We start from the raw sequence: 57,671 nt of genomic DNA, 5'->3' as shown, positions 1-57,671 counted from the left end.
CCCGCGCCGGACAGCCGTCCGCCCGCTCCTCCGCCCGGGATCCACCGACCGGACCCACCCCGGAATTCACGCGTCGTCGACGACGATCCGGATGCGCGGCTCCTGCTGCGGGTCCCCCTCGATCTCGGACCAGATGGCCGTGACCACCGGGCCGAGGAACAGCTCACCCACCTGCCCCATCAGGGTGCGCACCACCTGCACCTTGTCCGAGGAACGCGTCGAGGCGTGGCCTTCCCGGCGTAGGCCCTCCACCACCCGGGTGGTCAGTTCGACGATCGCGCTGAGGAGGGACTCCCCTCTCCCGTCGGGCTCGAGCAGCGCACGGTTGAGGTATTTGACGATCACGGGGTTCTGCTCGAGCATCGTCCGGACCACGGCGTCGCGCGCGGCCACGACCTCGGCGGACGACCCTGAGTGGTCTGCGCCGGCGAGCGCCTCCTCGATGCGGTCGACGACGATCGCGTCCACGGCCCGCCGCAGACCCTCCTTGGTCCCGAAGTGGTGCTGGATGAGCCCGATCGTCACACCGACCTCGGCGGCGACCCGCCGCATGGAGACGCGGTCCTCACCGTGCTCGGCGTAGAGCTCGAGCGCGGCGAGCTGGATCCTCGTCCGGGCACTGAGGTCTCCGGCGGTGCCGGCCCCCTGGGCATGAGGCTCAGACCCCACCATTGACCACTCCCTATTGCTGATGCGTGGAACAGGCACCGGGTTGCCCCGGTGGACCATACTATACACTTGACTGCCATGCAGTTGTATAGTGGTCGCGTTTAGGCCACACCGTCCCCGAACCACACCATTGGAGTCGCCCCGTGTTCGACACCGCACCCTTCCGCTCACCCTGGATGACCGAGGATCTCGAGGCCCTCCGCGACCACAGCCGCGCGTTCATGGCCAAGGAGCTCGCCCCCAACACCGAGCGCTGGTCCGAGCAGGGCCACGTGGACCGCGAATTCTGGAAGTCCGCCGGCGACGCCGGCCTGCTGTGCATCTCGATCCCCGAGGAGTACGGCGGGGGCGGCGGCACGTTCGCCCACGAGGCCGTGGTCGCCGAGGAGCAGGCCTATGCCCTGGATGACGGCTGGGGGAACTCCGTCCACAGCGCGATCGTGGCGCACTACATCCTCCAGTACGGCACGGAGGAGCAGAAGAAGAGCTGGCTGCCGAAGCTGGCCACCGGCGAGATGGTCGGGGCGATCGCCATGACCGAGCCGGGTGCCGGGTCGGACCTGCAGGCGCTGCGCACCTCCGCCGTCCGCGACGGCGACGACTTCGTGGTCAACGGCGCCAAGACGTTCATCTCCAACGGCATGCACGCCGACCTGCTCATCATCGTCGCCCGCACCGGCGGCGAGGGCGCGGCCGGCCTGTCCCTGCTGGTCGCCGAGGTCACCGACCTGCCGGGCTTCAATCGTGGTCGCAAGCTCGACAAGGTCGGCCTGAAGTACCAGGACACGATGGAGCTGTTCTTCGACGACATGCGCGTCCCGGCCGCGAACCTCCTCGGTGGCGCCGAGGGCGAGGGTCAGGGCTTCATCCAGCTCATGCAGCAGCTCCCGCAGGAGCGACTCATCATCGCGGTGACCGCCGTGGCAGCTGCGGAGACCGCCGTGAAGCTGGCCACCGACTATGCCAAGGAGCGCGAGGCGTTCGGCAAGCCGATCCTCAAGTTCCAGAACCTGCGCTTCGAGCTGGCCGAGTGCAAAACCGAGGCCCTGGCCGCCCGCACGCTGCTCGATCACTGCATCAGCCTGCACGTCGAGGGCAAACTGGACCCGGCCACCGCGTCGATGGCCAAGTACTACTGCACCGACAAGCAGTGCGAGATCATCGACCGCTGCCTCCAGGTCTTCGGTGGTTACGGCTTCATGACCGAATACCCGATCGCCCGGCTGTACGCCTCCGCGCGCGTGCAGAAGATCTACGGTGGCACCAACGAGATCATGAAGGAACTGATCTCCCGCACACTCTGACCGATCCGTCCGGGCGATCCCCCGGACGCGGGCTCACCGAGTCTGCGTCCGCCCCGGCCAGCACCGCCCAGCACCGCCCGGTCAGTGACCACGGCGGCGTCGACGAATTCGTCGGCGCCGCCGTTGTCGTCGCCGCCGTTGTCGTCGTTGCCCGGCTCGTCGTCGCCCGGCTCGTCGTCGCCCGGCTCGTCGTCGCCCGGCTCGTCGTCGACCCCTCTACACCTGTTCCAGGTCGGCGACGATCGCGCGCACGGCATCACGCCCGGCACGGTTGGCCCCCACAGTCGACTGGGACGGCCCGTAGCCGATGAGGAACAGCCGCGGCTCGTCCAGCGCGCGCCCGGCGTCCACGCGGATCCCTCCGGCGGCCGTGCGCAGCCCTAGCGGGGTGAGGTGCGCGATCGCGGGCCGGAACCCGGTGGCCCACAGGATCGCGTCGGCCTTCTCCAGCCGCCCGTCGGGCATGCGTACGCCGCCCGGTTCGATGCGGGTGAACATGGGGTGGCGCACCAGCACGCCGCGCTCCTCGGCGCGGAGGATCCACGGTCCGCGGTACTGGCCGGTCACGCTGATCACGCTCTGCGGTGCCAGTCCCTGACGCGTCCGTTCGGCGACGCGGTCGATCGCGGCGGAGAAATTGGTCGGCGCCGCCCCCGCCTCCCACTCGATCTCGCGGCGCGTCACCCACAGCGTGTCGGCGACGAGGGAGATCTCCTCGAGCAGCTGAGTGGCGGAGATACCGGCCCCTACGATCACCACGCGCTGCCCCGCGAACTCCTGCGCCGAGACGTAGTCGTGCACGTGCAGCTGCCTCCCGCGGAAGGTCTCCTGGCCCGGGTAGCGCGGCCAGAACGGGCGGGTCCACGTGCCGGTGGCGTTGATGACGTACCTCGCCGCCCACGTGACGACCTCGCCGCGCGACGCGCCGTCGGCGCCGGCACCACCGCCTGCGCCGGACCCGGTCGAGGATTCGACGACGACGAGGCGTTCCCCCTCCCCGCCACGGGGCCCGTCGCCGGCCCGCCGGACCGAGCCGACCCGGACCGGTCGGCGAACTGGCAGGTCGAAGCGCTCCTCATACTCTGCGAAGTAGGCGGGCATTGCCTCGCGACTGGGTTCGGCGCGGTCGACCTCGGGGACTTCCATGCCGGGCAGCCCGAAGATACCGTTGACGGTCTCCATCGTCAGCGACGCCCAGCGGTGTCGCCAGGCGCCGCCGGGCCCGGCCTCGGCGTCGAGCACCACGAACGTGCGCTCCTGCTCATCCCGCTGCTCGCCGGGCTCGGCCCCATAGCTGGGCTCGGTCCCTTCGACTGGCTCGGCCCACTCACCGGACGCCGCGCCGCCCACCGGCACGAACCCGCGTCGCCGCAGATGATAGGCGGCCGACAGCCCGGCCTGGCCGGCGCCGATCACCACCACGTCGACCTGACGGGGCGAGGGCGGGCCGGTGGCGGTCACTCCCCCATCTTGCCTTGGGCCTTTCCTCAGGCGCCGTCCGGCAACGCGGTGAAGTCGGGAAGGCGCCCCTCAGCGAACGCCGACAGCGCCTCGGTGTTGGCCGGACCGCCGAGCAGTTCGGCGAACATGCCGTTCTCGCGTCGCCGCGCCTCGGCGACGAGTTGCGCGACAGGTTCGGTCATCGCCCGCTTGACCGCGCGCAGGCTCGACACCGGTAGAGCCGCCAGTCGCGTGGCGTGCTCGGTCGCGGTGGGCACCAGTTCGTCCGGCGCGCACAACTTCCAGACCAGGCCCATCTCGTGCGCCTGCTCGGCGGTGATCCACTCCGACGAGAGCAGGACCCAGGCGGCGTTCTGGTGCCCGACGAGCCTGGGGATGAGGAAGCTGGACGCCGCCTCCGGCGCCACACCGAGGCTGGTGAACGGGCACTTGAGCCTGGCCCCCTCGGCGATGAAGGCCAGGTCGACGAACCCGAGCAGGGTCACCCCGATCCCCAGGCCGAGCCCGTTGACTGCGGCGACGAGCGGCTTGCTGAACGCGATGAGCGCGTCCACCAGCAGGTTGAAACCGTGCTCCTCGGTGTCGGACAGCGCACTCTCGTCGCTGCCACCGGCCACCATCTCGGCCATCTCCACGAGGTCCGTGCCGGCGCTGAACGCCCGGCCGCGACCGGTGAGCAACACGACCGCGATGCCGGGATCAGCGTCGGCCGCGGCAAGGGCAGCGGCCAGTTCCTTGTAGAGCGCACCGTTGAACGCGTTGAGCGCATCGGGCCGGTTGAGCGTGAGGGTCCGGACCCGGTCGGCGTCGTGCAACTCGAGTATCGAGGGACTGGCAGTCGATCCGGTCTCCGACGCGGCGCCTCCGGTCGCAGCGCCTCCGGTCTCAGGGCCTCCGGTCACGGCACTCACGCGTCGTCGCCCGTCTCGGGCTCGCCGAGGTAGACGGACTTAAGCTCCGTGTACTGAGACAAACCCTCGGGGCCGAACTCGCGGCCCACACCCGAGGCCTTGAATCCGCCGAACGGCGCCGCGAAGTCCATCGTGTACGTGTTGACGCCGTAGGTCCCGGTACGGACGCGGCGGGCCACGCCCAGACCGGCGTCCCGGTCGGCGGTCCACACCGTTCCCGCGAGCCCGTAGTCGGAGTCGTTGGCGATCCGCACGGCGTCGTCCACGTCGTTGTAGGCGATGACCGACAGGACGGGGCCGAAGATCTCCTCGCGGGCGATCCGCATGTCGTTGGTGACGCCCGAGAAGACTGTGGGCCGGATGTACCACCCGGATCCCAGCCCGTCAGGCATACCCGTACCACCGGTGAGCAGCCGCGCGCCCTCCTGCTGACCGATCTCGATGTAGGAACTGACCCGCTCCTGCTGACGCTGAGCGACCATCGGACCGATCTCGGTGGCTGGGTCGAGCGGGTCGCCCACGACCATGGAGCCGATGCCCTCGGCCAGCGCCTCGGCCACCTCGTCGTGGCGCTCACGGCTGACGAGGATGCGGGTCTGTGCGACACAGGCCTGGCCCGAGTTCATCACGCCGAGGAATTTCATCCCCTCGACGACGCTGGTCAGGTCGGCGTCGTCGAGCACGATCGCGGCGGACTTGCCGCCCAGTTCGAGCGAGCACCGCTTGAGCTGCTCGCCGCAGATGGCGCCGATCTTCCGGCCGGCCGCGGTCGACCCGGTGAAGGCCACCTTGTCGATGCCGGGGTGGCGCACCAGGTGCTCGCCGACCTCACGGCCGCCGGCCACGATGCTCACCACTCCCTCGGGTACGCCCGCCTCAATGAGCAGGTCCGCGAGCAGGTAGGTGTCCAGGGGCGTCTCGGGTGCGGGCTTGACGACGATCGTGCAGCCGGTGAGCAGTGCCGGGATGACCTTGGACAGGACGGTGAACTGCGGGACGTTCCACGGCGGGATGGCCGCCACCACACCCACTGGCTCGTGACGCACCATGACCTCACCGCCGAGCACGCCCGGGCGCACGTCCTCCCACGGGAACTCGCGGGCGATCCCCAGAAACGCCTCGATCTGCATCCACGGTGCGGGCGCCTGGGCGAGGGTGCTGAACGAGATCGGCGAGCCCATCTCCGTGGAGATGACGGTGGCCATCTCGTCCAGCTTGGCCGCGTACAGCCCGGACAGCTTCTGCACCACCTCGATGCGCTCGTCGGGGCTCATCCGAGGCCACGGTCCGTGGTCGAAGGCCTCGCGGGCGGCCGCGACGGCCGCGTCGATATCCGCGGTCGACCCCTCGGGGACGCGGGCCACGACCTCTTCGGAGTGGGGGCTGATCACCTCGATGACCGAATCGGTGGCAGGTGCCTGCCACGTCGTACCGATGAGCAGGGCGTCGCGGTCCAGTGAGGTTGTCACGGAGGATCTCCAATCGTCAGGATCAGCGGGCCGGCCGCGATGGATCGGCGACCAGACACCTGTCCACCCTATGTCGTGTATCACGTCATTGGGGGTGCCTTCCTGGTGCACGCGACCTCCCGGACCGTGCGCGTAGGCTCCACGAGGTGAACGAGACGGACGACGAGGTCACCCTCTGCTGCTTGCTCTGGGCACACGAGGGCATGGGACACGAACTGTCCGCGTACGAGGACGACGTCCTGGCTCTGCTGCCGCAGCACAGCGGCCGGGTGATCCAACACGCGTACGGCACCGGCGACGACGGGGCACCGGATGAAATCCAGCTGATCCACTTCGACTCCGCGGCCGGACTCGACTCCTTTCTCGCCGACCCACACCGGGTGCCCCTGAGCGCGCGGCGCGACCGCGCGGTCAGACGGACCGAGACCTTTCCGATCCGATTGCGCTAGTCGTCAGGACCACGGGCATCTGTCACCCGCGTGCCGCGAGCTCGCGCACGGCCACCTTCCAGGCCCGGACCACGGCCGCCGAGCCGACCCTGGGCTCCAGGGTCCCGGCGAGATGTGCCCCCGTGAGCAGGTCGATCGTGAACTGCACAAGCATCGGCGCTCGAGGATGGTCGTCGCCCGCCAGGCGCGTGACATTGCGGTGGACCGTGCCGAAGACGCGTTCCTGCAGCGGGATCAGCGCCTGCCGCAGGTCGGGATCCGTCCGTGATGCGACCCAGAGCTCGAGCGCCGCGGTGAACGGAGGAACCTGCAGCTCCTCCCAGACGAGGTCCACGATGTCGTCCCAGCTCGCGGCGGAATGGGCGCGATCGCGGGCGGAGTGTCGGCGTCGTTGTCATCGTTGCCAGCAGCGTTGTCGTCGTTACCGTCGTTGCCGGCGTTGCCGGCGGCGTTGTCGTCGTCCCCTCCGTCCGTCTCCACCGAGGTCAACACCCTCAGACGCCGCTCGATGATATCCTCCACCACCCCGGCCATGAGGGCGCCGCGCGTGGGGAAATGATGCAGCAACGTCCCCCGGGCGACCCCGGCGCGGTTCTGCACTTCACCCACGGTCGTCGCACCGTAGCCGCGGTCGATCAGGCTCCCACAGGCGGCCTCGAGGATCTTCGCTCGGGTCGCGACGGACCGTTCCTGCTTCGGGCGGCGGGGAGCGGGCATGGTCGTGACCCTACTCGCGCGCCCCCGAGGGAACGACTTGCTCACCGCACCGTCTGGTCGCCCGGTACTGCGGTCCGATGACGCCCGCGAGGTGTCGCGGCGTTCGCCGAGAAGCGCGAGCCCCGCTGGACGGGGCGCTGAGGCTCCCGTACGACGACGCAGGGCCCGTTTCCGAGTGTCGGAAGAAACGGGCCCTGCGTTCGTGGTAGCGGGGACAGGATTTGAACCTGCGACCTCTGGGTTATGAGCCCAGCGAGCTACCGAGCTGCTCCACCCCGCGTCGCCAGCCACCCACGTCGGGGCGACCTCACTGCGGCGTCGGATTCTCACTCGAGAACCCCTCACCAGCAGGACCCCGACGCTATCAAAGTCCGATGCGCATCTCTAATCGCAGGGATAGCTCCGGGCGGATGGCGGGTGTGTGGCCAGTAAACCGCTACTAACCCCCGAAGCAGCACCGAGAAATGGCCGAAGGCCCGGTCTCAGACTGGAGACCGGGCCTTCGGTGCGTGGTAGCGGGGACAGGATTTGAACCTGCGACCTCTGGGTTATGAGCCCAGCGAGCTACCGAGCTGCTCCACCCCGCGTCGATTGCGTGTATGACACTACGTGCCACCGGGAGAACAATGCAAATCGGTGAACGCGAATCGACCCGATCGTGACCAACCGCACACCAGAACCTGAATTACCGCAGGTCAGGCCCTGGTGCGCGGCCGCCGGATCAGTTGCCGTTGCCGAGCGCCTGGTAGGCGTCGACTGCCTTCTGAAGGTCGTCGAGTGCTGAGCCGAGATCCGCGAGGTCTCCGCCGTTCTGCGCGGACCGGACGGCCGAAAGCGCCGCGTTGAGCTCGCGCACCGCGGCCGCCTGGTCGGTGGCGTCGCCGCCACCGGTGGACGGCGGGGTGGACGGCCGGGACGCGGTGCCCTCCTCCGTGGACGAACTCGACGGACCGTCCTCTGCCTCGGCTTCCGCCTCCGCCGCACCGGTCTCGTCGATCCGGACCTCGTCGGGATCGGCCTCGATGCCCACCTGCTTGAGCGCCTCGTACAGGGTGGGCGCATACCCGACCGCGCGGTCATAGGTGACCATCACGCGCAGCAGACGCGGGAACGCCGAGTCCTGGTCCTTGCGCTGCGTGTAGATCGGCTCCACGTACAGCACCGAGTCGCCGGCCAGCGGCAGCGCCAGCAGGTTGCCCTCGGTTATCTCCGCCGTCTCACCCCACAGTCGCCGGTCCTGCGCGATGGCCGGGGAGGCGATCATGATGTCCTGCGCCTGGTTCGGACCCTGGGCCAGCGGTTCGGTCGGCCGCTGCACACGGACGACGATTTCCCCGTACGAATCGGGATCGGAACTCGCCGACATGTGGGCGGCGAGGAACTCCCGCTCGTAGCCACGGAACGCCGAGATGAGCTGGAACGACGGTTCGTCCGACTCGGGATCGGTCGGGTCCTTCGCGAGCACGTAGTACGGCGGCTGGCTGGGCCCCTCGCGCTCCGCGGGCTGCGCGCCCGGCGTGCCGGGGGCCCCGGTGTTCTGACCACCGAGCGGCCCCCCGGCGGGCGGGGTCTGCGGGTTCTGGATCGACGAGGTGACCGTCGGATCTGACGGGACGGACCAGAAGGCGTCGTTGGTGAAGAACTGGCCGGGGTCGTTGACCTGGTACTTGGCCAGCAGCTCACGCTGGACCTTGAACAGGTCCTCCGGGTACCGGAAGTGCTCCTGCAGTTCCTCGGGGATCTCGGACTTGGGCTGGACGATGTCCGGCAGGGCCTTGCTCCACGTCTGCAGGACCGGGTCCGTCTCGTCGAACTCGTACAGGTTGACCGTGCCGTCATAGGCGTCGACGGTGGCCTTGACCGAGTTGCGGATGTAGGAGACCTCCTCGTCCGGCAGGACGCGCCCGCCGGCGGCGTTGAGCGAGTCCGAGGTCATGGCCTCGAGCGAGCTCGACTCCGCGTACGGGTAGCTCTTCAGCGTGGTGTAGCCGTCCACGATCCACTTGATGCGGCCGTCGATCACGGCCGGATAGGTGTTGGTGTCCGTGGTGAGCCAGGGGGCGACCTTCTGGACGCGGTCCCGCGGGTCACGGTCGTAGATGATCTTGGACTCGTCGCCGATGATCCCCGACAGCAGGATGTTCCGCTCGGCGAACTTCAGCGCGTAGGCGGTGCGGTTGATCCACCCGCCGACGGGAACGCCGCCGGCACCGGTGTAGGTGTACTGCTCGGTGTCCGTGTCGTACTCGCGCGGCCCGTCACCGTTGTCCCCCACGATCGCGTAGTCCGGATCCGACTGCGCGATGAGCTCGCCGAAGTAGATGCGGGGCTGCGTGACCGGGATCATCATCTCCTGGTCGCTTGAGATCGCCTCCAGATCCGAGACCTGGTAGTTGGGCAGACCGCCGCGATCCGACCCGGCGTCATCGGCGATCTCGTTCACCCGGTTCGCCGGCGCGGCCACGAAGCCGTTGCCGTGCGTGTACACGGTGTGCCGGTTGATCCAGTCCCGCTGGTTGGCCTGCAGGGCCGACGGGTTGAGCTCACGGGCCGCCACGAGGAAGTCCCGCTTCTCCCCCTCGACCGTGTACCGGTCGATGCTCAACGTCTCGGGGAAGCCGTAGAAGTTCCGCAGCTGCTGCTGCTGGGTGAACGTCGGCGCCAGGACGTTGGGGTCGAGGACGCGGATGTTGGACAGGGTCGTGATGTCACTCGCGGCCTCCGCCGGATCCGGGTTCGCCGCGCCCCAGTTCTCCTCGTACGTGACCTTGTCGTCCCCGATGTCGTACGCCGCCCTGGTCGCCTCGATGTTGCGGGCGATGTACTCGCGCTCCTTCTCCGCACGGTTGGGCTTGACCGAGAACTGCTCGACGGCCATCGGCCACGCCGAACCCACCACGAGCGCGGAGAACAGCAGCAGGACGGTCGCCAGCGCCGGGATGCGCAGGTCCTTGATGACGATCGCCGAGAAGAACGCGATCGCGCAGACGATCGCGACCGAGAACATGAAGATCTTGGCCGGCATCACCGCGTTGACATCCGTGTACGAGGCACCCGTGAACGTGGAGTTCTCCCGGAACAGCAGCTCGTAGCGGTCCAGCCAGTACGCCGCCGCCTTGGCGAGCACGAACACGCCCGCCAGGATGACCAGTTGGATACGGGCCGCGCGGGTGAGCGCGCCCTCTCGCGCACCTGGTCGCACGCCGCCCACGATGTAGTGGGTGATGAGGTTGGCGAAGAACGCCAGGACCACGGCGACCATGACCCACGTGACGATCGCCCGCCACATGGGTAGCTCGAAGGCGTAGAAGGAGATGTCGAGCCCGAACTGCGGGTCGGTACGCCCGAAATCCGTGGAGTTGAAGAACGCCAGGACGGTCTTCCATCCGGTCTGCGCGATCGCGCCGGCCAGCAGGCCCAGCACGACGGGGATCCACGCCACGGTCTTGGCCGTCGAGGTGCCCATCGCAGCGCGGTACCGGGCCAGCGCGTCCGGCATCCCACCGTGCGCGAGGAACACCGGTCGGTATCGGTAGGCCAGCAGGAGACCCGTGGTCACTGCGAGGCCGACCAGCAGCCCCACCACCAGGAACAGGCCGATCCGCGTGAGCACCTCGGTGCGGAAGACACTGCTCGCGTCGACGCTGCGGAACCACAACCAGTCCGTGTAGGCGGAATTTAGCCTCGGGAGGACCTGGATGAGGATGATGAGGACGACGACGGCGACGGCGACGGCTCGACCGCGCCGCGAGATCGCGACGGGCCTACCGGGCGGGGTGCCGGGGGGACGGACGGACACCGGTGGGGCTCCTGGACTACTGGTGCGGACGAACTTGTGGCTCCACCTTACGGAAAAGCCCCGGCTCAGCCGCAGGTCGGTGGCTCACCCCCGGAGGCGACCTCCTCCAGCGCCTCCAGTGCGCCGGTGAGGTTCTCGACCTTGATGAGGGTGATCCCACCCGGCGGGTCCTGCAGGGCCTCGGCACAGTTGGCGGCGGGCACGAGGAACTCGGTCGCCCCCTCGTCGGCGGCCGCCCGGATCTTGTGTCGGATACCCCCGATCGGCCCGACCGTGCCGTCTGGGCGGATCGTGCCGGTGCCGGCGACGTCCCGGCCGCCGGTCTGCTCACCGGGCTTCAGTACGTCGACCACGGCGATCGCGAGAACCAGGCCCGCCGACGGACCGCCCACATCCGGCGCGACCGTGATCTGCACGTCCGTCCCGTCGGACGGTGCGTCGCCCACGATGATGCCGAGCCTGCCCTTGTGGGGATCGCCCTCCGGACCGGACGAGGCCAGCGTCACCGTCGTCGTCGTCTCCTCCCCGTCCCGCACCAGAGCCACGTCCACCTTCTCGCCCGGGCGGTGCGCGCCGACCTGGTCCACCACCTCGGTGGTGTCGGCCACGGGCACGCCGCCGATCGACGTGATGAAGTCGCCGGCGCGCAGGGTCCCCTCCGCCGGACCGGACGGGTCCACGTCCTCCACGCGCGGCGTCATGGGGATCCCCAGGTAGCGGTAGGCGGCGGCCTCCGCGTTGTTCTCCGAACCGACCATGTCCGCGGCGTTGGACTCCCGCATCTCGTCACGCGTCACATCGGGCGGGAACACCTGGTCCCGGGGCAGGACCACCTGGTCGGGATCCAGCCAGAACCGCGCCGCGTCGGCCAGGGTGAGCTTGTCCCGTACCGCGACCGTCGTCATGCGCAGCGCCCCGGTCAACTCGTCGGCCTCGTGGCCCGTCACCTCGATGACGGGCACGGACTCGGTGACCCCGTCCTCTTTGACTACCCGGGTCTCGCCGAACGTGTCGTACGTCGGTCCCGGCCCCATCGACACGAGCGGCACCGTGGCCGACGTGGCGAGGACGAGTAGCAGTACGGCGGGGACCAGCGCGGCGACGAGGGTCAACAGGCGGCGACTCACGCACGACAGGATAGTCCGCTCGCCCGCGGACCTGCGTCGCGGCCGGACCCCCGAGCCCGGCACACGGTACCGTTGTGGCATGAATCAGCCCTTCGGTTTCTCCGCTTCCGACGACGACGGGCGGGACGACGACCGGGACTCCGGCCCGGGTGGCTCCGGTGGCCCGGGCGCGGGCGGTCCAGGCTCGGGCGGTCCGGGCGGCTTCGGCTTCGGTGGCGCCGGCGGTTTCGACCCCTCCCAGTTCGGCGACCTCGGCAAGATGATCTCCCAGTTCGGCCAGATGCTCGGCACCATGGGCTCGGCAATGTCCGGCCCCGGCACCGGGGGCCCGGTCAACTACCAGCTGGCCCGGACCGTCGCCCTGCAGGGACTCGGACGCACCCCCGTCATCACCGACGCCCAGCGCTCCGCCGCCGAGGACTCCGTGCGACTGGCCGAACTCTGGCTCGACGACACGACGGTCTTCCCCACCGGCATCCACCGCACCGAGGCGTGGACCCCCCAGCAGTGGGTCGAGCAGTCCCTGCCCACCTGGGAGAAGGTGTGCACCCCCGTCGCCGAGCAGATGAACTCCGCCACCCGCGGTGCCATGCCCGAGGAGGCCAAGCAGATCGCCGGCCCGCTGCTGGGCATGCTCGACCAGATGGGCGGCATGGGCTTCGGCCTGCAACTGGGACAGGGCCTCGGCAAGCTCGCGCCAGCCGTGTTGTTCTCCTCCGAGGTCGGCATCCCGTTCGGTGACGACGGCGTGGCCGCGCTGGCCCCCACCGCGATCGACGCCTTCGCCGACGAACTCGAACTCCCCCGCCAGGACGTCGTGGTGTTCCTCGCCGCCCGCGAGGCCGCGCACCAGCGGCTCTTCGCCGGCGCCCCGTGGCTGCGTGCACGGATCCTGGCCACCGTCGACGAGTACGCCCGCGGCATCCGCGTGGACACCTCGGGACTCGACGACTTCGCGGCCGGACTCGACCCCTCGGTCCTCCAGGACCCGGCCAAGCTGCAGGAGATGCTCTCCGGCGGCGCCGGTGCGATCGGCCCCAAGGTGACCAACGTCAATGAGGCCGCCCTAGGCCGCCTCGAGACCCTGCTCGCGCTGGTCGAGGGCTGGGTCGACGCCGTGGTGACCGCCGCCGTGGGCGACCGCCTGCCCAGCGCGGACAAGCTCCGTGAGACCTGGCTGCGCCGCCGCGCGACCGGCGGTGCCGCCGAGCAGGCCTTCTCCTCGCTCGTCGGGCTCGAACTCCGCCCGCGACTGGCGCGCGAGGCCTCGGAACTGTGGCGTCGTGTCGGCGAAGCCGTGGGGACCGAGCGTCGCGACGGCCTGTGGCACCACCCCGACCTCCTTCCCGTGGGCGAGGACCTCGAGAACCCGGCCGCCGTGATCGACCGACTGCTCGACGAGTCCACCGGCGATTCCAGCGGGGTGGACGAGATCGAGAAGTTCCTCCGCGACGCGGGTGGCGAGGCCGGTCAGGGCGGTGCCCCCTCCGACGGACCGAAGGACGAGACCTAGGGCGTTCGACCCCGGACGCTAGTCCCCCGACTCGATGAGGTCGTCCATCCCCTCGCCGTCGGCTCCGCCTGGTGAGTCGGGCCCGCCCAGTGCGCCGGACGTGCCCGGTGAGTCGGGCCCGCCACCGCCTGTGGCACCCGCCCCGGAGCGGAGCACACGCGAGTACGCCTCCAGGTACCCCATCGCGCGCTCGGTCCGTGGGTAGCGCCGCACCAGCTCCCAGAACTCGGGCGGGTGCCCGCCGGGGACTACCAGGTGCGCCAGTTCGTGCACCACGACATAGTCCAGGACGTACGCGGGCACGTCCCGCAGCGTCTCGCTGATCCGTATCTCCCCGGAGCCCGGCGAGCACGATGCCCAGCGGGTGGTCATGGCCGGCACCCATCGCACCGACGTCGGCGCGGCGCTACCGTCCAGCCACCGCCGCGACAGTTCTCGTGACCGGGTCATGAGTTCGGCATCCGAGGACCGGCTCCCCCGGCGTTTCCCGGACCTCGCCAGCTTGGCCAGCATGTCGGTGACCAGGCGACGCTCCTCCGCCCGCCGCAGGCCGGCCGGCATGAGTACCACGACCTTGTCCCCCTCCACACGCGCCGTGACCGTGCGCTTGCGCCGCGCGGATCGACGCACCTCGATCCGCGGATCGTCGGGGCGCGTGGGCAGCCCGTCGTGGGCGTCGGTCGCAGGCGGCACGGCGACCACGGTAGACCACCGGCTGCGAGACGACGTCGCCGCGGCGACGGTATTCCACAGCCACGAAGGGCCGCCCGAGGCCTGTGGATAACCCGTCTCGCACGGGCGAGTGCGCCGCGTGGGCGTGCCACGATGGGCTGCATGACCGCTCCCCCGACGCCGATGCAGACACCGACCCAGACGTCGACACGGACTCCGACACGCAGTACAGCGGCCCCGGGGTCCACCCGGGTCCGCGCGACGCTGCGCCCGGGAACCGTGGTGGTGATCCGCGACGCCACGTCGGTCCAGGTCGGGCTGGCACCGGGCCGCACGACGGCTGTGCGGGCGCCGTCGGGGTGCGGCCCACGCGGACTCGCGGCATTGCTCAACGGCCTGTCCGGCGGAGCCGAACTCGAGCGCGCGGCGACCCGCGCCGGAATCGACGACGACGACCTGCCCGCCGTGGCCAGGATTCTCGTCCGACTGGCCGAACTGGGGCATGTCGGGCTCGACGGCGCCGGGATCACGAGGGGGCACCCGGTCGATCCGGTTACACGCCCGTCACCGGTGCGGCGGGTGCACATCGTGGGGTCCGGGCAGATCTCTGAGGTCCTGCGCGGACCGCTGGCGGTCAACGGCTCGCGCGTCGGCGTCAGCGCGAGCCCGGGCCTCGAGTTCAATCCCGAGAAGCCGCCGTGGCGGAGCAAGGGCGCGCGACCCGACCTGGTGATCCTCACCGACTCGGTCTCGGTGGACCCGGTCGTTGCCGCCACGCTCAACCGGAACCGGCAGCCGCACCTGCACGTCCACGGTCGAGACGGCCGCGTGATCGTGGGTCCCACGGTGGTCCCCGGATCCAGCCCCTGCCTGCGGTGCACCGACCTGTACCGGGCGAGCCGGGACCCGCAGTGGCCGTTCGTCGCCGCTCAACTGGTCGAGCACTATTCGGAGGTCGGAGTACCCGCCCTCACCGCCGCTGCGGCGCTCGTGTTGTCCGAGGTCGCGGCTACCCGTCAGCCCGACACCGCGCTGCAGACCATCGGCGCGACGGTCGAGATCAACCCGGCGGAGGGGCTGTGGGAGCGGGTGGAGTGGCCCGTCGACCCAGCGTGCGGCTGTGGCGCACCGTCCACCAGTCACACTCTGTCATGATTGTGCCGTGTCAGAACTCCCCCGTTCCTCGTCCCGTCGTGCCGCCCGTCTCGCGGGCCTCCCTCTGGGAATCGCCGGGCGTGCCGCCGGGACCCTGGGCAGGCGCGCGTTCGGTCAGAACCAGGGCAACCTGACCGCGGAACTCGCCGACCAGGCCGCCGAGCAGGTATTCGCTGTTCTGGGCGAACTCAAGGGCGGCGCCATGAAGGTGGGCCAGGCGCTGAGCGTGTTCGAGGCCGGGATGCCGGACAAGTACGCCGAGCCGTTCCGCGAGGCACTCACCAAGTTGCAGGCGGAGGCCCCACCGCTGCCCGCGGCCGAGGTCGAGAAGGTTCTCGACGCACAGTTGGGACTGCGATGGCGCGAGCGGTTCGCCGAGTTCGACGGTCAGGCGGCGGCCGCCGCATCGATCGGACAGGTCCACCGCGGCGTCTGGTCCGACGGTCGCGAGGTGGCGGTCAAGGTGCAGTACCCGGGGGCCGACGAAGCACTCAGGTCCGACCTGCGCCAGCTCCGCCGCCTGGCCCCCATGCTGAGGCCACTCAACCCTGGCACCGACATCAAGGGCGTCATTGACGAACTGTACGACAGCGCGGTGTCCGAGCTCGACTATCGCCTGGAGGCCGATACCCAGCGCGCCTTCTCCGCGGCATACGCCGATGATCCCCTGATCCGCGTTCCGGCCGTACTCGCGTCCTCACCCAAGGTCCTGGTGACCGAGTGGGCCGACGGGAGGGCCCTGAGCAAGGTCGCGGCCGACGGTTCGCAGGAGGAGCGCAACCGGGCCGCCGAGCTCCTCTCGGAGTTCCAGTTCAGTTCCCCGACACGTGTCAGGATGATGCACGGCGACCCGCATCCGGGGAACTTCCTCCTGAACGATGACGGCCGGATGGTGGTGCTCGACTTCGGTGCCGCGATCCCGCTGCCCGACGGGTTCCCCGACGTGCTGACCTCCATGATGAGGCTGGCGCTGGAGGACAAGGGTGACGAGTTGGTCACGCTCATGACCAGAGCCGGATACGTGAACCGGGGCGGAATGGACGCTGCCGACGCGATGTCGTTCCTCGGACCGTTCATCGAGCCGATGCGTGTGTCCGAGTTCCATTTCGACCGCGCCTGGATGCAGGGCATCCTCAACGTCTACGGCGACTTCTCGGGCAAGGAGTTCCGCACCGCGCGCTCATTCACCCTACCGCGCGAGTACGTACTGATCCATAGGGTCCTGTCGGCGTCTGTCGGCATGCTGTGCCAACTCCAGGCCACAGCGCCCTACCGGGCCATCGTGGAGCGGTGGATGCCGGAGATCTTCGCCGACGAGTCCTGAGCCCGGCCCCGCGCGTCAGCCCTCGCGGATCAACCGCAAGACGTCGTCACCGTACTCTCCCAGTTTGTGGGCGCCGATCCCCCCGATGCGGCCGAGAGCACCTGAGTCGCTCGGCCGTTCGCGGGCGATCTGCGCCAACGTGTCGTTGGTGAACACGGTGTACGCGGGTTTGCCGATAGCCTCCGAGGTCTCCTTGCGCCACTCGCGCAACCGCTCGAACAGCTCTGTGTCCACCTCGGTCGAGCATGCCGGGCACAGGCCGAGTGCACGGTGCATGGGCCCGGTCAGCTTCTCGCCGCAGCCACGACACCGTCCCTTCTCCGACGTGCCGGCGCTCCGACGCGGCTCCATCGGCAGGCCTGCCGGACGCACCGGGTCGAGGAACCGGCTCGGTCGGCGGGACGCCCGACCGCCTGCCCGCCGGCTCAGGCTCCAGGAGAGCGCGAGGTGTTCGCGAGCTCGGGTGATGCCGACGTACAGCAGTCGACGCTCCTCCTCGATCGCGTCGGGACCGGCGTTGATCGCGTGGCTGATGGGCAGGCTGCCCTCGTGGACGCCGATGAGGAACACCGCATCCCACTCCAGACCCTTGGCCGCGTGGATCGAGGCCAGGGTGACGCCGCGCTCGTCCGGGGCGTGCCTGGCGGCGGCACGCTCCCGGAGGCCGGTCACCACCGGCAACAGACCGGGGCTGGTCGCGTTGACGGCGAGTTCCTCTGCCAGTCCGACCAGCGCGGACAGTGAGTTCCACGTCTCGCGCGCCTGGGTGCCGGACGGCTCTGCCGCGGTGAGCCCCAGGGGTTCGAGTGCCCGGCGGATGACCGCCACGGCCTCGGTCGCGTCGGTGATCTGCGCGGCGGCCTGTGCCGCGGCCTCGTCGGAACCGTCGACCAGTCGATCGATCGCCGACATCGCCCGACGGATCACCGGGCGTTCGAAGAATCCCTCTCCGCCACGGAGCCGGTAACCGATGCCGGCCTGTTCGAGGGCGGCCTCGATACGTTCGGACTGCGCGTTGACGCGGTACAGGACGGCGACCTCGGACGGGTCCAGTCCACCGTGCACGAGGTCGGCGACCGCGGCAGCGACGGCCTCTGCCTCGGTGTCCTCGTCCGGGTACTCGTCGAGACGGGGTTCCGGACCCGGGCTGCGCATGCCCGTGAGGGTGAGTCCGGCGCTGCGGAAGCGGCCGGCCCCGGCGCCGATCACGGCGTTGGCCATCTCGACCACCTGCGGCGTCGACCGGTAGTCGGACTCCAGCCTCACCACGGTGGCACCCGGGTACCTGTCGGCGAATCCCAGGAGGAAGTCCGGCTCGGCACCGGCGAACGAGTAGATGGTCTGGTTGACGTCCCCCACCACCGTGAGATCGTCCCGTCGGCCGAGCCAGGCGCTGAGCAGTCGCTGCTGGGCGGGCGTGACGTCCTGGAACTCGTCCACCACGAAGCAGCGGTACCGGTCGCGGAACTCCTCCGCGATCGCGGGAACGTCCTCGAGCAGGTCCGCCATGTGCCCGAGCAGGTCGTCGAAATCCAGGAGTCGGACCGGGCTGGAGACCTTGAGGTCCTCATACGCCCGGAACGCGCGGGCCACCTCGGGTGCGGGTGCCGGGAGGTCGCGTGCCAGGGTGATCGCCTGCTCGGCGTAGGTGTCCGGCGTGAGGAGACTGGACTTGGCCCAGCCGATCTCGGTGAGGACATCGCGGATGACCTCGGTGCTGGGGTCCAGCCCCGCGCGTCGGACGGCCTGGGCCACGGCCCGGAACTGCCCGTCGAGCAACTGCCACGGCTCCTCGCCGTAGACCCGCGGCCAGAAGTACGCGAGATTCCTCAGTGCGGCGGAGTGGAAGGTCCGGGCCTGGACCGGGCCGGTTCCGGCGTCCGCGACGCCCAGCGAGGCCAGACGCATGCGGAGTTCCCCGGCCGCCCGGGCGGTGAACGTCACGGCCAGTACCTGGTCACCCCGCACGTGACCGGTGTTCACCAGGTGCGCGATCCGTCTGGTGATGGTCCGGGTCTTCCCCGTACCGGCACCGGCGAGGATGCAGACCGGCCCGCGGGGCGCGAGTACCGCCTGACGCTGCTGCGCGTCGAGACCGTCGAGGGGTGACCCCGCTCCACCACGCCCGCCGTTCAACCCGTGTCTCTGCAAGTCACTCACGCACCCATCGTGGCATCACCGTCCGACATGCCGCCCCCTGCACCCACCCCGGGGAAGATTCTTCCCGCCCCGGGCGTTGGACCGGGTCATGAGCGATGTGACTGTTCCCGAGACCACGGATCCGTTGACCCTGTACACCACCACGTGGTGCCCGTTCTGCAACCGACTGAAGAAGCTCCTCGACGAGAAGGAGATCGGCTACGTCGAGATCGACGTGGAGGCCGACGCCGAGGCAGCCGCCTTCGTCGAGAGCGTCAATGACGGAAACCGGGTCGTTCCGACCGCGCTGTTCTCGGACGGCACCACCGCCACTAATCCGCCGGCCTCGCAGGTGCGTAAAAAGCTCGAGGAGCTCGCCGGGGCCTGATCGCCGGAGCGTCTCGTCAGGCACCGCCGTCGCGATCGACCGCCGCGACCCAGGAGCTCAGCATGACGTGGGCGATGGAGACCGGCGGTGCCACCGTCAGCTCGCCCCGCCGTGCGAGCGCGTCCCGCACCTGGTCCACGTCGAACCACCTCGCCTCGACGATCTCCTCGTCCTCGAGGACGATCGGCGCGGCGGGGTCGGCGACGGCGTGGAATCCCACCATGAGTGACCGTGGGAAGGGCCAGGGCTGGCTGCCGAGGTAGCGGACGCGGTCCACGGTCACGCCGACCTCTTCCTGCACTTCCCGCCGGACGCAGTTCTCCAGGGATTCGCCGGCCTCGACGAATCCGGCCACGTGCGAGAACATGCCTTCGGGCCACACCGGCTGCCGCCCGAGGAGCACCTGCCGTCCGCCGTCGTGCACGAGGCAGATCACGGCCGGGTCGGTTCGCGGGTACTCGGGCCGGCCGTGGAAGGGATCCACGATCGCCCACCCGGCGTCCGTCCGCCGTGGGTGGTGCTCCGACTGTCGGCCGAGGACGTTGTCGCGGTGCCACCCGAGGAGCGCGACGGCCTGGGAGGCCAGGGATCCATCGCCCTCGATGAGGTCTGCTCCGCACCGGCGCAGGTCAGACACCGACGGACCGTCGGGAAGCTCGTCGACGGTCACGGCCCAGATGTGTCGCTCCTCCTCCGTCCGTCCGAGGAACACCGCGTCCTCCGGGAGGGCGTCGCAGTACTGAGCGGCCGGTTCGAGGAGGATGCGCATCCGACCCCCGTCGGCGGGTTCGATCGCGAACTTGTTGCGCCGGTCCACGCGCATGATCAGTGCTTCGGGCCAGCCGTGGGCCAGCGCGTCACTGTCGTTCCGTAGCGTCGCGGCGCGGTCCGGTGCGGCCACGGAGAGGACGGGAATGGAGTCCAGCGTGAAGTCGAGCGGCATCGAGGAGAGTCCTTGTCGCAATTGAGGGGTACCTCGGCCAGCGTAGTCCGCGGGTGTGGGCGCGATCACCCCGGTGTGGCGCGCAACCGCCGTGGTGTGGTGCCCGACTGCCGTGGCGTAAGGCGCGACCGCCGTAGTGACCGGAGTCCGGATCGGATCAGGCGGAGACCATCTTGATGTAGAGCAGTCTGTCCCCGGCCTCGAGGGCGTCGGCCTCGGGCTCGTTGACCTTGATCAGTTGCCCCTTTCGCACCACACCCAGGACGAGTTCGGCGAGATGCCGGGGCGACCCTCCGACCTCGGACTCCTCGATGCGTCGCTCGGCGATCGAGAAGCCCTCGTCCGGGGTGAGCAGATCCTCCATCATGCCCACGACTGTCGGCGTGATGGTCGCCAGCCCGAGGAGCCGGCCGGTCGTCTCCGCCGACACCACCACGGAGTCGGCTCCGGACTGCTTGAGCAGGTGGGTGTTGTCGGACTCGCGGACTGTGGCGACGATCTTCGCGTTGGGTGCCAGTTCGCGCACGGTGAGTGTGACCAGGACCGCGGTGTCGTCGGTGTTGGTGGCCACCACGACGGCCGATGCGCGGGTGACGCCGGCGAGTTTGAGGACGTCGGACCGGGTCGCCGAGCCGTGGACCGTGACGAGGCCACGGGCGGCGGCGGCTTTGAGAGCCTGGGGATCGGTGTCGACGACGACGATGTCCTCGGCGGACGTGTCGTCGGCGAGCATGGCCGCGATCGCGGACCGGCCCTTGGTGCCGTAGCCCACGACCACGGTGTGATTTCGCACGATTTTCCTCCAGCGCTGGATCTTGAATGCCTGCCGGGACTGCTCGGTGAGCACGGACAGGGTCGTACCGACGAGCAGGATGAGGAACAGCAGTCGCAGCGGCGTGACGATGATCGTGTTGACGAGGCGCGCCTGCTGCGTGACCGGGGTGATGTCTCCGTATCCGGTGGTGGAGAGGGAGACGGTGGCGTAGTAGATCGAGTCGATCATGGTGAGCTTCCCGTCGGGAGCCCCTCCGCCCTCGTATCCGTCACGGTCCAGGTAGACGACCGTCGCGGCGACGAACAGGGTGACGATCGCCATGAGGATCCGCTTGCCGATGAGCCGCCACGGGCTCTCGGCGTTCTCGGGGATGCTGACGACCCCCACCAGGATGTGGTCGGGGCTCTCGTCCAACGGGTCGTCGTCACGGAACCGGGACGTGAGCCCCCGCTTCTTCGCCATGCGCCACTCCGTTTCCGTGACGGGCCCCGGCGGGTTCCGTCGTCATCGCCACGTCATCGTTCCGCATTCGGTCACACCGTTCAACAACCGACCCCGCTCGCGCCGCGGCTGAGCATCACGAGCAACTCGTCGGCGTCGGGGAGGTCGGCCGGTTCGATCGTCCGTCCCGATCTCACATAATGAAACGCCGCTCGCACGCTGTCGAGGGGTATCTCCCGACCGAGGCGCCCGGAGATGATCCGTGCCCACGCGTACCTGTAGACCGCCAACTGCAGTGCGACGGCAGGCATGTCCCTGTCGGCGGGGACCCGTCCGGTCTTCCAGTCCACGACGATCCAGCCGTCGCCGTCTCTGTCACTGTCGCCGAACACCGCGTCCATCCGCCCTCGCAGGAGGTGGTCTCCGAGTCCCACCTCGAACGGCACCTCGACCTCGTGCGGCGTCTTGAGTGCCCAGCGCGATCTCTCGAACGACTCCTGGAGCGCGGTGAAGTCCTCTTCTGACAGTCCGTCGTCGGCGCCCTGGTCTCCGGCGCCGGGGAGGTCGTCGATGTCGAGCAGGTGGGTGGCGCCGAAGCGGTGCTCGAGCCAGGCGTGGAACCGGGTCCCGCGCCGTGCGAATCTGTCCGGTCGGTACGGCACGGGGCGTCGCAGGCGGTCGGCGAACGCGTCGGGGTCGGCCGCCATGGCGACGATCTCCCCCGCCGTCAGTCGCCGCGGGAGGATCACCTGGTCGCGCAGTTCGGCGGCGCGGCGGGCGTCGGCGAGCAGCGGCGCGGCGACCAGGTGCCAGCGTCGCGCGGGTCCGGACTCCGGCGCGTCCTCGTTCTCCGGGTCCACGGGGGTCGCGGTGCCCACCGCGTGGGCGGAGGTCATCCGGTCGAGTGTCACCGCGCGGGGCCAGGTCGCCTCGATCTGGGCCGAGGTGGCGGGGTTGGAGGTGGAGGGGGTGACGACGACGTGGTCGATCGTCCCCAGGGGTTCGTCCTGCCGGCAAGCCTCGAGTGCCTCGTCGAGGAATTCCGACGGTCCACGGGGGGTGGTGGCGGTCCCCACCCAGTGCGCTCCGGACAACAGCAGGGTCTGCTCGGAGCGGGTGACCGCCACGTAGTACAGCCTCCGGTCCTCGTCGAGTGAGCGTCGACCCACGCGCTTGATGTGGCTGCGGAGGGCTTCTTCGAGGAGCTTGCGGTCGGTGACCTCCTCGAGCCGGGGTACGGGCACGCCTCCGGGATTGTCCTCGGATTCCCTGTCGCCACGGAGGAACTCGGGCAGCTGCGTGGCGGTGCGGATCGAGGTCTCGGGCGACTGGTCGGACGGGAAGACGCCCGACGACAGGTGCGGCACGGCGACGATCTCCCATTCGAGGCCCTTGGCCGAGTGCACGGTGAGGATCTGGACGCGCCCCGGTGCGGTGACCACTTCTCCGCGGGCGAGACCGCCGTCGACGTCCCGGGCCAGATCGAGGTAGGCGAGGAACGCGTCGAGTCCGGTGCCGCTCTCGGCGCGGAACCCCGCGGCCACCTCCTGCAGTTCGTCGAGCTGTTCCCGGGCGTCCCCATCCCCTGTGCGTTGGCGCAACCGGACCTCGGCATCGAGTCCGAGTGCCTTCTCGGCCGCGGCCACGAGCCGGGCGGGCGGCGCGGTCGACCGCCCGCGGAGTCCGGCGACGATGTCGGCGAGTTCACCGATCCTCGCGAAGCCCTCGGCGCTGTACCCGGAAGTGGGGCCGGGGTCGGCCAGGGCGTCGGCCAGTCCGGCGGTGTCGATCTCCTCGCCGCGGACGAGAGTGTCGAGGACCTCCTCCAGTTCGGTCACGCCGGTGATCACGCCGGTCGAGGGCGAGGACCGACGCAGGGACAGCGCCCGGGCGCGCCGCGAGAGCGAGGCGAGGTCCGTCGCGCCGAGGGCGAACCGGGAACCACTGAGCAAGCGTACGAGCGCCGGGCCCGCGCCGGGCCGGGCGACCACGGTGAGCAGCGCCACCACGTCCGCGACCTCGGGGACGTCGAGCAGCCCGCCCACGCCCACCACCTCGACGGGGATGTCCCGTGCCTCGAGGGCCTCGGCGATGGCGGCGGAGTCGCCGTTGCGTCGCACGAGCACTGCCGCGGTCGGGGTCCGGCCCGCGTCGACCGCCTCGCGGTACCGCACGGCGATCTGGTCGGCCAGCCAGCCCCGTTCCTCCTCGACGGAGTCGTGGACGGAGACCACCAGGTCCGCGGGGTCGGCTCCCGGCCGTGCCCGCAGTTGCGGCACCGAGATCGATCCCGGTCGGTCCCTCAGCGGCGCAGTGATCTTATTCGCCAGGTCGAGGACCTCGGGCGGGTTCCTCCACGACGTGGTGAGCTCGCGGAGGTGGGACTGCGCGCCGCCCTCGAGCGGGAAGTCCTCGCGGAACCGGTCGAGGTTCGAGGCCGAGGCCCCCCGCCATCCGTAGATCGACTGCATGGGGTCGCCGACCGCTGTCACCGCCGGGATCGGCCCTGCGCCACGGCCGAAGAGAGAGGACAGCAGCACCCGCTGGGAGTGCCCCGTGTCCTGGTACTCGTCGAGCAGGACGATGCGGACCGCCCGCCGCTCGGCTTCCCCGACCTGCGGGTGGTCCCGCGCGACGGTGGCGGCGAGCGCCATCTGCGAGGCGTGGTCGAGTGCCGATTCCGCGCGCATCCGCGCGGCCACGGCGTCGACGAGGTCCGCGAGTTCGTCCCGGTGCCCCTGTACCTCGGCGGTCCGCAGCAGCCAGGCCGTGGGGGCGTCCTTCTGTCGGGGACCGGGCGGGAGTGTGGCGATGAGTGTGGTGACGAGATCCGGGTGCGAGCGCAGGTCGTCGGTGGTGACCAGGTGGTCGGACAGTTGCCCGGCAAGCGCCAGAACATCTCGGGTGACCTTCGCCGCACCCGAGGACGTGGTCAGCGGGCTCTCCCAGCGGGACACCACGTCGTAGGCCAGCTGGAACGCGGAGGTCTGCGTGAGCAACCGGGAATCCGGTTCGACCGGGACGAGCAAGCCGTACGAGGAGAGCAGAGTGCCCGCGAAGGCGTGGTAGGTGGAGATCTGCGGGTCCTCGGTGCGGATGGCGTCCGCGATCGCCGGATCCGCGCCCTCCCCGCGACACAGGGGGCTCGCGGCCAGGGCGTCGAGACGCCGCCGGATGCGCCTAGCCAACTGTTGAGCCGCTTTGCGGGTGAAGGTCAGTCCGAGGATCTCGCCCGGTCGGGCATAGCCGTTGGCGACGAGCCACACGACACGGGCCGCCATGGTCTCGGTCTTGCCGGCCCCGGCGCCGGCGAGCACCAGCGTCGGCTCGGTGGGACCGGCGATGACCGCGGCCTGTTCGGGGGTCGGTCGGTGGATCCCCAGTGCGTCGGAGATCTCGTCCGGGGTGATGAGTGCACTCATCCGATGACCTGCTCTCCCTGGGGCTGCGCCGGGCAGCTCGATCTCACGGAACAGTGGTCGCACCACGTGCCCACGCGCGCGGTGTACTCGGGCCCGAGGGTGGACCGACCGGCCTCGAGGACTCGCTCGGTCAGCGCCTCGGCGGTCTCCGGTCCGAGCGGGTCCTGGTCGCGTGTGGTCGGCAGCTTCCCCTCCCGGCCGGCGAGGTACAGCAGCAGTCCCCCGCCGGGTTCCCGGTCCACGGCGGACTCAACAGCCCCGAGCCGGACCGCGAGTTGGTACAGCGCGAGCTGGGGGTGGACGGCGGCATCGGCCTGGCTCACCGCTGAGCGGCCGGTCTTGATGTCAACCGGGACGACCTGACCGGCGTCGGTGGCCTCGAGGCGGTCGATCCGTCCGCGGACCCGGACGTCGCCGGGCACGTCGAACTCGAACGGCTCCTCGACGCCTGCGGTCGTGTACACATCTCGGGTCTCCGAACGCCATCGCCGGAAGGTCTCCGCCATCTCGGCCATCGACTCGGCGCCCCGCTCGGCGAACCACCCTCGGGCGAGCGTGAGTGCCTCGGCGCGTCGCGTGACCGAGGCCCTGATGTCGTCCTCGGACACCCCGCCCTCGACAGCCTGTGTCAGCGCGTGGACCGCCGATCCCCGCACGAGGGCGGCAGCAGAACCCTGGTCGGCCGAGTCTCCCGCGACCTTCTGGAAGAACCAGCGCAGCGGACATTCCTCCAGTTCACCGAACCCGGACGGGGAGAGCTCCGCGAGGGGTGCCCCGTCGACCACCGGCAGTGCTGGCGTGGTGGTGGAGGTCTCGGCGGCCCCGTACCAGTTCCGTGGATCGGCCTCGGCGACGCCGGCGTCCCTCAAGCCGGCGAGCAGCCCGGCGGCGTGCGTGGCATCGGCGGGGTCGGTGTCCGGATCGAGCAGCGCCGCCCGCAGGTCGACGGCCAGGTGCGGCAGCGAGAAGACGGTCGGGGCGTGACGGACGGGGCCCGGTAGCGGGCCGAAGGGACCGGACCGGTTGGCCACCGTCGCCAGGTCCGCGATCTCGTCCAGGAAGCGCGACGGGGCGACGTCACCCTCGTCGGGTGACTCCACGGCCGTGACCAGCAGGTGGTCGCTCGCACGTGAACACGCGACGTAGAACAGGCGTCGTTCCTCGGCCGACCGCGCGACGGACGAGGAGACCGTGCGCTCCGCCTCCGACGGGAGCGGACCGTCGCCGACGATCTCCGTCAGGTCGACCAGTTCGTCTACGGCGAGGAGCCCGGATCGCCGACGCGGGGTGGGCCAGACGCCGTCCTGGACGCCGCACACCGCGACCGAGCGCCACTGGCGGCCCACCGCGGCGTGCGCGGACAAGATGCTCACGGCTCCGGCCCGTCCACGGGTGGCGGCCCGTCGCGGGGCGGGCAGATCGGCACCGGTGACGATCTCGCAGAAGAGGGCGACGGATCCGCCGGGGGTGCGGTCGACGAAGTCCGCCGCGTGGTCGAACAGCGACACCACGGCATCAAGTGACCGGTCGGCCGAGCGCGACCAGGTGTCAGCGGCCAGCGCCTGCCGGACCAGCCTGCGTTCGAGTCGTGCCGAGGACCACGCCTCCCAGAGCACCTCCTCGACGCTCCCGCCGGCGCGCATCGCGTCCCGGACAGCGGCCCGGGCGTACCGGATGCGGGTGACGGGAGCGAGTTCCACCACGGTCAGTCCGGACGGGGTCTGGTCCTCGTCCGCCAGGACGAGCCGTCGGAGTGTCGTGGCACTGGAGTCGACGCCGCCGATGCCGGAGCGTCGGATACCCCGCCTCAATCGCCGCATCGCCACCGCGTCGGCCCGGCCGATCGGTCCGGCGAGCAACGTCAGGATGCGGTCCTCGTCCGTTTCCTCCTCTCCCTCCACGACCGAGCGGAGGAGAAGGATTAGTGCCGCGACCACCGGGTCGTGGGCGGGCGGGAGTTCCGCACCGGCGTCCACGACCGGGACGCCCGCGGCGTCCAGCGCGACGTGGAGAGCGTCGGCGACCTTCGACAGTGACCGGGTGATAATCGCCATGTCCGCGTAGTCCACCCCGTCCAGGACGTGTCGGCGCCGGAGGAAGTCCGCGACGACGGCCGCCTCCGCACCGGCGGAGGCGGCCACCGCGATCTCCACCGAGCCGCGGTCTGCCCCACCGTCTTCCGCCGCCTGGTCGGGGACGGGGATCTCCCGTGGCCGGTGCCGGGGTGCGCCCGGCAACCTGGACGCGATGCGCGAGGCCACCGCAGCCACGGCGGGACGCATCCGCCCGCCCTGCATCAGGTCGACCGCGTGGCCGCCCTGCTCGATCACGGCGCGCGCCAGCCCACCGTCCGCCCCGCGGAACCGGAACACCGACTGATCCGGGTCCTCGGCCACGAGCAGTACGTCTGCCCCGCCACCGATCGTCGCGACGAACTCGGCCGCCAGCGGATCGAGGTGGTGCGCGTCGTCGACCGCGACCAGGCGGCGGTCCCGGAACAGATCCTTCAGGTCCGGATCCGCGGTGAGCGCGTCCAGCGCGGTGCTGACCAGTTCGGCCGCGTTGAGCGCATCGGGCATGTCCGACTCGCCACCGCGCACGCTGGAGCGCAACGCCATCTGTTCCTCGTGTCGCTGGAAGAACCCGGCCGCGGCGACCCAAGTGGGACGGCCGGCACTGCGCCCGAGTCGGGCGAGTTCACGCGGGCCGATCCCCCGCTCGAGCGAGCGCAGCAGCAGGTCACGGAGCTCGCGTGCGAATCCGACGGTCGACAGTGCGGGCCGGATCTGCTCGGGCCAGAGCGGCGCGCCGTCCTCCAACTCGCCGAGGAGCGTGTCCCGGATCACCGCGTCGTGTTCCGCTCCCGTGCGCAGGCGCGGTGTCGGCGCGTCGACCCGTGCGGCGGCCAGCCGGACGACCGCGTGGGCCAACGAGTGCACCGTCCGCACCGGGGCGTCCGTGCCCACCACGTGGCCGGTGGGAAGGGCCAGCGTGGCCTCCTCGAGAAGCTCGGCGGCCGCGCGGGCGGATCCCGTGAGGACGAGGACCCCGTCGAGGCCGGCTCCACCGCTGACCGCCTCGCGAATGACCCGGGCGATCAGCGAGGTCTTGCCGCTTCCGGGCCCCCCGCGCACGACCCAGCGTCGTGGCCGGCCGCGTGGCGCTAACCAGTCGCGGCCGAGCAGCCCGGCGAGGTCGGTCGGCATCCGCTGGTCGGTCGGCACCCGCTGGGCGGGATGCCCCGCGAACTCCGCCGAGCTGAACAGGTCGGCGGAACGGGGGTCTCCGGTGTGGTTCTCTCCGGCGGGTTCGGTCACGGGTCGATGAGACCACACGGGTCCGACATCGGCGCCTCCAGGCGGGTGCGACGCCGGTGCGCGCATCCGGTCGGCGCGCCGCGATAGCGCGGAGGGTCAGCGTAGCCGGTCAGCGCGCCACGGTAGCGCAACCGGTCAGCGCAGCGTGTCCTCGAGCATGACCGGCCGGCACGCGGTGCGGGCGACGACGGTCATCACGGCCAACACGGCGGTGAGGAATCCGAGACCGGCGCCGAGGCCGGGTCCGTCGAGCAGCATGCCGAACACGATCGGCCCCAGGCACGCCGCGGTGTAGCCGACGCCCTGCGAGAACCCGGACAGTGCCGCGGAGCCGGCCTCGGTGCGGGTGCGGAGATTGATGAGGGTCAGGCACAGCGGGAAGGTGCTGGGTCCCACGCCGAGCAGGCAGATCCACACCCAGGGCGCGAGGTCGGGTGCCCAGAGCAGCCCGGCGAAGCCGGCCAGGTAGCTCGCGACGGAGACGACGACGACGATGTACGGATCATCGACGCGGCCGGCCACAAACGGCACGACCAGGGCGGCGATCAGACCGATGGCCGAGTACACGGCGAGCGCCAGGCCTCCCTCGGCCCGCGTCATGCCGATGGACTCCGCCACCGCGGGCAGCCACGTGAAGAAGGCGTACGTCCCCAGGGAGTTGGTCCCGAAGAACAGCGCCAGGGCGATCCCGACCGGCGATCGCCACGGTCGGATGCGCTGCGGCGCGGTGGCCACCGCGCCGCCGGGTACGCCGGGTGCGCCACCGGTTGCGCCGCCGGGCGTGGCGGCGGGTGTGGCGGCGGGTGTGGCGGCGGGTGTGGCGGCGGGTGTGGCGGCGGGTGTGGCGGAGGTCTCGTCGCCGGTCGCGCCGGTCGCGCCCGGAGGTGACCCTGTGGGTGTGCCGGGCCGCACAACCTCGATCACCCACGGGACTGCGGCGACCACGGCCAGCACCGCCCACCAGCCGATGGACACCCGCCAGCCGGCGGCCTCCTCGACGGGCACCGCCACGAGCGCCGGCACGACGGTACCCAGCTGGAGGCCGGTGATGTAGGCCATGCTCACCGTCGCGACATGGCGCGGGAAATACTTCTTGACCAGCGGCGGGGCCACCACGTTGCCGACGCCCATTCCGGCCAGCGCGATGATCGAGCCGGCGCCCATCACCCACGGGTCGTGGGCGACGGCGCGGACCAACTGTCCGATCGCGGCCGCGGCCATCGCGACGATGGTCAGCGCTTCCAGCCCCACGCGTCGGAGGACGATCGGGGTGAGGACACCCCACACGGCGAACATCGCGGTGGGCACCATGCCGAGTAGGCCCATGCCAGCGGCACCGAGACCGATCTCGGCATCGATCACGCTGAGTAGCGGACTGATCGACGTGACCGCGGTTCGCAGGTTGAGGGAGACGAGGATGACCCCGACGAGGGCCATGACGGGAACGGCGACCCGGCCGGATCGCTGCGCCGCGTTACCGGGACGGGAGGACATCAGGCGTTGCCGCCCACGAACTCGCCGACCTGACGGGCCATCGCCTGCAGTCCGTCCATGGCGGCCGGGCGCGAGCCCGGGTGCAGGGCGTGGACCGCGAGGCGGAACACCGCGGCCCGCAGCACCATCTGCGGCCACTCCTCGAGATGGGTCCAGCGCCCGAGCACGCCCACGTCGACGGTTCCCCAGGACAGGTGGTCCACGGCGACGAGAGCCGCGGACCAGGACGCCGGCCGCAGGTACGGCACGATGTCGGTGAGTGCGGGTTCGGCGGACGCGTCGAACAGCAGGCCGCGGGCGAGGTCGCCGTGGACGAGGCCGGAGGCGGTGGTCTCGACGGGTCGGCGATGCCGGATCAGGCCCGTGGCCCCGAGCAGCGCGGCCGCACGATGGGTGGCGAACGGCGTGCCACGATCCTCCATGCCGGGGGCCAGATCACGCTCGGGGTCACCGTCCCACGCGGCGGCCTCGGCGAACCCGAACAGGTCCGTCTCGACCCACGGACGGGTCGACGGACGACGCACCACCCGGGGGCGCTCGACGTCGGCCAACGCGGCGTTGATGCGGGCGGACCACGCGATGGTCTCGTCGGCACGGGCCTCGGGTCGACCGGGCACCGCGCGATCGGCGCGCCATCCGCTCACGACGTGCCGGCCGTCCCGCGAGCGCACGGCGGACGCCACCCGCAACCCGGTGACGTTCAGCTGCTCGCGGATCTTGGCCGACCAGGTGGCCAGCGCGGTGTCGGCGACCGGCCGCAGCACCACGGCACCGCCCGGGGTGGTGACGAGCCACCCGGTGCCCGACCCCGCCACCACGGGCACGGCCCGGTCATCCGTCGCGCCGAATGCACCGCGGACGTGCTCGGGAAGGCTTCCGTCATTCACATCGACCACCGTACCCATCCCCTCAACGTCAATACCCCGGTAGGGAAGGGTCGACGTCGCGCGTCCACGCCTCGATCCCGCCCTCGAGTGAGCGCACCCCCTCGAATCCGGCCGCGGTCAGGGTCGCGACGGCGCGCGCCGACCTCGCCCCGGCCTTGCAGTAGACGACGAGCGGCCCCTGCTCCGCGGCGCGGCCGAGCACCCCGGTGGGATCGGCGGCGTCCTCGGCGACCGTGTCCAGCGGTACCCAGACGGACGGGTCGATCGTCGCGATCGCGCGCTCACCCGCCCCGCGCACGTCCACCAGCACGGGGGTGAGCGCGTCCGCGGACGCCTCCCCGGCGAGCTCTGCATCGAGTTCGGTGGCGGTGACGGTCGGGACCGCGGCGAGCTCCGGGTCCGGCACCTCGCACGAGACCTCGCTCGTGTCCCCGGGGAGCTCGGTGACCGGCTCCCGCGCCGGATCCGGGCGGATCGTCACGGTGCGGTTGGTCGACTCGAGCAGGTCCAGCAACACGAGCCTGCCGAGCAACGGACTGCCGGCGCCGGTGATGAGCTTGACCGCCTCCATCGCCATCATCGAACCCACCGTCCCGCACAGTGCGCCCACGACCCCGGCCTCGGCGCAGCTCGGCACCGAGCCGGGCGGCGGGGCCGACGGGTAGAGGTCCCGCAGCGTCACCGGCTCTGCCGGGGCCGGCGGACGGGACCAGAACACGGCCAGCTGCGCACGGAACCGGTCGATGGTCCCCCAGATCAGCGGGATCCCGGCTATCTCGCAGGCGTCGGAGACCAGGTAGCGGGTCGCGAAGTTGTCGCTGCCGTCCACCACCAGGTGATGCCCGTCGAGAAGCTCCAGGATGTTGAGCGCGTCCAGGCGTGCGTGCACCGTGTCCACGCGGACCCCGGGGGCCAGTCCCGCGAGTCGCTCCCGTGCCGAGTCGACCTTGGGCGTGCCGACGCTCGAGACGGAGTGGATCACCTGCCGGTGGAGATTGCCGAGGTCCACGTCGTCGTCGTCGACCACGGTGATCCGTCCGACCCCCGCCGCGGCGAGATACAACAGGACCGGTGCACCCAGGCCGCCCGCACCCACGACGAACACGGACGCGCCGCGCAGGCGGCGCTGCCCCTCGTCGCCGATCGCCCCGAGGAGCAGGTGACGCGAGTACAGCGCGCGCTCGTCGGCGGTGAGCGTCGCGACCGGCTCCACCAACGGCGGCAGGCCCGCGTCCTTGTCCGGGCGGGTGCCCGTGCCCGGGCTCGCGTCCGCTCCGGTCATCCCGCTCGCCCTTCCTCGGGCGACGTGGACTGTGCCGGGCTGCCGTCGGGGAACGGCCAGGCGTTGAAGCGGCAGGTCTTGTCGTCGTCGGGCACCACGCCCTCCGGGTCCAGGCGGAAGATGTCGCTGTTGTTCACGCCGAACGTCTGCTGCATCATGATCGGCGCCAGCGCCCCGTCGGCCGGGCACGCCTCGTGTGCCGGGAAGCCGATCGCGTGACCGACCTCGTGGTTGACGAGGTACTGGCGGTAGGAACCGATGTCGCCCTGGAACGAGCGCGCGCCGCGGACCCAGCGCGCCAGGTTGAGGTACACCCGCCCGGTCGAGGAGTTGTAGCAGCTCGACTCCAGCTCGATGTCGTAACCGCAGTTCGCGCGGACCGTCATGGGGCTGGCGAGCGAGACCCGGAACGACGGCTCCCCGTCATCGATCCGCCGCATCGCCACCTCGCCGCCGGTGGTCCAGCTCTTGGGGTTGGCCAGGGTGGCGTCGACCATCCGTGCCACCGAGTCGTCACCGCCGAACTCGACCGTGTCGATGCCCTCCTCGACCTCGACCGTGTACGAGAACAACTCCGCCGTCTCGCGGCCGACCGTGTCGGTGCCGCCGGGGACGATCCGGAACTCGCCGGTGCCGCCCTCGACGAATTGGCCGCCCTCGGGCAACTCGCCGCTCGGCGGGACCTCCCCCGGCACCGGGGCGCCGATGATCTCCGACGTCTCCTCCCCCGCGACCTGGGTGCTCTCGGCCTGCTCCCCGCCCGAGCGCACGGCGTCGGCGATCACGAGGGCGGTGATGACGATGAGGACCGGGATCGCGTAGGCGCGCCAGCCCCAGGTGGTCATGAACCGCCCGAGGGGGGACTGTCGCCGCAGGTGGTCACGGGCACCGGGGACACTACGACGACGACCCGGTGCGGACTCCTCCGGATCCCAGGGCGCACGCAGGGGCTCGCCCCTGGACGGGTAATACGGAGCACGGTCGGCTCTACGAACACCGGGGTCGGTGATACCCCCACCACTACCCGGGCGACGGCCGTCGCTCATCCGTGCACCTCCACGTCCCAGTCCAACACTGGCCTCCACGATCCCACACGCGCGCCGTCCGCCTCATTCGGCACACTGCCGGTGCGGGTATTGTCCCCCTCGTCCCGGACGACACTCCGTTTCCGCCCGGGTGGAGAAGGAGCCAGAAATGACCAGCCCGGACGGACCGCTTCCCACGGGAGCGACACGGGTCAGGGCCGCCAGGCTCCCCAAGGGCGCCCGCCGCCGCCAGTTGATCGACATCGCCGGCACCGTCTTCGTGGACCAGGGCTACCACTCCGCCGGAATGGACGACATCGCGGTGCTCGCCGGGGTCTCCAAACCGGTGCTCTACCAGCATTTCGACTCCAAGAGGGACCTGTATCTCGAGGTCCTGCGGCACCACGTCGACGAACTCCTCGGTCGGATCCGCACCGCGCTCGAGTCGACCTCGGACAACCGGCGTCGCGTCGAGGACGCCGTGGACACCTTCTTCGCCTACGCGGACACCGACACCCGGGGCTTCCGGCTCGTGTTCTCCTCCGAGCCCGGCGACGAGGGTGTCCGTGACGAACTCGACCGCGCCACGGAGGGCTGCATCGACGCCGTGCACGATCTGGTGCGCGGCGACTCCGGACTCGACGTGCACCGTTCGCGACTGCTCGCCGTGGGGCTGGTCGGTGCGAGCCGGGTCAGCGCCGGGCACTGGCTCGACGCCGGCCGGCCGATCCCCCGCGAGGACGCCGTCGCGATGACCGTCGCCCTGTGCTGGGGCGGACTGTCCAAGATCCCCCGCCAGAACAGCGACCGCCCGGGCCGCTGAGGCCCGGGCGGTCGGTCTGGATCCACGCGCGATCCGAACCGGGTGACCCGGTCTGGATCGACGCGATCCGGTCAGGACAGGAAGCCCACCGGGCGGCGGACGGTCTCGCCGATCTCGACGTAGGCGACCTTGTCGGTCGAGACCAGGAAGCTACGGCCCTTCTCGTCCTCGAGCTCCAGAACCGCCTTGGAGTCCGCGGTCAGTGCGGCCTCGACGCGGCTCCGCACGTCCTCCGGCGACATCCCGGTCTTGAACACGAGCTCACGATTGCTGTCGGCGATGCCGATCTTGACCTCCACGTGTGCCTGCCCTTCTCGTCGTCGGCGCAAGTCACGCCGTCCTCGCTGATACGCGAAGACAAGGCTAACCCGATCCCGGGCGGAGGCGGCGGGACGGGATAGTATGCGGGGCACGTGGATCACACCCGGGCCCGGGCCGTACAGGCGCCCGCTGGCACCCGATCCTCGTGGAAATGTGCGCGCCCCGCTCGCGAGGCCGTCTCTCAAGTGGCCCGATCACCGGCGCGCGAGACGAGAAAGGCACCGCCCTGTCCTCCACCGATGTCACCACCACCGAAATCGACGGGATGGCCACGACGACCGCCGTCGTCGACGCCCCCTCCTCCGATTCCTCCCCCAGCTTCGCCGAGCTCGGCGTCCGCGACGAGATCGTCACCGCTCTGGCCGAGCGCGGGATCACCCACACGTTCGCCATCCAGGAGCTGACCCTCCCGCTGGCTCTGGGCGGCTCCGACCTCATCGGGCAGGCCCGCACCGGCATGGGGAAGACCTACGGCTTCGGCGTCCCGCTGCTGCACCGCGTCACCACCGGCGAGAACACCCGTGAGCTCGACGGCACCCCCCGCGCGCTGGTGATCGTCCCGACGCGCGAGCTGTGCATCCAGGTCACCCAGGACCTCAAGATCGCCGCCACCGGGCTGACCGCCCCCACCGCGAAGGGCACCCGCCCGCTCAAGGTCCTCTCGATCTACGGCGGTACGCCGTACGAGGCGCAGATCGAGGCGCTGGAGAAGGGCGTCGACGTGGTGGTGGGCACGCCCGGCCGCCTGCTCGACCTGGCGAACCAGTCCAAGCTCGTCCTGGGCAAGGTCGAGGTCCTGGTCCTGGACGAGGCCGACGAGATGCTCGATCTGGGCTTCCTCCCGGACATCGAGAAGCTGCTGCGGATGGTCCCCGAGCAGCGCCAAACGATGCTCTTCTCGGCCACCATGCCGGGGCCGATCATCACGCTGGCCCGCACGTTCCTCACCAAGCCCACGCACATCCGGGCCGAGGCAGCCGATTCCGGCGCCACGCACGAGAACACCACCCAGCACGTCTACCGGGCGCACTCCCTCGACAAGCCCGAGGTCGTGGCGCGGATCCTCCAGGCCGAGGGGCGTGGCGCGACGATGATCTTCACCCGCACCAAGCGCACCGCGCAGAAGCTCGCCGACGAGCTGGCCGACCGCGGCTTCCGGGTGGGCGCCATCCACGGCGACCTCGGCCAGGGCGCGCGCGAGAAGTCCCTCAAGGCCTTCCGCTCCGGCGACGTGGACGTCCTGGTGGCGACCGACGTCGCCGCCCGCGGTATCGACGTGGACGACGTCACGCACGTCATCAACTACCAGTGCCCCGAGGACGAGAAGACTTACGTCCACCGGATCGGCCGCACCGGCCGCGCCGGCCGCAAGGGTGTCGCGGTGACCCTCGTGGACTGGGACGACTTACCCCGCTGGGGCCTGATCGACAAGGCCCTGGGACTCGACTTCGGCGAGCCCGCCGAGACCTACTCCACCTCCCCGCACCTGCGCACCGATCTCGGCATCCCCGAGAGCGCCGGCAGCCGCATCGGCGCCGCGACCGGCACCGGCTCCGGCCGTCGCCCGGCGGACCGCGGCCAGCGCGACGGTGGCGGGGACGGCGGCGGACGCGGATCCGAGCGGTCCTCCCGGTCCGGATCCCGCAGCCGCCGCCGCACGCGCGGCGGGCAGGCCGGCACAGGGTCGAGTGGAGGCGGGACCGACACGGGTGCTGCTGACGGGGCATCCGGCGCGCAGAGCGGCTCGGGTGAGGGTTCCTCGTCGCGTCGCCGACGCCGTCGTCGTCCCTCCTCCGGCAGCCAGGGTGGATCCGGTGGTCAGGGTGGATCCGGCGACCAGGGCGGTAAGCACTGAGCACCGACCAGCAGCCCGGCCCCGGCCCCGACCACTCCCCCGCGGCGGCCACCGATCCGGCTGACCAGGACACCCCGGCACCACGCCGTCGCATCCGACCCGAACGACGGACGCGCCGCGACCTCATGGTGGCCGGGGTGATCACGGTCGTCATGGCGGCCACGACCGGCGGTGTCCTGCTGACCGGCAGTGCGGCCGGGTCCCAGTTCACGCGCGCGGACGCCGAACAACCCGTCTACGGCCCCGCGACGACGTCGCCGACCAGTCTGAACCCCCTGTGGTCGCACGCGTCCTTCGGTAGCGGTGCACCGCTCACCACGAAGGGCAACCTGGTCACCGTGGACGCCGACGGCACCGTCGTGGGACGCGACGCCGGCTCGGGCGAGCAGCGCTGGTCCTACGAGCACCAGGGCAGGTTCTGCGCCGCGACCTACTATGCGGACGTGCTGGTCACGGCGTTCGACGGGGCGGACGGATGCAGCGACGTGACCGCGCTCGACCCCACCACCCAGCAGTACTCGAGCACCCGGCAGAGCGCGTTCCCCGAGACCATGACGCTGTCCAGCACGTGGCGGCACACCCTCGCGTTCAACCCGCAGCGACTCGAGATCTGGCGCGACGACCTGGTCCGCACGATCGAGTACGGCGCCGTGGACGCCCCGCAGGAGGCCGGACAGCAGCCACGCAGCGGGTGCGTTCTGGGCTCGGCGGCTCTCACCGACGCGCGGTTCGCCGTGGCCGAGCGCTGCCCCGGGGAGGGCTCGATGCGGTTGACCATGTCCGACACCGTGCCCGAGGACAACCGTGTGCCCGAGGAGATCGCCTCGGGCAACACCGGTGCGGACGACCTGTGGGTGCTGGGGATGTCCGACGAGGGCACGCTCGGCCTGACCCGTCGGGGCGCCGACTGGGCCGTCGAGTGGTTCACCGCACCCGATCAATACACCCCCGTGCTGCGCCTGCCCGGCGAGCCCGCGCTCCTACCGACGCCAGACGCCGTGGCCGGTGACCTGCGACAGTTGCGGTGGTTCGACGGTCAGACCACGCACGCGTTCGACCTCGACGCGGGCACCTTCGCGTGGTCCGCGCCGGGTGCGACGGGCCCCGGACTCACCGGCGGATGGTCCCCCGATCCGGAGGACCGGACCGTCCGGGACTGGGTCCTGGTGCCGCGCGAGGGTGGATTCGTGCAGGTCGACCACCACACCGGTGCCGAGCGGGGATGGTTGCCCGCGCCTGAGATCGACGGTGGTGAGGCCGGGAGCGGTGGTGACGACGACGGCAACGGCGGCGGTAGCGGAACCGTGACCGGTCTCGCCCAGATCGGCGACATCCTCTACGAGCGTCACGGTGGCGAGATCCGTGCGTACAAGATGGTGAGTTGACCCCGGGGCAGTCGCTCCTCAGGTCAGGCGGCGTACCACTCCACGGCCTCGCGACGCAGCAGCGCCACCAGTGCGACGGCGCTCGATACCGCGAGGACGACCGCACCGAGGTACATGGTCAGGCCCACCTGACCGAAGATTGCAGACTCGGTCCCACCGAAGAGGGTGGAGCCCACGGCCACGAGGATGAGAAACTCGACGATGAGGACCAGCCCGCGACCCCAGCGCCGGCCCCGCAGGAGTCCGAGCCCCGCGGCCAGCAACGCCCCGCCGAGGACGGCGAACCAGCCGGCGGTGGCGTAGCCACTGATCACCACGGTCTCCTCGTGGTGGCCTCCGAGCGCACGCACGACGAGCGCGACGGCGGTGATGACGCCGAAGAGTCCTTGGACCGCCGAGATCCACCCGGCGATACGGACGGGGGTGGGGACGGCCGTGCGCGGATCAAGCGGTCGGCCGTGGTCATCTGGTCGCCTGGAGTTCACCTCTCAAGACTAAGCCGCCGCAGTTCACGAGTCTGTACGGCCCGCGGACTGCGCATTCCCGGGGCGTCCGATTCGCCACTTCGCCCCGTTCGGAAACGATGTAAACACCCTCTGGCGTGGCCTTTCCGGTCGATTTGACAAACCGCGTGACCTTCCCCACATCGCGCATAAAGGGGGTTGACTTGACCGCAAATCGTGGGACGATCATTCGTAACAGCGCAGACACAACGTGTTTGCCTTGCCTTAACCGGGAGCCCCTCCGACACGGAGTGAGCCCACGGAGCGGGTACACCCCCACCACCCCGCCGGGTGCACATGATCACATCCGTCTGCTCGCGGACTCTACTGTCCTGCGCAGTGAACGGAGGCTGATTCGTGCTGTCCGGCGCATCCGATAACGGTCTTACACTTGAAGGAGTTCCACATGGATTGGCGCCACAAGGCCATCTGCCGCGACGAGGATCCCGAGCTGTTCTTCCCCGTCGGTAATTCCGGTCCCGCCCTCGCGCAGATCGCCGAGGCGAAGATCGTCTGCAACCGTTGCCCCGTGACCGCCGAGTGCCTGTCCTGGGCCCTCGAGTCCGGCCAGGACGCCGGCGTCTGGGGCGGCATGAGCGAGGACGAGCGTCGCGCCCTCAAGCGTCGTCGCGCCCGCACCCGTACCACCGTCTGATATTCCGGACGGTTCGGAATCGCCCGTACACCAATTAGAGTCGGGCCGGATTCGACGCCGAGGCCGGTTCCCTTCCCATAAGGAAGAGGAACCGGCCTCTGGTCGATTTCGGGGTGGTGCCCCCCCTGCGCCCTGAGGGGGAACTGTGTCCTGAGTGGAACTGTGCCCTGAGGGAGAACTCAGCCGATCACGGCGATGAGATCGCCGGCCTGGATCACGTCACCGGGCGCCACGGCAACCTCGGTCACCGTGCCGGAGGTCTCGCACAGCACGGGGATCTCCATCTTCATCGATTCCAGGAGGACGATCGTGTCGCCCTCGGAGACCTCGGTCCCCACGTCCGAGACGACCTCCATGACGTTCGCGACCATCTCGGCACGGACCTGTTCAGCCATAAGATTGTTTCCTCTACTTCTTCACGCGACGGCCCCCGGACCCCTCCAATGCAACCACACGGGCCCACTCGTGGGAGACTTGACCACACAGAACGAAAGGAGCCGACATGAGCAAGCGCGGCCGTAAGCGGCGGGATCGCCGTAAGAAGAAGGCTAACCACGGTAAGCGTCCCAACTCCTGAGTCGGGAACAGCTGACACCGCGAAGGGCGGGCACTGATTCGGTGCCCGCCCTTCGCGGTGTCGCCACGCGTGTGTCAGGGCACGCGCGCGTCAGGGTAGGTCGCGTCGCTCCACGGTCGTCTGACGATGGATGACGGTCGTCCCGTCCGCATCCGTGGTGGTGACTGTCGTTCGCCGGATCTCCACCATCAACCGCTCACGCAGGCGGGGCGGCGCCTTCTCGCAGCAGGACTTGGAGAGCTTGGCCTTGAGCCTGTGCTCCGAGAGGAACATCTCGCGGCATTCCGGGCAGCCCGCCAGGTGATGCTCGAGCCGCGACCGGCAGGCGTCGTCACATTCCAGGTCGACCAGCAGCGACAGGTCGCGTCGCGCGTCGTGACAGTCGATCTCCGACAGGCGGGGGTCGTGCTCCCTCATCACTTCTCTGCCTCCTGACCATTGCGACCGTAGCCACGGTCGGTGGCCACGTCCCGCAGCAGCTCACGGAGCTGCTTGCGGCCACGGTGCAGGCGCGACATCACGGTCCCCAGCGGGGTGTCCATAATCTCGGCGATCTCCTTGTAGGGCAGATCCATCACGTCGGCGTAGTAGACCGCCATGCGGAACTCCTCGGGCAGCTCCGCGAGCGCCGAGCGGATCTCGTCATCCGGTAGCAGCTCCATCGCCTCGACCTCGGCCGACCGCAGTCCGGTCGAGGTGTGCTCGGCCGCCGCCGCCAGCTGCCAGTCCGTGATCTCGTCGGTCGGGTACTGGGCCGGCTGCCGCTGCCGCTTGCGGTAGTGGTTGATGTAGGCGTTGGTGAGGATGCGGTGCATCCACGCACGGAAGTTCGTCCCCTGCTTGAACGAGTGGAATCCCGCGAAGGCCTTCGCGTAGGCCTCCTGGACCAGGTCCTCGGCATCGGCCGGATTCCTGGTCATCCGAAGCGCGGCGCCGTACAGCTGGTCGAGGAATGGCATCGCCAGTTCCTCGAACTGCTCGGCACGCAGATCCGCGTCCTCGGACTTCGACTCGGTCGGCAACCGGAACTCCTCACCTGTTGATACGTCGGAGTCTAGTCGCACCTCGGGGGCATCGAGGACCGCGGTCCGCATCGCACCCTCCTTCCCGTTCCCGGGCTCCATCCCAGGGCTCATGTCCATTCCCAACGCCTCCGCACCCATCGGTATTCCGGCCACTGGACGCACTAGGCTCGAGCTGTGGCCAAGAAGAAGGAACGGGGTGGGGCGGCGGCCACTCCCGCGATCGCCGCCCTGAGGACCGCCGGCGTGGAGCACACGGTGCACACGTACGAAGCGAGCGGAACCGACTTCGGTGACGAGGCCGCCCGCGTGATGGGCGAGCGCTTGGGCATCGAGCCGGGCAGGATCGTCAAGACCCTCGTCCTGGCCACTGACAGGCCACCCGCCGGATCGCGGCTGGCCCTGGCCGTGGCCGTCCTCCCGGTGACCCACTCCCTGGACCTCAAGGCGGCGGCCGCCGCCCTGGGTTGCTCCAAGGCGACGCTCGCCCCGGTCGAACTCGCCCAGAAGACCACCGGCTACGTCGTGGGCGGGGTGTCCCCTCTCGGACAGAAGCGCCCGATGTCCACCGTGGTGGACTCCTCGGCGCTCGACGCCCCCACCGTGTTCTGCAGTGCCGGTCGGCGCGGCTGGGAGATCGAGCTCGCGGGATCCGACCTGGTCGCGCTCACCCACGCCACCGTTGCCCCGGTGACCGCCGGCGGTGGCCACTGACGGACCGGGTCTAGAAGAGCATGCCCTCGTCCGGGTCGATCGGCCGGACGAGCTCGGGACCGTCATTGCGCACGCTTGAGACGGCGCGCGAGACCGGATGGATCTCCACGGTTCCGGCCCACTCCTCGAGGTCGTAGCCGGCGCCGTCGACCAACGCGCGCGGGTCGCCGATAACCTCCGGGTCCAGCCAGTCGGACAGGATCTCCGGGGCGACCACCAGCGGCATCCGGTCGTGCACGCTGCGCAACGGGCCGAGGGCGCTCGTGGTGAGGATCGTGCAGGACAGTTGCGTGACCGACTCGTCCTGCGGATCCCGACGTGCCTCCCACAGTCCCGCCATGAGCAGCCCCTGATCGCCGGGCATGCTCATGTGGAACGGCTGCTTCGGGCCTGCCTTGCCGCCGGGGCTCGCGGGCTCGCTCGGCACCCACTCGTACCAGCCGTCCATCGGGATGACGCAGTGCCGACGCTTGACCGCGGACCGGAACGACGGCTTCTCGGAGGCGGTCTCGACGCGGGCGTTGAAGAGGTTCGGCAGCTTCGCATCGTCCTTGGCCCAGGACGGGACCAGACCCCAGCGCATCGCCCGGAGCACCCGCCGGGGCACCTGATCCACGCCTTCACCATCCGCGCCGTCACCGTCGATGTACCGCTCGCGGGGCACGTCCAGCGCGAGGACCGGGATGGTCGTGGTGGGCGCGATGTTGTACCGGGGCGAGCGCGGCCCCTCGGTCGGGAAGAGTCCAGGCGGCGGCGCGGAGGCCTCGTTCAGCGCGTCCATCTCCTGCGCGAGCTGGGCGGGGTCGGAATTGAGCGAGAACCGTCCACACATAGCGCCCATCCTTGCACCCGGCGCGGCCCGGCTCGGCCGGAACCGGCGGTGATGGGAGACAATGGCCAGGTGAGTCATTGGAACGCCCCTGTCGCCGCCGCACCGATCGACGCCGAGGTCACGGTACCCGGGTCCAAATCCCTGACCAACCGTGCTTTGGTCCTCGCAGCGCTGGCGGTCGGGCCGTCCAGGTTGACCGGCACGCTGCGCAGCCGCGACACCGACCTCATGATCGACGCACTGCGTGCGCTCGGCGCCCGCATCGAGGGACCGCACGGTCCGCTCGCGCCCCACGACACCGAGTTGGTCATCACGCCCGGGGAGCTGCGCGGTACCCACATCGACTGCGGGCTGGCGGGCACGGTTATGCGTTTCGTCCCGCCGGTCGTGGCCCTGGCCACCGGCACCTCCACCTTCGACGGCGATCCTGCGGCGCGGGTCCGCCCGCAGGCCACCGTGCTCGACGCGCTCCGCGCGCTCGGCGCCGGGATCGAGGGCAACAGCCTCCCCTTCACCGTCACCGGCACCGGCTCGCTGCGCGGCGGACGGGTCGAGATGGACGCCTCCGCCTCGTCCCAGTTCGTTTCCGGCGTGCTGCTCTCGGCCGCCCGCTTCGACGAGGGGGTGGAGCTGGTCCACACCGGGTCGGCCCCGGTCCCGTCCGGTCCGCACATCGAGATGACGATCGAGATGCTCCGTGAGTCCGGGGTGTCTGTGAAGCAGCCGACGCCGAACTCCTGGCGCGTGGCCCCGGGACCGATCGCCGCCGTGGACCGCGTCGTGGAGCCCGACCTGTCCAACGCCACCCCGTTCCTCGCTGCCGCCGCGGTGACGGGCGGAACGGTCCGCGTCCCGCACTGGCCGGCCTCGACCACGCAGCCCGGGGACGCCATCCGCGGAATCCTGCAGGACATGGGCGCGACCGTGACCCTCGAGGCCGCGGGGGACGGTACCGGGCAGAGTGCCGGTGAGACCGGGTACGGGACCCTCGTCGTCGTCGGCCCCCGGACCCTCTCCCCCGTCGACAAGGACCTGTCCGCCATCGGCGAGCTCACCCCCACCGTCGCCGCGCTGTGCGCGGTCGCCGACGGCCCGTCGCGGCTGACCGGTATCGCGCACCTGCGCGGCCACGAGACCGACCGCCTCGCCGCACTGGCCGCCGAGCTCGGCGCCGTGGGCTGCGGCGTCACCGAACTGGACGACGGACTCGAGATCACGCCCGCTCCCCTGCGCGGCGCCCCGTGGCGCGCCTACGCAGACCACCGCATGGCCACCGCCGGCGCGATCATCGGACTGGTCACCACAGGCGTAGAGGTGGACGATATCGACTCCACCTCCAAGACCCTGCCCGGGTTCTCCGGACTGTGGTCCGACATGCTCGCCGGCCGGGGCTGACGCGCGGTCATGGGACGCGGACGGGGCTCGGGCGGAGCACGCGGCTGGGACGAGTCGGACGTGCGGGTGCGGCCCGGGAAGGGCTCGCGACCGCGCACCAAGCGACGGCCCACCCACGACGACGCGGCGGCCGCGATGGTCGTCACCGTCGACCGCGGACGCTGGGGATGCGTCCTGCTCGACGACGGACCCGGACACACCGCCGGCACCCGCGTGGTGACGATGCGCGCCCGCGAACTCGGCCGCACCCCGATCGTCGTGGGCGACCACGTGGGCGTGGTGGGCGACCTATCCGGCACGCGCGACACCCTCGCCCGGATCGTGCGGGTCGACGACCGCTCCACGGTCCTGCGCCGCACCGCCGACGACTCCGACCCGTACGAGCGTGTGGTGGTGGCCAACGCGCAGCACCTGCTCATCGTGGTGGCCGTGGCGGATCCGCCGCCGCGTGCGGGGTTCGTCGCCCGCGCGCTGGTCGCCGCCTACACCGGCGGCCTGGAGCCGGTGCTGTGCCTGACCAAGGGCGACCTGGACGACCCGTCGGTGTTCGCGGCCGAGTTCGCCGCGCTCGACATCCCCGTGCTGACGGTGGGGGTCGACGACGACCTGGACGCACTGCACGAGGTGGTCGACGGCCGGATCTCCGCCCTGATCGGACACTCCGGCGTCGGTAAATCAACGCTGGTCAACCGCCTGGTTCCCGATGCCGACCGCGCCACCGGACGGGTCTCCGGGGTCGGGAAGGGCCGACACACCTCCACGCAGTCGGTCGCGCTCGAACTGGAGGGCGGCGGCTGGGTGGTGGACACCCCGGGCATCCGTAGCTTCGGCCTGGCCCACATCTCCCCCGACGACGTGGTGGCCGCATTCTCCGACCTGGAGGAGATCGCCGAGGACTGCCCGCGCGGGTGCACGCACCAGGGGCCGCCCGCCGACCCCGAGTGCGCATTCGACGCGATCTCGGACCCCGCCGTGCACCGGCGGGCACTGGCCGTGCGCGAACTGCTCGGGGCGCTGCAGTCCAACGACCCCTGGCTGTTCGGCGTGGACCAGGACTAGCGCTACAGCGTGAGCCCTACAGCTTGAGCTCCACGTCGCCCAACGCGACCGACACACAGGTCTGGATGCGCTCGCCGGGTCCGTGGTCGGTGCCGTTGCGAAGGTCCCGGACGTGCCCGTCCTCGAGCGGGACCACGCAGGTCTGGCAGATGCCCATGCGGCAGCCGAACGGCATCTGCACGCCGCACTTCTCCCCGCCCTCGAGGATCGTGGTGGCGCCGTCCAGCTCGATTGTCTTACCGGTCGACCCGTAGGTCACGGTCCCGCCCGAGGCACCGGCGTCGCGATTGACCGTGAACCGCTCGACGTACAGGTCCTCACGTCCGGTGGCGTCGAAATGCGCGTCCAGCTCGTCCAGCATCGCCGACGGTCCGCACGCCCACGTCGGGCGCTCCGCCCAGTCCGGGACCAGGGCCGACATCTGCTCCGCGTTGATCCGGCCGTCCTCGGCCGTGACCCGCAGGTGCAGGGTGTAGCCGGGCTGGGTCTTCTCCAGCGCCAGCAGCTCGTCGTAGAACAACGCGTCCTCGCGGGTCCGGACCGAGTGCACGTGCACCACGTCGGGAAAGCCCTCGTCCGCCGAGCGTCGGTCCAGCGAGCGCAACATGCCCATCACCGGCGTGATGCCGGACCCCGCGCTGACGAACATCAGCTTCTCCGGGGTGGGCGACGGCAGGTGGAAGTCACCGGCCGGGGACTGCAGACGCACGATAGTGCCCGGCTCGACCGTGCCGACGATGTGATTGCTCAGCAGCCCCTCGGGCATCGCCTTGACGGTGACCGAGTACTCCCCGCGGCCGGAGGTCGGCGCCGAGGTCAGCGAATAGGAGCGCCAGGTCCAGCGGCCGTCGAGCAGCACGCCGATGCCCAGGTACTGCCCCGGACGGTAGGTGGGCGTGGCGCCCCAGCCGGGCTTGATGACGAGCGTCACCGCGTCGTCGGCCTCGCGCCGCACGGACACGATCTCCCCGCGCAGCTCACGGGAGGACCACAGGGGATAGATGAGCGACGAGTAGTCGTCCACCCGCAGCGGGTGGGTCAGCCGGTTGAGAAGGTTGTGGGCGGTACGCGGCTCGGGGACCCGCGCCGCCGCGGCCCGCAGGATCCTGCCGATTCCGCTCTTCGACTCCGACACTGGTGCCTCCCTCGGGTTCCGGCGATCGCGGCCCGGGGATCGGACCGGCACTGTCCGGACATGAACCTACGGTAGCGTAGGTTAGCGCCGGACGCGCGGTGGCGGGCCACTTTCCGGCCCACGGTCGGCCGGCCTCGTCGTCGTCACGCTCCCCTCGCGCGTGGCGCGCACTCAGAGCAACGTCAACAAAAACGGCAACTCCGCCGCGTCGTACCAGGCCAGATCCACATCGAGCGCGTCGCCGACGGTCAGCTCCGCGTCCTCGTCCCCGAGATCCGCCTCGTCCACCGCCGCGATCGCAGCCTCGACCAGCTCCGCCGCACCGGCAAGATCCACGTGCACCGCCGCGATGTCCGCGGTCCCCACGGTGCCGCCACCGACGAGGCGCACCACCGCGGTGTCCAGATCCGGGCGCAGCTCGACCCGCTCGTCCGGCAGGTCCACGCTCACCACCACCCGGCGGTGCGGATGCGTCCCGTGCGCGCTCCCGGAGTCGATCTCGCCACCCAACAGACGGATCGACGCCCGCGCCGCCTCGAGGAACGCGACGTGCTCGATCTCCTCGAGATCCCCTTCCGCGTACGACTCGACCAGCGCCGGGGTCGCGGCGAAGGCGGTCCCGCTCCGCACCGGCATCTCGCCGTCCGCGAGCAGAATCTCGAGCATCGGCAGGGTGGCGGGGATGAACAGGCGCATGGGAGCCTTCCTCGGTCGGGGTGAACGGGTGGTCTCGGCCGGCGGTGTCGGCCACCGGCGTCAGCGGGCGGTCCCGGCGAGCTCGTCGAGGGCGGTCGAGATGAGTTCGCCGATCTCCTCCACGTCCGGCACGGCTTGCCGGTCCGAGGTGAACCCGCAGTACACCGTGCCCGCGTAGCTGCTCATGGACACGGCCAACGCCTGGTTCTCCAGCAGTGGCGGGATGGGGTACACCTCCGTCAGCTCGCCGTCGCCCCAGAACATCGTGTGCTGGGGGCCGGGCGCGTTGACCACCACGAGGTCGTAACTGTCCGACGGCAGCATGATCGCCGCCCGCGACCCCAGCGCGTGCAGGGTCGGCGGTGCGAAGCCCGACAACCGGGCCAGGGACTTGGCGCCCACGGCCTCGCCCTGGTGCCGCTGGGTGGCGGTCTCCCGCGCGATCTGGGCCAGACGCATCCGCGGGTTGGGCTCCCCCACGGGCATCGCGATGAGGGCCGACTCGATCGCCGCGGACTTCACGTCGCCCTTGTCCTCGCCGGAGTCGTTCTCCGTGGTGACCGCCATGGGCACGATCACCCGCAGCACGTCGGCCGTGGTCAGCGGGTGACCGCAGGACAGGATCCACGAGCGCAGCGCGCCGCAGAGCACGGCCAGCACCACGTCGTTGACCTTGCAGCCGTGCGCCCGGGCGATCTCGCGCGCCGCCGGGAGCGGGAACGACGCCAGTCCCACCCGGCTGCCGCGGGGGCGTTCGGTGCGGAACATCGCCGACAGTCCCCCGCCGGGACGCAGCACGGCCAGGCTGGCGGCCCCGGCGATCCCGCGGGTCGCGCGTTCGATCGCATGGACGAGTCGCCCGGACCGGCGCACCAGCTCGAGCGGGTCGGAGACGATCGTCATGAGTGCATCCAGCACCAGCACCCCGTCGCCCGGGGACGGCATGGGCGTCCACGTGGCGACCTCGGCCTCGTCGGTGGAGACCTTGTACTCGGCGGCGAGGACCTGCGCCAGGTCCACCGCGTTGGGTCCGCCGAGCAGCACGTGATGGGTCTTGGTGAGGATCGCCAGCTTGCCGTCGGCCACACCCTCGATGAGGTACAGCTCCCACAGCGGCCGGTCGGCCTCGAGCGGCCGGTCGACGAGCCGAGCGACCAGGTCGGCGAGCTGCCGCATCCCGCCCGGGGCGGGCAGCGCAGAACGACGCACGTGGAAGGACAGGTCGAAATCCGGGTCGTCCACCCAGACATCGCGGGCCAGCCCGAAGGGGACACGGCGGATCCGTTGCCGGAACCGCGGTGCGTCGGCCAGTCTGGCGTCGACGAACTCCATCACCCGGTCGATGTCCCACGGCTGGTCACGATCGACCAACGCCAGGGAGCACGAGTGGCGACTCCGTGAGCGTGCCGGGTCCCCCAGCAGCAGATCGGCATCCGCCGTGGCGAGCCTGGACGCCACTGGTCAGACCGTCTCGTCCAGGCCGAGCAGTCCGCGGATCTCCACGGCTGCCCTGTCGAAGACCTGGTAGAAGACGCCGATCATGCCGGTCTGCACGGCGCCGAGGACGTTCTCGATCGCGTCGTCGACCATCACGCATTCGCGCGGCTCGAGGTCGAGGGTGCGCGCGGCCTCGAGGAACGCCTCGGACTCCGGCTTCTCCACGCCGATGACACCGCTGAGCACCACGTGGTCGATCCCGTACTGGCGAGCGTCCTCGCGGACCCGGTCGGCTCCGGCGCCCTCCGGCTCGTTGCTGAGCACAGCGAGCCGGACATCATTGGCCCTGGCGCCGGCGATGATGGTCCGCCAGTTCTCGCGGTCCTCGTCCGTGCCGTCCAGCACCCCGAAGTAGTCGACAATCAGTCCTCGCATGGTGACAGCCTAGGCAACACCTCGCCGGTGTGCAGTGGCGAGGTGGAACCGTGTGGCCCAGGCAACGCGTCATAGGGGGTAGAGGATGCTCGGCCGCCGGTGGTCGGGCCCGGAGGGAGCCACTGTGAGTATCGTCGCGACATCCATCGTCCACGCCGGATCCGCGCGGGTCACCGCCGGGTCCGCGCGGGTCACCGCCCTGGATCACGGGGGTGACCACGACGACGAGGTCCGCCCTCTGCCGTCGACCGAGCCCTACCCCAGCGCCCGTCCGGGGCGTGTCGCGACCGGGTGGCAACAGGGCACGGAGGGCGCCCTCAGCCCGTCACCTGCGGCACAGACACACCTCGTGGAATCAGCACCGAAGCGGCCCGGTGACCCAGCACCGACACACGCCGGGGGCTCAGCACCGAGGCGGCCTGGTCGGGCAGACCCTGACGAGGTTCCCGTCCCCGCCCGGCGGGCAGCCCACGCGCTTATGGTCATGGCGCTCGAGGTGGTGGACCGCAAACGCGCACCGAACAACATGCGTGGGGCGTTCCCTGAACATCTGGTGGAGATGCTGAGGTCGCTTGCCCGTGTCGGGGTCCCCGGTCGCCAGCTGGGCACCGCGCGGATCCATCGGCTCCACATCCATCCGGCTGCGGCCGGTGCCGTCGACAGCCCGGATCCGTCGGCGGGCCCCTCGGCGGACACCCCTGCGGGCCGCTCGTCGAGCACGGCCGGTACGGCCCCGGAGTTCGTCGACTACGAGGTGTGCGCCACCTACGCCCGCGGGCCGCGCCTGTTCGCCATAGCGGCCCGCATCCGCGTCTCGCCCACCGGAGCCTCGTGCACTGCTCTCAGGCTGGTCTGACTGGGTGCACCAGCGCTTCCGGGCCGACTGCCGCCCGGAAACCCGGAATCCCGGAATGCCGGAATGCCGGATTGCCGAGGTGAGACCGCGTCGCCCATACGACCGCGAAAGGCCTACCGGATTGCGCTACGCCCATGGAATTTCATGGGCGTAGCGCAATCCGATAGGCGTTGTCAGCGAGCCACCTGCTCCCGCTCACTCCTCAGGTCAGCCGGCACGCGCGACTATTCGGACCTGTCAGACTCGGACCTGTCAGACCTTGCGGCCCTTCTCGGCGGAACGGGCGGCCCGGTCGCGGCGCTCGGCGCGGTCCTTGCGGTCCTTTGCGCGCCGCTCGGCACGGTTGCCGGCGATCGACTCGTCGACCAGCTCCGCGTCGCCGGACTCGGACGGTCCCGAGAACTGCATCTGGTCGGCGGCCACGTCACGACCGGTGCCCGCGGCCTGCAGGATCGGGTTGTTCGCCGCGAGCGCGGCCGCCTGGGCTGCTGACGGGGAGGCCACGGCGTTGCTCTGCTGCTGGTTCGCCTGGACCTTGACGTTGAACAGGAACGCGACGGTCTCCTCGCGGACGCCGTCCATCATCCCGGAGAACATGTCGTACCCTTCACGCTGGTACTCGACCAGCGGGTCACGCTGGGCCATCGCGCGCAGGCCGATGCCCTCCTTGAGGTAGTCCATCTCGTACAGGTGCTCACGCCACTTGCGGTCGAGGACCTGCAGCATGACCGACCGCTCGAGCTGACGCATCGCGCCCTCGCCGCCGAGCGCTTCGATCTCGGCCTCGCGCTCGTCGTACCGGGCGAAGACGTCGTCCAGCACCGCGTCGCGGAGGTTCTTCGAGCTCAGGTCGCCGGGCGCACCGTACTCGTCACCGTCGATGACCTCGTTCGCCGTGATCGACACCGGGTAGAGCTGCGCGAGCGCCTCCCACAGGGCGTCCAGGTCCCAGTCCTCGACGTAGCCCTCGGCGGTAGCGCCGTCGACGTAGGCGGAGACGACCTGGTAGATCATCGACTCGACCTGGTCGGTGAGGTCCTCGCCCTCGAGGATCCGCTTGCGCTCCTTGTAGATCACGGTGCGCTGCTGGTTCATGACCTCGTCGTACTTCAGGACGTCCTTGCGGATCTCGAAGTTCTGCGACTCGACCTGGGACTGCGCGTTCTTCACCGCGCGCGAGACCATGCCCGCCTCGATCGGGACGTCGTCGGGCAGGCTCAACCGGTTCATGATCGACTCGACGGCCGCGCCGTTGAAGCGCCGCATCAGTTCGTCGCCGAGCGACAGGTAGAAGCGGGACTCGCCCGGGTCGCCCTGGCGGCCGGAGCGTCCACGGAGCTGGTTGTCGATCCGTCGGGAGTCGTGACGCTCGGTACCCAGGACGTAGAGCCCGCCGGCCTCGCGGACGCGCTCCGCCTCCTCTTTGGTGAGCGTCCGCATGCGCTCGATCTCCTCATCCCACGCGGCCTCGTACTCCTCCGGCGAGTCGACCGGGTTGAGGCCCCGCTCCCGGAGGTTGAGGTCGGCGATGATGTCGGCGTTGCCGCCGAGCACGATGTCCGTGCCTCGACCGGCCATGTTGGTGGCGACGGTGACGGAACCCGGGCGACCGGCCTGCGCGACGATCTGCGCCTCGGAGGCGTGGAACTTGGCGTTGAGCACGTGGTGCTTGATGCCCTTGCGGGTGAGCAGCTTCGACAGGTGCTCGGACCGCTCGACTGAGGCGGTACCGACGAGGACGGGCTGCTTCTTCTCGACCCGCTCACCGATGTCGTCCACGACGGCGGCGAACTTGGCCTCCTCCGTCTTGTAGATAAGGTCGCCCTGGTCGATCCGCACCAGCGGGCGGTTCGTCGGGATGGGGATGACGTCGAGCTTGTAGATCGAGTACAGCTCCGCGGCCTCGGTCTCGGCCGTACCGGTCATTCCGGACAGCTTCTCGTAGAGGCGGAAGTAGTTCTGGAGGGTGATCGTGGCCAGCGTCTGGTTCTCGGCCTTGATCTCGACGCGCTCCTTGGCCTCGATGGCCTGGTGCATGCCCTCGTTGTAGCGGCGACCGTCCAGGACGCGGCCGGTGAACTCGTCGACGATGATCACGTCACCGTCGCGGACGATGTAATCCTTGTCCTTGGTGAACAGCTCCTTGGCCTTGATGGAGTTGTTCAGGTAGCTCACCAGCGGAGAGTTGGCGGCCTCGTAGAGATTGTCGATGCCGAGCTGGTCCTCGACGAACTCGACGCCCTGCTCGGTCACGCCGATGGTGCGCTTCTTGCGGTCCACCTCGTAGTGGGTGCCCTCCTCGAGGAGCGGGGCGATCCGGGCGAACTCGCCGTACCACTTGCTCGAGCCGTCGGCGGGGCCGGAGATGATCAGCGGTGTACGCGCCTCGTCGATGAGGATCGAGTCGACCTCGTCCACGATCGCGTAATTGTGGCCACGCTGGACGAGTTCAGCCGTGTCGTGCGCCATGTTGTCGCGCAGGTAGTCGAAGCCGAACTCGTTGTTCGTGCCGTAGGTGATGTCGGAGTGGTAGGACTCGCGACGCTGCGCGGGGGTCATCCCGCTGAGGATCGCCCCGACCGACAGTCCCAGGAAGCGGTGGACGCGGCCCATCCACTCCGCGTCACGCTTGGCGAGGTAGTCGTTCACCGTCACGACGTGGACGCCCTTGCCGGAGAGTCCGTTGAGGTAGGCGGGCAGAACACAGGTCAGGGTCTTGCCCTCACCAGTCTTCATCTCGGCCACGGCGCCGGTGTGCAGCACGATGCCGCCGATGATCTGGACCTTGTACGGCCGCTGTCCCAGTACGCGGTATGACGCCTCGCGGGCGACGGCGAACGCCTCGGGCAGGAGGGAATCGAGCGTCTCACCTTCGGCCACACGGCGCTTGAACTCGTCGGTCTTCGCCGCGAGTTCGGCGTCGGTCAGCTTCTCCATGTCGTCGGAGAGCGACATCACGTAGTCGGCGAGAGCGGTGTACTTCTTGAGCTTTCGCCCCTCGCCGGCCCGGAGCAGCTTGGAAAGAATGGACACAGTCTCGAACGTCCTCGTGGTCGGGGTCAGGTCGCGGTGATGCCGATCGACAATCGATCGCACACCGGTACGCACAACATCCTAGGTGTTTGCGGCCGTCCGTACACGCACGAGGGCGGCCCGGTCCCACCGGACCGGGCCGCCCTGGTGCGTCAGGGACTACTCCTGATCAGCCGTCGGACAGTGTGAGGAGTCCGTAGTCGAAGGCGTGCCTGCGGTAGACCACGGTCGCGCGGCCTGTCTCACTGTCACGGAACAGATAGAAGTCGTGACCCACCAGCTCCATCTTCTCGAGCGCCTCGTCGACGGTCATCGGGGTGCCGTCGTGCTCCTTGCGGCGCACGATCTGACCGGGCAGCTGCTCGTCCACGGCGTACTGGTCGAGCACCTCGGCGGGGGCCGCGTCCGCGGCCAGTTCCGCTGTCGCCTCGGCCACCGACATCGGGCGGCGGTGCCCGGTGTGGCTGATCTTGCGCCGGGTGCGGGCCTTACGGATCTGGCGTTCCAGCTTGGCCACAGCGGATTCGAGCGCCGCGTAGAAGGTGTCCTCGGCTGCTTCCGCACGGGCGACGCCCGCCTTGCCCTTGGTGGTGATCTCGAGTCGTTGACTCACCTTGGCCAACCTTGGGTTGGACTCGTGCAGGAGGATCACGTCGAACCGTTGGATGTTCGGCGCGATCTTCTCGATCTTCGAGAGCTTGGAGTTGATACGAGTCGCGAAATGATCAGGGACCTCGACATTGCGGCCCCTGATGGTGACCGCGGCATCAGGGGTGCCGGGATCATCGGTCTCGGGACCGTCGAAGGTGGCTGGGTCGAGCAGGACTGCGGGGGTCTTCGCCATTCGAAGCTCCTCCTCATCGGGCCTGCGGCGGACCGCTCGGATCGAGTCCGGACAACGCCCGGAACCCCGGCCGAAGGGTCAACCCACATGGCTGAGTGGACACTCTCCGGACGTGGAACACCACTCACTGATTTCAGTGAACGTGCAGGTGAACCGCGTCCAACGCCCACCTTACCCGGAAACTTCACGACGGTATCGGGACCCGCGGAAGTTCTTCTGTCGACTTCTCACGCGACCGTCAGCGCGAGCACTCCGGTGACCTCGAGCCCTCCTGATCGGAGCCCGTCCACGCACGCGGCCGCGGTCGCTCCGGTCGTCACCACGTCGTCGACGACCAGCACCGTCGACCGCACCGAGAGCAGATCCCGGACGGTCGTCGGCACTCCCCTCGACGTCTGTAGTGGCGTGTCCGCGGGCCGCCGGCGTATGCGCCCGGCGAGGTTGTCCGCTCGCGCCCCGGCGCCGAGTCTCGAGGCGTCGCGGACGCGGCCGCGCACCTCGAGCAGGGGTGCCACCACCACGTCGTCGGGTGGTGTCGAGCCGGCGAGTTCGGCGGCGAGAGCGTCCACCACGTCGCGCATGTGGTCGAACCCGCGTCGCCGCCGTGCCCGGCCCGACGCGGGAGCGGGGACCAGGACGAGGGGTCGTTCCCCGCTGTCCGGGATCTCTCCAGCCGTCCGGAGCGCATCGATCCCGCCGGCGAGAGCGGACGCGAACGGCCGGGCGAGGTCGGCCCTCCCCCTGTCCTTGTAGGCCGAGACCGCGCGGGCCGCGGCGCCGGTGTGTCCGGCCAACACCCAGGCGGGCACCGGCAGGTCGGCCCGCGTCCGGACCGTCAGGAGCGGCCCGGACAGGGAGTGCGCGCATCGCGGGCACCACTGCTTCCCGGGCTCTCCACATCCCGCGCATTCCAGTGGCACGACGAGATCGGCGAGTGCGGCGATCCACGTGGGCCCGCGCCGGCCGTCCCCTCCGGCCGTCGCCCGGGTCTCGCGCCGGCCATCCCCTCCGGCCATCGCCCGGGTCTCGCGCCGGCCGTCCCCTCCGGCCGTCGCCCGGATCTCGCGCCGCCCGCCGGGTGCGGGTCCTCCGAATGCGGGTCCTCCGAGTGCGGGTTCTCCCCGTGAGGGTCCTCCGCGTGAGGCGGCCGGGGACACCGGTGTCAGCCCGCGACGACCGGGTCGGCCCGGATGGCGGCGAGTCCACCGATCTCGCGCCAGTAGCGGTCCCCGGTCTGCGCCGCGGTGTCGAGTCGGAGCAGGGAGCGCTGGTCCACCGCGTACACCTCGCGTCCGGCGGCGGCGACCTCCGTCACGGGGCCGGTGATGTTGCGCTGGGAGAGCGGCTCGGTGATCGCCCCGTCGACCGAGAGGGTGGCGACCGGTACGTCGGTCGCGTCCCTGCCCACGAGCACGGTGGCGCGGTCGCGCCACGCCACGGAGGTGGCTGTCTCCCCCAGTGATCGACCGATCCTGCGGAAGCTCCCGGCGATCGGGTGGCCGGTCTCCAGGTCGAGTGAGCCGATGAACACCTTGCCGTCCACGACCACGGCGAGCCGGGCTCCGGACTGGTCGACGCGCAGGTCGGTGACCCGCTGCCCGAGCTCCAGGATCGGCCGCGCGTCCATCTCCTCGATCGACGGCCGGTCGCCGCCGACCCCGATCCGGACCAGTCGGTTGCCGTCGGCCATGACCCACACCCGCCCGTCGGCCGGGTGGAAGGTGGGTCCGACGATCGTGCGTCCGGTGATCACCTCTTCGGGCTCGGAGTCGAGGGCTCCGACCAGGAGCCGTCGGGGGCCGGACTCCGCGTCACCGGCGATCACGGCCACGGTCCGACCGTCATATGACATCGCCCCGGTGCGGCCGCCCCGGACCGTCGACCAGGGGCCGTCGGCCGGTCGTGCGCCGCCCGCCTCGAGGCGGACGAGGCCGTCGGCGGCGGTGAGCGCGTACCTGATGGGGTCCACCGCCGCGTACGGCGCGAAGTCCCGGACGTCGTCGGTGGTCCAGCCGTCGGCGTAGCGCTCGTCGAGCGGGGATCCGTCGCGTTCGAGGCGGTAGGGCGCCGGGACGTCGGCGCGGGCGAGCGTCCACACGACCTGTGCCGCGAACTCCGTGGTGGCCTGGCTGCTGAGCACCGGGAGACCGCTGAAGTCGATGGTCGTGCCGACTGGGTCGTCGTCGCCGCCGGTCTCGGTCGGCCGGACCGACACCGAGTCCGGTACCCGCGAGTCCACGGCCCCCTGCAGCGCCGGCCGCGGGCCGGTGGCGAGCAGGTTGACGAGCGAGAACCCGAGGCCGTTCCTGTCGGCGGCCGTCCACCGGGGGTCGGTGACGAGGGTGTTGCCGTTCCCGGAGAGGAAGAACAGGTCGCGTTGGGCGTAGGTGGAGAAGAACTCGGTCCGTTCGATCACGACGCCGGCGGGGAGTTCGTCGATGCGCCACTGCCCGTCGGTGCGCGTGAGTCCGATGGTCACCTCGACGCTGCCCTGGTCGTCGCGGAAGATGCCTCCCGGGTCGAGGGTGCCGACCTTCTCGCCGCGCAGGGTGTACTCGGCGTGGTCGCCCGTCCGGCCACCCTCGGCACTGAGGTCGGCGCGCAGGACGATGGTGGTGGCGACCGAGTCGTCCCAGTTCCGCGCGGCCTCCGGGGTGAGGAACTGGCGCGCCGCGGCGTGTCGTTGGTCGGCGATCGCCGCGGCCTTGATGAAGTCCCGGACCAGCGGGTCGGGTTCCTGGTCCGGGACCGGGGTGGGCACCGACAGTTCCGGGGAGACCGGTGCGAAGGTGTCGATGACCTGGGGCGACGACGACGACGGCAACGTCGCGCAGCCCGTGGCCAGTAATCCGGCGAGGCACACGGTCGTCACCATCGTCGTCAGTGGCCGGATCAGGGTCATGACTGCGTGTCCCCCGTGGACGCGGCCTGCTCGAGCGGGGTCGGCGAGCCGGTGGACAGCTGTCGCGCCTCATCCTCGGGCGTGAGCGGGAGCGGGCTGGAGGTCAGCGTGCCGCCGTGGTGACGGGGGATGGTCAGGCGGAAGCACGATCCCTCCCCCGGGCTGCCCCAGCAGTCGAGCCGGCCACCGTGGAGCTTGGCGTCTTCCAGCGAGATGGCCAGGCCGAGGCCGGTCCCACCCGATCGGCGGACCCGCGAGGGATCTGCCCGCCAGAAGCGGTTGAACACCAGGGCCTCCTCCCCCGGCTTGAGCCCGACTCCCCGATCGCGGACCGACACGGCCACCGCGGCATCGGACGCGCGTAGGGTCACCTTGACCGGCTTCGACTCGGAGTGGTCGAGGGCGTTGGCGATGAGATTGCGCAGCACGCGCTCGACGCGGCGCGGGTCGACCTCGGCCATGAGCGGCTCGTCCGGCAGGTCGAGTTCGACCTCGACCCCGGCGGCCTCGGCGATGTGGGCCACCGTCTCGGCGGCGTCGTGGACCGCTTTGCGCACGTCCATCTCGGAGACCGACAACTCGGCCATCCCGGCGTCGTGTCGTGACACCTCGAGGAGGTCGGTCAGCAGGCTCTCGAACCGGTCGAGCTCGGACTCGAGCAGTTCCACAGCGCGCTTGGCGGGGGCGTCGAGGTCCTCGGCGGAGTCGGAGATGATGTCCGCGGCCATGCGGACAGTCGTCAGCGGGGTGCGGAGCTCGTGCGAGACGTCGGAGGTGAACCGCTTCTGCAGGTCACCGAATTCCTCGAGCTGACTGATCTGGTCGGACAGGCTCTGCGCCATGTCGTTGAAGGCCATCGCGAGTCTCGCCACGTCGTCCTCGCCGCGGATGACCATCCGTTCCTTGAGGTGGCCGTTGGCGAACCGCTGGGCGATCGAGGCGGCCTGCCGGACCGGGAGGACGACCTGTCTGGCGACCATCCAGGCGATCGCCGCGGACAACACGATGATCGCGAGCCCCGCGGTGGCGACGATGCCCCGCATGATCCCGAGGGTCTGCTCCTCCGCGATCAGCGGATAGACCAGGTAGAGCTCGAGCCCGGGGATCGACGAGTCCGTCGGGGTGCCGATGATCAGGGCTTTGGCCGGTTCGCCCCGGAAGTCAATGGTGACGTACTGGGAGGCGATTCGGCCCCGCTGGACGAGCGATTGCAGCTCGGGCGGCACCACGGCACCACTCGGGCTGGTGACCTGTCCACGGCCGGCCTGGTCGGGGATGATGAGGATCGGGTCGAAGGTCCCGGCGTGGACCGAGTCGCCGCCCGAGGCCAGTCCCCTTTCACCGAGTGCGCCGCGCGCCTGGTCGAGACGGGACTGTTCGCTGGTGCCCTCGTCTGTGGCGGCGATCTGCGCCTCCACGGTCAGCCGCAGTCGCCCGGCTTGTTCGACCGCCGCGTCGAGTTTGGTGGACAGCAGCTGCGCCGCCATCTGGCTCTGCAGCATGAAGGCAATCGTCAGGATCACGCCCAGTGACAGCGCGAGTGTCGAGGTGACGACCCGCAGCTGCAGCGACCGTCGCCACAGGCGCGCGATCCGCGTGCCCAGGGCCGCGGGGTCGAGGTCGGCGAGTCGCTCGCGGAGCGTGGGCGACGAGTCGGTGGCGTCGGTGGTGACCAGCTCGTCCCCGGAGGACGCCGCCGCGTCGTCCGGACGAGCAGCCGTCACGAGACAGCGCCCGCCTTGTAGCCCACTCCGCGGACCGTGAGGACGACCTCGGGGTTCTCCGGGTCCTTTTCGATCTTCGCCCGCAGGCGCTGGACGTGGACGTTCACCAGGCGGGTGTCGGCCGAGTGACGGTAACCCCACACGTGCTCGAGCAGGACCTCACGGGTGAACACCTGCCGCGGCTTGCGGGCCAGTTCCACGAGCAGGTCGAACTCGAGCGGGGTGAGCGGGATCGGGGTGCCGTCACGGGTCACGGTGTGCGCCGGGACGTCGATCATCACGTCGCCGATGTGCAGGACCTCGCTCGGCTCGTCCTCGCCGCGCCGCAGCCGTGCCCGGATCCGGGCGACGAGCTCCTTGGGTTTGAACGGCTTCATGATGTAGTCGTCCGCGCCCGACTCCAGGCCCAGGACCACGTCGACCGTGTCGGTCTTGGCGGTGAGCATGACGATCGGCACGCGCGACTCCCCGCGGATGTCGCGGCAGACGTCGATCCCGCTCTTGCCCGGCAGCATGAGGTCGAGCAGCACGAGGTCGGGCTGGACCGCACGGAAGGTCTCGATCGCCTGGACACCGTCACCGACGACCTCGGTCTCGAACCCCTCGCCCCGGAGGACGATGGTGAGCATCTCTGCCAGCGCGGCGTCGTCATCGACGACGAGGATCTTCGGGGTCATGGTCACCACTTGTTGTCGGCATGTCGTGTCAGGGACGGCTGGGGCACGTGCTCTCTGGGATCACTCCCATGACACGTGCTCCATACTCTTCAGACCTTACCCGCCTCC

General features: G+C 70.4%; 50 protein-coding genes and 2 tRNA genes. 15 read left to right on the top strand and 37 right to left on the bottom strand.

The features are described 5' to 3' along the window. Window positions 1–66: 66 nt before the first annotated feature. Window positions 67–672, bottom strand: coding sequence for a TetR/AcrR family transcriptional regulator (locus OPF83_RS02360; RefSeq protein ID WP_264885611.1), 606 nt, complete (start codon window positions 670–672; stop codon window positions 67–69). 173 nt (window positions 673–845) lie between these two features. Here OPF83_RS02360 and OPF83_RS02355 point away from each other — a divergent pair, with 173 nt between their 5' ends. Further along, a complete protein-coding gene (locus tag OPF83_RS02355) occupies window positions 846–1,973 on the top strand; it encodes an acyl-CoA dehydrogenase family protein (protein ID WP_264885610.1) in 1,128 nt (375 codons plus the stop codon). Here OPF83_RS02355 and OPF83_RS02350 read toward each other — a convergent pair. From OPF83_RS02350 to OPF83_RS02335, 4 genes are all read right to left on the bottom strand, one after another. Beyond that, entirely contained in the window at window positions 1,922–2,230 is a 309-nt protein-coding gene (locus OPF83_RS02350) for a hypothetical protein (protein ID WP_264885609.1), read from the bottom strand. The genes OPF83_RS02355 and OPF83_RS02350 overlap by 52 nt on opposite strands. After that, window positions 2,190–3,434 carry an NAD(P)/FAD-dependent oxidoreductase gene (locus OPF83_RS02345; RefSeq protein ID WP_264885608.1) on the bottom strand — a complete coding sequence of 415 codons (1,245 nt, stop codon included), beginning with the start codon at window positions 3,432–3,434 and terminating at the stop codon, window positions 2,190–2,192. The genes OPF83_RS02350 and OPF83_RS02345 overlap by 41 nt, the downstream gene beginning before the upstream one ends. Window positions 3,435–3,460: 26 nt before the next feature. Further along, window positions 3,461–4,258 (bottom strand): enoyl-CoA hydratase/isomerase family protein, encoded by a 798-nt coding sequence (locus tag OPF83_RS02340; RefSeq protein WP_264885973.1) that lies wholly within the window; start codon window positions 4,256–4,258, stop codon window positions 3,461–3,463. Between the two features lie 83 nt (window positions 4,259–4,341). Then, window positions 4,342–5,814 (bottom strand): aldehyde dehydrogenase, encoded by a 1,473-nt coding sequence (locus tag OPF83_RS02335; protein ID WP_375546193.1) that lies wholly within the window; start codon window positions 5,812–5,814, stop codon window positions 4,342–4,344. Window positions 5,815–5,960: 146 nt separating this feature from the next. On the opposite strand from OPF83_RS02335, the gene OPF83_RS02330 reads away from it, so the two are divergent. Continuing rightward, window positions 5,961–6,263 carry a hypothetical protein gene (locus OPF83_RS02330; RefSeq protein ID WP_264885607.1) on the top strand — a complete coding sequence of 101 codons (303 nt, stop codon included), beginning with the start codon at window positions 5,961–5,963 and terminating at the stop codon, window positions 6,261–6,263. 22 nt (window positions 6,264–6,285) lie between these two features. On the opposite strand, the gene OPF83_RS02325 is transcribed toward OPF83_RS02330, so the two are convergent. The 6 genes from OPF83_RS02325 to OPF83_RS02305 all read right to left on the bottom strand — a co-directional run bounded on the left by OPF83_RS02325 (window position 6,286) and on the right by OPF83_RS02305 (window position 11,906). After that, the gene (locus OPF83_RS02325) at window positions 6,286–6,597 is read right to left on the bottom strand and encodes a hypothetical protein (protein WP_264885606.1); all 312 of its coding nucleotides are present in this window, start codon (window positions 6,595–6,597) and stop codon (window positions 6,286–6,288) included. Further along, window positions 6,498–6,980 carry a TetR/AcrR family transcriptional regulator gene (locus tag OPF83_RS17440; RefSeq protein ID WP_375546192.1) on the bottom strand — a complete coding sequence of 161 codons (483 nt, stop codon included), beginning with the start codon at window positions 6,978–6,980 and terminating at the stop codon, window positions 6,498–6,500. The genes OPF83_RS02325 and OPF83_RS17440 overlap by 100 nt, the downstream gene beginning before the upstream one ends. Before the next feature lie 203 nt (window positions 6,981–7,183). Then, window positions 7,184–7,260 (bottom strand) — tRNA-Met (locus OPF83_RS02320). Between the two features lie 230 nt (window positions 7,261–7,490). After that, window positions 7,491–7,567: transfer RNA gene (locus OPF83_RS02315), tRNA-Met, on the bottom strand. A gap of 134 nt (window positions 7,568–7,701) precedes the next feature. Further along, on the bottom strand, window positions 7,702–10,779 hold the full coding sequence (locus tag OPF83_RS02310; protein WP_264885605.1) for a UPF0182 family protein: 3,078 nt from the start codon (window positions 10,777–10,779) through the stop codon (window positions 7,702–7,704). 65 nt (window positions 10,780–10,844) lie between these two features. Beyond that, a complete protein-coding gene (locus tag OPF83_RS02305) occupies window positions 10,845–11,906 on the bottom strand; it encodes a PDZ domain-containing protein (protein WP_264885604.1) in 1,062 nt (353 codons plus the stop codon). A gap of 79 nt (window positions 11,907–11,985) precedes the next feature. Here OPF83_RS02305 and OPF83_RS02300 point away from each other — a divergent pair, with 79 nt between their 5' ends. Continuing rightward, complete coding sequence (locus tag OPF83_RS02300) at window positions 11,986–13,419, top strand: zinc-dependent metalloprotease (RefSeq protein WP_264885603.1); 1,434 nt, start codon at window positions 11,986–11,988, stop codon at window positions 13,417–13,419. A gap of 18 nt (window positions 13,420–13,437) precedes the next feature. On the opposite strand, the gene OPF83_RS02295 is transcribed toward OPF83_RS02300, so the two are convergent. Then, complete coding sequence (locus OPF83_RS02295) at window positions 13,438–14,112, bottom strand: M48 family metallopeptidase (protein WP_264885602.1); 675 nt, start codon at window positions 14,110–14,112, stop codon at window positions 13,438–13,440. Window positions 14,113–14,253: 141 nt separating this feature from the next. On the opposite strand from OPF83_RS02295, the gene OPF83_RS02290 reads away from it, so the two are divergent. Both OPF83_RS02290 and OPF83_RS02285 read left to right on the top strand, forming a co-directional pair. Beyond that, entirely contained in the window at window positions 14,254–15,246 is a 993-nt protein-coding gene (locus tag OPF83_RS02290) for a hypothetical protein (protein ID WP_264885601.1), read from the top strand. A 7-nt stretch (window positions 15,247–15,253) separates the two neighbouring features. Continuing rightward, window positions 15,254–16,570: an AarF/ABC1/UbiB kinase family protein gene (locus OPF83_RS02285; protein ID WP_264885600.1), complete on the top strand. Its 1,317-nt coding sequence runs from the start codon at window positions 15,254–15,256 to the stop codon at window positions 16,568–16,570. 15 nt (window positions 16,571–16,585) lie between these two features. On the opposite strand, the gene OPF83_RS02280 is transcribed toward OPF83_RS02285, so the two are convergent. After that, on the bottom strand, window positions 16,586–18,730 hold the full coding sequence (locus OPF83_RS02280; protein ID WP_264885599.1) for an ATP-dependent DNA helicase UvrD2: 2,145 nt from the start codon (window positions 18,728–18,730) through the stop codon (window positions 16,586–16,588). Window positions 18,731–18,818: 88 nt separating this feature from the next. On the opposite strand from OPF83_RS02280, the gene OPF83_RS02275 reads away from it, so the two are divergent. Then, entirely contained in the window at window positions 18,819–19,097 is a 279-nt protein-coding gene (locus tag OPF83_RS02275; RefSeq protein ID WP_264885598.1) for a mycoredoxin, read from the top strand. A 16-nt stretch (window positions 19,098–19,113) separates the two neighbouring features. Here the strand turns inward: OPF83_RS02275 and nudC are convergent, their stop codons facing one another. The 8 genes from nudC to OPF83_RS02235 form a co-directional block, all read right to left on the bottom strand. Further along, the gene (gene nudC, locus OPF83_RS02270; RefSeq protein ID WP_264885597.1) at window positions 19,114–20,040 is read right to left on the bottom strand and encodes an NAD(+) diphosphatase; all 927 of its coding nucleotides are present in this window, start codon (window positions 20,038–20,040) and stop codon (window positions 19,114–19,116) included. 157 nt (window positions 20,041–20,197) lie between these two features. Further along, complete coding sequence (locus OPF83_RS02265) at window positions 20,198–21,277, bottom strand: TrkA family potassium uptake protein (RefSeq protein WP_264885596.1); 1,080 nt, start codon at window positions 21,275–21,277, stop codon at window positions 20,198–20,200. A gap of 80 nt (window positions 21,278–21,357) precedes the next feature. Next, window positions 21,358–24,678, bottom strand: coding sequence for a DEAD/DEAH box helicase (locus tag OPF83_RS02260; protein ID WP_264885595.1), 3,321 nt, complete (start codon window positions 24,676–24,678; stop codon window positions 21,358–21,360). Beyond that, entirely contained in the window at window positions 24,675–27,995 is a 3,321-nt protein-coding gene (locus OPF83_RS02255; protein WP_264885594.1) for an ATP-dependent DNA helicase, read from the bottom strand. The genes OPF83_RS02260 and OPF83_RS02255 overlap by 4 nt, the downstream gene beginning before the upstream one ends. A 135-nt stretch (window positions 27,996–28,130) precedes the next feature. After that, the gene (locus OPF83_RS02250) at window positions 28,131–29,489 is read right to left on the bottom strand and encodes a CynX/NimT family MFS transporter (RefSeq protein WP_264885593.1); all 1,359 of its coding nucleotides are present in this window, start codon (window positions 29,487–29,489) and stop codon (window positions 28,131–28,133) included. Beyond that, on the bottom strand, window positions 29,489–30,376 hold the full coding sequence (locus OPF83_RS02245; RefSeq protein ID WP_264885592.1) for a TIGR02569 family protein: 888 nt from the start codon (window positions 30,374–30,376) through the stop codon (window positions 29,489–29,491). The genes OPF83_RS02250 and OPF83_RS02245 overlap by 1 nt, the downstream gene beginning before the upstream one ends. 28 nt (window positions 30,377–30,404) lie before the next feature. Beyond that, the gene (locus OPF83_RS02240) at window positions 30,405–31,658 is read right to left on the bottom strand and encodes a ThiF family adenylyltransferase (protein ID WP_264885591.1); all 1,254 of its coding nucleotides are present in this window, start codon (window positions 31,656–31,658) and stop codon (window positions 30,405–30,407) included. Next, a complete protein-coding gene (locus OPF83_RS02235; RefSeq protein WP_264885590.1) occupies window positions 31,655–32,704 on the bottom strand; it encodes a DUF3152 domain-containing protein in 1,050 nt (349 codons plus the stop codon). Before OPF83_RS02235 ends, OPF83_RS02240 begins: the two co-directional genes overlap by 4 nt. A gap of 148 nt (window positions 32,705–32,852) precedes the next feature. On the opposite strand from OPF83_RS02235, the gene OPF83_RS02230 reads away from it, so the two are divergent. After that, window positions 32,853–33,506 carry a TetR/AcrR family transcriptional regulator gene (locus OPF83_RS02230; RefSeq protein ID WP_264885589.1) on the top strand — a complete coding sequence of 218 codons (654 nt, stop codon included), beginning with the start codon at window positions 32,853–32,855 and terminating at the stop codon, window positions 33,504–33,506. Between the two features lie 71 nt (window positions 33,507–33,577). Here OPF83_RS02230 and OPF83_RS02225 read toward each other — a convergent pair whose 3' ends face one another. Beyond that, a complete protein-coding gene (locus OPF83_RS02225; RefSeq protein ID WP_264885588.1) occupies window positions 33,578–33,805 on the bottom strand; it encodes a DUF3107 domain-containing protein in 228 nt (75 codons plus the stop codon). Window positions 33,806–34,092: 287 nt separating this feature from the next. Between OPF83_RS02225 and OPF83_RS02220 the strand changes: the two genes are divergently transcribed. Continuing rightward, the gene (locus tag OPF83_RS02220) at window positions 34,093–35,682 is read left to right on the top strand and encodes a DEAD/DEAH box helicase (protein WP_264885971.1); all 1,590 of its coding nucleotides are present in this window, start codon (window positions 34,093–34,095) and stop codon (window positions 35,680–35,682) included. A gap of 137 nt (window positions 35,683–35,819) precedes the next feature. Next, complete coding sequence (locus tag OPF83_RS02215; protein WP_264885587.1) at window positions 35,820–37,067, top strand: PQQ-binding-like beta-propeller repeat protein; 1,248 nt, start codon at window positions 35,820–35,822, stop codon at window positions 37,065–37,067. A 23-nt stretch (window positions 37,068–37,090) separates the two neighbouring features. On the opposite strand, the gene OPF83_RS02210 is transcribed toward OPF83_RS02215, so the two are convergent. Then, on the bottom strand, window positions 37,091–37,552 hold the full coding sequence (locus tag OPF83_RS02210; RefSeq protein WP_264885586.1) for a hypothetical protein: 462 nt from the start codon (window positions 37,550–37,552) through the stop codon (window positions 37,091–37,093). A gap of 424 nt (window positions 37,553–37,976) precedes the next feature. Here OPF83_RS02210 and OPF83_RS02205 point away from each other — a divergent pair, with 424 nt between their 5' ends. Continuing rightward, entirely contained in the window at window positions 37,977–38,225 is a 249-nt protein-coding gene (locus OPF83_RS02205) for a WhiB family transcriptional regulator (RefSeq protein WP_163376657.1), read from the top strand. Window positions 38,226–38,404: 179 nt separating this feature from the next. Here the strand turns inward: OPF83_RS02205 and OPF83_RS02200 are convergent, their stop codons facing one another. After that, window positions 38,405–38,620 (bottom strand): biotin/lipoyl-binding carrier protein, encoded by a 216-nt coding sequence (locus OPF83_RS02200; RefSeq protein WP_264885585.1) that lies wholly within the window; start codon window positions 38,618–38,620, stop codon window positions 38,405–38,407. A 107-nt stretch (window positions 38,621–38,727) separates the two neighbouring features. On the opposite strand from OPF83_RS02200, the gene OPF83_RS17435 reads away from it, so the two are divergent. Continuing rightward, on the top strand, window positions 38,728–38,802 hold the full coding sequence (locus tag OPF83_RS17435) for a 50S ribosomal protein bL37 (protein WP_375546200.1): 75 nt from the start codon (window positions 38,728–38,730) through the stop codon (window positions 38,800–38,802). Between the two features lie 90 nt (window positions 38,803–38,892). Here the strand turns inward: OPF83_RS17435 and OPF83_RS02195 are convergent, their stop codons facing one another. Together OPF83_RS02195 and OPF83_RS02190 are read right to left on the bottom strand one after the other, a co-directional pair. Then, window positions 38,893–39,219: a zf-HC2 domain-containing protein gene (locus OPF83_RS02195; protein WP_264885584.1), complete on the bottom strand. Its 327-nt coding sequence runs from the start codon at window positions 39,217–39,219 to the stop codon at window positions 38,893–38,895. Next, window positions 39,219–39,896, bottom strand: coding sequence for a sigma-70 family RNA polymerase sigma factor (locus tag OPF83_RS02190; RefSeq protein ID WP_264885583.1), 678 nt, complete (start codon window positions 39,894–39,896; stop codon window positions 39,219–39,221). The genes OPF83_RS02195 and OPF83_RS02190 overlap by 1 nt, the downstream gene beginning before the upstream one ends. Before the next feature lie 105 nt (window positions 39,897–40,001). Here OPF83_RS02190 and OPF83_RS02185 point away from each other — a divergent pair, with 105 nt between their 5' ends. Beyond that, entirely contained in the window at window positions 40,002–40,538 is a 537-nt protein-coding gene (locus tag OPF83_RS02185; RefSeq protein WP_264885582.1) for an aminoacyl-tRNA deacylase, read from the top strand. 10 nt (window positions 40,539–40,548) lie between these two features. On the opposite strand, the gene OPF83_RS02180 is transcribed toward OPF83_RS02185, so the two are convergent. After that, window positions 40,549–41,370: an SOS response-associated peptidase gene (locus tag OPF83_RS02180; protein ID WP_264885581.1), complete on the bottom strand. Its 822-nt coding sequence runs from the start codon at window positions 41,368–41,370 to the stop codon at window positions 40,549–40,551. Window positions 41,371–41,421: 51 nt separating this feature from the next. On the opposite strand from OPF83_RS02180, the gene aroA reads away from it, so the two are divergent. Together aroA and rsgA are read left to right on the top strand one after the other, a co-directional pair. Further along, window positions 41,422–42,765, top strand: coding sequence for a 3-phosphoshikimate 1-carboxyvinyltransferase (aroA, locus tag OPF83_RS02175; RefSeq protein WP_264885970.1), 1,344 nt, complete (start codon window positions 41,422–41,424; stop codon window positions 42,763–42,765). A gap of 9 nt (window positions 42,766–42,774) precedes the next feature. Continuing rightward, window positions 42,775–43,824 (top strand): ribosome small subunit-dependent GTPase A, encoded by a 1,050-nt coding sequence (gene rsgA, locus OPF83_RS02170; RefSeq protein WP_264885580.1) that lies wholly within the window; start codon window positions 42,775–42,777, stop codon window positions 43,822–43,824. Between the two features lie 16 nt (window positions 43,825–43,840). On the opposite strand, the gene OPF83_RS02165 is transcribed toward rsgA, so the two are convergent. The 4 genes from OPF83_RS02165 to OPF83_RS02150 form a co-directional block, all read right to left on the bottom strand. Further along, entirely contained in the window at window positions 43,841–44,959 is a 1,119-nt protein-coding gene (locus OPF83_RS02165; RefSeq protein ID WP_264885579.1) for a ferredoxin reductase, read from the bottom strand. A 171-nt stretch (window positions 44,960–45,130) separates the two neighbouring features. Beyond that, window positions 45,131–45,655, bottom strand: a complete 525-nt coding sequence (locus tag OPF83_RS02160) for a DUF6912 family protein (protein ID WP_264885578.1) — start codon at window positions 45,653–45,655, stop codon at window positions 45,131–45,133. A gap of 60 nt (window positions 45,656–45,715) precedes the next feature. Continuing rightward, a complete protein-coding gene (locus OPF83_RS02155; RefSeq protein WP_264885577.1) occupies window positions 45,716–47,113 on the bottom strand; it encodes a wax ester/triacylglycerol synthase family O-acyltransferase in 1,398 nt (465 codons plus the stop codon). Between the two features lie 3 nt (window positions 47,114–47,116). After that, complete coding sequence (locus tag OPF83_RS02150) at window positions 47,117–47,527, bottom strand: HAD family hydrolase (RefSeq protein ID WP_264885576.1); 411 nt, start codon at window positions 47,525–47,527, stop codon at window positions 47,117–47,119. Between the two features lie 484 nt (window positions 47,528–48,011). Here OPF83_RS02150 and OPF83_RS02145 point away from each other — a divergent pair, with 484 nt between their 5' ends. Beyond that, window positions 48,012–48,383 (top strand): hypothetical protein, encoded by a 372-nt coding sequence (locus OPF83_RS02145; protein ID WP_264885575.1) that lies wholly within the window; start codon window positions 48,012–48,014, stop codon window positions 48,381–48,383. Between the two features lie 252 nt (window positions 48,384–48,635). Here the strand turns inward: OPF83_RS02145 and secA are convergent, their stop codons facing one another. From secA to mtrA, 6 genes are all read right to left on the bottom strand, one after another. After that, window positions 48,636–51,410 carry a preprotein translocase subunit SecA gene (gene secA / locus OPF83_RS02140; protein ID WP_264885969.1) on the bottom strand — a complete coding sequence of 925 codons (2,775 nt, stop codon included), beginning with the start codon at window positions 51,408–51,410 and terminating at the stop codon, window positions 48,636–48,638. A gap of 175 nt (window positions 51,411–51,585) precedes the next feature. After that, complete coding sequence (gene hpf, locus OPF83_RS02135; protein ID WP_264885574.1) at window positions 51,586–52,260, bottom strand: ribosome hibernation-promoting factor, HPF/YfiA family; 675 nt, start codon at window positions 52,258–52,260, stop codon at window positions 51,586–51,588. A 227-nt stretch (window positions 52,261–52,487) separates the two neighbouring features. Next, window positions 52,488–53,276 (bottom strand): ComF family protein, encoded by a 789-nt coding sequence (locus OPF83_RS02130; RefSeq protein ID WP_264885573.1) that lies wholly within the window; start codon window positions 53,274–53,276, stop codon window positions 52,488–52,490. Window positions 53,277–53,422: 146 nt separating this feature from the next. Next, window positions 53,423–55,162 carry an LpqB family beta-propeller domain-containing protein gene (locus OPF83_RS02125; protein WP_264885572.1) on the bottom strand — a complete coding sequence of 580 codons (1,740 nt, stop codon included), beginning with the start codon at window positions 55,160–55,162 and terminating at the stop codon, window positions 53,423–53,425. Continuing rightward, complete coding sequence (gene mtrB, locus OPF83_RS02120; RefSeq protein ID WP_264885571.1) at window positions 55,159–56,886, bottom strand: MtrAB system histidine kinase MtrB; 1,728 nt, start codon at window positions 56,884–56,886, stop codon at window positions 55,159–55,161. The genes OPF83_RS02125 and mtrB overlap by 4 nt, the downstream gene beginning before the upstream one ends. Beyond that, complete coding sequence (gene mtrA, locus OPF83_RS02115) at window positions 56,883–57,563, bottom strand: MtrAB system response regulator MtrA (RefSeq protein WP_375546191.1); 681 nt, start codon at window positions 57,561–57,563, stop codon at window positions 56,883–56,885. Before mtrA ends, mtrB begins: the two co-directional genes overlap by 4 nt. Window positions 57,564–57,671 lie beyond the last annotated feature (108 nt).

It is taken from the genome of Dietzia sp. NCCP-2495, assembly GCF_026011735.1.
Classification (GTDB): Bacteria; Actinomycetota; Actinomycetes; order Mycobacteriales; family Mycobacteriaceae; genus Dietzia.
This window is presented reverse-complemented; position numbering and strand designations above follow the sequence as displayed.

Excerpts from the sequence above, each read along its gene's own strand:
- OPF83_RS02205 (WP_163376657.1), top strand. The coding sequence starts at position 37,977 with ATGGATTGGCGCCACAAGGCCATCTGCCGCGACGAGGATCCCGAGCTG.
- OPF83_RS02250 (WP_264885593.1), bottom strand. The coding sequence starts at position 29,489 with ATGTCCTCCCGTCCCGGTAACGCGGCGCAGCGATCCGGCCGGGTCGCC.
- OPF83_RS02300 (WP_264885603.1), top strand. The coding sequence starts at position 11,986 with ATGAATCAGCCCTTCGGTTTCTCCGCTTCCGACGACGACGGGCGGGAC.
- OPF83_RS02265 (WP_264885596.1), bottom strand. The coding sequence starts at position 21,277 with ATGGCGAAGAAGCGGGGGCTCACGTCCCGGTTCCGTGACGACGACCCG.
- OPF83_RS02275 (WP_264885598.1), top strand. The coding sequence starts at position 18,819 with ATGAGCGATGTGACTGTTCCCGAGACCACGGATCCGTTGACCCTGTAC.
- mtrA (WP_375546191.1), bottom strand. The coding sequence starts at position 57,563 with ATGACCCCGAAGATCCTCGTCGTCGATGACGACGCCGCGCTGGCAGAG.
- OPF83_RS17440 (WP_375546192.1), bottom strand. The coding sequence starts at position 6,980 with ATGCCCGCTCCCCGCCGCCCGAAGCAGGAACGGTCCGTCGCGACCCGA.
- aroA (WP_264885970.1), top strand. The coding sequence starts at position 41,422 with ATGGGAGACAATGGCCAGGTGAGTCATTGGAACGCCCCTGTCGCCGCC.
- OPF83_RS02130 (WP_264885573.1), bottom strand. The coding sequence starts at position 53,276 with ATGGCCGGAGGGGATGGCCGGCGCGAGACCCGGGCGACGGCCGGAGGG.
- OPF83_RS02355 (WP_264885610.1), top strand. The coding sequence starts at position 846 with ATGACCGAGGATCTCGAGGCCCTCCGCGACCACAGCCGCGCGTTCATG.
- OPF83_RS02240 (WP_264885591.1), bottom strand. The coding sequence starts at position 31,658 with ATGACCGGAGCGGACGCGAGCCCGGGCACGGGCACCCGCCCGGACAAG.
- OPF83_RS02145 (WP_264885575.1), top strand. The coding sequence starts at position 48,012 with ATGGCGCTCGAGGTGGTGGACCGCAAACGCGCACCGAACAACATGCGT.
- rsgA (WP_264885580.1), top strand. The coding sequence starts at position 42,775 with ATGGGACGCGGACGGGGCTCGGGCGGAGCACGCGGCTGGGACGAGTCG.
- OPF83_RS02360 (WP_264885611.1), bottom strand. The coding sequence starts at position 672 with ATGGTGGGGTCTGAGCCTCATGCCCAGGGGGCCGGCACCGCCGGAGAC.
- OPF83_RS02260 (WP_264885595.1), bottom strand. The coding sequence starts at position 24,678 with ATGAGTGCACTCATCACCCCGGACGAGATCTCCGACGCACTGGGGATC.
- OPF83_RS02230 (WP_264885589.1), top strand. The coding sequence starts at position 32,853 with ATGACCAGCCCGGACGGACCGCTTCCCACGGGAGCGACACGGGTCAGG.
- OPF83_RS02125 (WP_264885572.1), bottom strand. The coding sequence starts at position 55,162 with ATGACCCTGATCCGGCCACTGACGACGATGGTGACGACCGTGTGCCTC.
- OPF83_RS02180 (WP_264885581.1), bottom strand. The coding sequence starts at position 41,370 with ATGTGTGGACGGTTCTCGCTCAATTCCGACCCCGCCCAGCTCGCGCAG.
- OPF83_RS02160 (WP_264885578.1), bottom strand. The coding sequence starts at position 45,655 with ATGCGCCTGTTCATCCCCGCCACCCTGCCGATGCTCGAGATTCTGCTC.
- OPF83_RS02200 (WP_264885585.1), bottom strand. The coding sequence starts at position 38,620 with ATGGCTGAACAGGTCCGTGCCGAGATGGTCGCGAACGTCATGGAGGTC.
- OPF83_RS02290 (WP_264885601.1), top strand. The coding sequence starts at position 14,254 with ATGACCGCTCCCCCGACGCCGATGCAGACACCGACCCAGACGTCGACA.
- OPF83_RS02235 (WP_264885590.1), bottom strand. The coding sequence starts at position 32,704 with ATGAGCGACGGCCGTCGCCCGGGTAGTGGTGGGGGTATCACCGACCCC.
- OPF83_RS02195 (WP_264885584.1), bottom strand. The coding sequence starts at position 39,219 with ATGAGGGAGCACGACCCCCGCCTGTCGGAGATCGACTGTCACGACGCG.
- hpf (WP_264885574.1), bottom strand. The coding sequence starts at position 52,260 with ATGGCGAAGACCCCCGCAGTCCTGCTCGACCCAGCCACCTTCGACGGT.
- OPF83_RS02350 (WP_264885609.1), bottom strand. The coding sequence starts at position 2,230 with ATGCCGTGCGCGCGATCGTCGCCGACCTGGAACAGGTGTAGAGGGGTC.
- nudC (WP_264885597.1), bottom strand. The coding sequence starts at position 20,040 with ATGCCGCTCGACTTCACGCTGGACTCCATTCCCGTCCTCTCCGTGGCC.
- OPF83_RS02190 (WP_264885583.1), bottom strand. The coding sequence starts at position 39,896 with ATGCGGACCGCGGTCCTCGATGCCCCCGAGGTGCGACTAGACTCCGAC.
- OPF83_RS02220 (WP_264885971.1), top strand. The coding sequence starts at position 34,093 with ATGGCCACGACGACCGCCGTCGTCGACGCCCCCTCCTCCGATTCCTCC.
- OPF83_RS02150 (WP_264885576.1), bottom strand. The coding sequence starts at position 47,527 with ATGCGAGGACTGATTGTCGACTACTTCGGGGTGCTGGACGGCACGGAC.